Origin of the sequence: Rhizobium sp. Nf11,1 (genome assembly GCF_050587665.1) — a bacterium.
Classification (GTDB): domain Bacteria; phylum Pseudomonadota; class Alphaproteobacteria; order Rhizobiales; family Rhizobiaceae; genus Rhizobium.
This window is the reverse complement of record NZ_JBOBHU010000016.1, coordinates 1-54,861: the sequence shown is the minus strand read 5'-3', so window position 1 is coordinate 54,861 and position 54,861 is coordinate 1. Positions and strand designations below refer to the sequence as shown.

Below are 54,861 nucleotides of genomic sequence, written 5' to 3'. Positions count from 1 at the left end.
CCTGGAAGATCAGCCGCGGGCCGATAGCGGCGACCGAGCTTGATGTTGAGAAGGCAAACGCGATCAACTCGCTGCTGATCCGGCCTGTCGGCGTGCTTCCGGCCAAGCCCGGTGATCCCGTCCTCCCCTTCGTCGTCGGTCTGTTCAACGAGCTGCGCCCGCTCCTGAAGCCCGATGCCGGCGTGACGACGCTTCGGCGCGCGACCGCTGCCTATGTCCATTGCCGGCGCTATTATTTCGCCAGCGCCCAGCCCGATTCGATGCGCCATAACATCGACGGCGAACCGGTCGAGCCGCTGTCGGAGGAAGACCGATTGGTTGCGCAGAAGCGTTTCCTGAGCCTCAAGCAGAGCGCCGCGAAGGCCGAGGAACCCGAGCCGGCACCTGTCGTGGTCCCCGCTCCTGTGCTGAGCAAGAACGAACAGATCCGCGCCGCACTTCTACGCGGCAGGAAGAACGCCGTCAGCTGAGCTTGGCGACAGGTGGACCTTTTGCGCGCAGGAGCGCCATCAGCATCGGGCCCAACGCAAACTCACCTCGCTCGGCACGCCGAGTGAGGTCCCGGAGATAGCCGCCGGCGGAATGGATGCACCCTCCCCTCTGCAGAATGCAGGCGATGACGGCAGCCGAGTTTTCCGATCCCATCACTGAGCACGCATCCTCATAGGCCGAGGGGCTGACGCCCAGCATCGAGCGCACGACGACCGCCGCAGTCATCAGATCCCGCCAGCTGCGCACGCTGCCGTCCGGGCCGTAATCTGCAATGTCGGGGCAGGCCTGGAGGACCACGCCGAGCGGGAAGCTTTTCAGTTCCCCTGCCCTCGCGCTCTTAACGAAGCGCGGTCCCTCTAGACCATTTTCTTGCGCTCCGCGTCCGTCATCGTCGAGCTTGATCCCCGGCCAGTCGTTCTGCTCGGTCAGTCTCTCCGTCGTCGCCGCCTGCCCGGTTCCCAGCCCTCGTTCAAATTCAAGTATGGATTCGGGGTTCGAATTCTGTATGTGGCGCTCAATTTGGGATTCACTGGCGCTCGGCATCTGCATTTTCTCATGTAGTTCCAGAAGCTTGACGATATTCTCGCGTGTTGTCTCCAGTTCATCGAGGATCGGTGGGAGGTTTTCCAGATTGGCAACCCTCGGAATGCGCTCCAGGATCGCCTGGAACATCGAAGACACGCGCTCCCAATCGCCGGGAACGGCTTCCTCGACGGCTGCGGAGATCAGTTTGGCGATGTCGCGCCGGCAGATCGTCAGCCGCTCCTTAAGACCGCGCAGCATCTGCCGGTCGGCGGCGATGCGCGCTGCCATCGTCTCGATGTCGCCGGCGCGGGCGAGAAGCGGGGCGAGGCTGAAGCCATAGGCCTCGTCAATCCCGCCTTCCCGGCTGCGGCGCACATAACGCTTGCCGTTCGGGCTGTCCTTGCGGGAGATGAGGCCGGCTCCGACCAGCGCGGCAAGATGCCGGCGCAAAGTTGCGGCGGCCATGCCGCGGGCTCGGAGCGAAAGCTGCGCGTTCGAAGGAAAGACCACCAGCGGCTTTTCGCTGGAGAGTTCGTCCTCAGGATAAAATGTCAGCAACGCATCGAGCACCGTCAGCGCCCGGTCGGTGACATCCAGCCCTGCCCGCGCCTCGCAGACCGATCGGAACAGTTTCCATTTGTTGCGCGTCGTTCCGGCCGCGATCGCCTCGCCTCGCCGCTGTTTCAGCAGCATGGCAAGCGACATCGGCCGCCGCCCGAAGGGCGTCGTCACATAGTCACTCTCCATTTCCTTCACCTCTCATCAGGCAAAAGAAATCCGCTCACCGAAACGATGCGAGGAGGAAAAGTGCCGCTGCGTCATTTGCGCGTCTGAAAAGACGCCGAGGCGCTGCAGGACTCTTGACTGGGATTCGTGAAAATGCGATTCTCTGTCTTGCTTAAGGATGTGAGAAGGGCTTCCACGACTCGTTCGTTTGGGGGCCTTTTTCTTTTGCGGTTTCAGTCTCCTTGTTTGCCCTCCTCGGCGAGGAATTGCTCATAGAGCGCATCCAGCCTGCCGGAGAGAAATTCTCCGAAACGGCCGGCATTTCTGGCCTTCATCGAGAGCGAGAACGCCTTGCCGTCATTCTTCATTTCCGCCTGCACCGCCTTATCCCACGGCTGCCATTTCACCTTCCTCGCGGCGACGGTTTTCTTGACTGGTCGCGCGCTTTTGTTCAGCGCCGCATAGAGCGCTTCGAAACGTTTGTCGGAAGGTAACTGATGAAAGTTGTCGTCTTGCAGGACCTTGGCGACACCTGCCGCATTGGCCGATTTTCCGGCGAGCAGCGACAGTTCCACCCAGCGCTCGCGGCCGACGCCGGGCGCCGGCCCGATTGCCTGGACGACCTCCGGCGAGATGCGGTCCATTACCGACAGCATCTTCGAGACCAAAGCCGCATTGGCGGCAAGTGCGGTCGAGACGACCTCCCTGTCGTAACCGAGCTCCTCCAGCCGTCTGGCAAAGAGTGCGCGCTCGATGAAGGTGAGGTCGGCGCGGGCCGAATTCTCTTGCCCCTGGGCGATCACGTGGGTCTGGTCGTCGATCACCTTGATGACGGCACGGACATTGCGGCCGAGTTCGCGGGCGGCGCGCAGCCGCCGGTGACCAAAGACCACCTGATAACGTCCGTCGATCCTGGCGTGGGGACGCACCAGGATGGGCGTGTCCTGTCCGCGCGCGCGGATCGCTTCGACGAGCGCTTGGAAGTCCTCGTCATTCTCGGACAGGCGGTCCTTGATGAAGGAGGCTTCGACGAGATCGGGGTCGAGATCGACCACCGCCTCGCCCTCTAGGAATTTTTCCGCCTGCTTGGCAAGCTCATCCAGCGAGCGGACGAGCGACCGGCCTGCCCCGCGCATCGGGTAGTTCGGCGCGCCTGCGTTTTCATCAGGCATATCGGCCAGCCCTTCCAGCAGATTCTTTCGTGCCATCAGCGTCCTCCGATTGCGGTCATTGCATTGATTTGCTTCACGGAAACGGTGAATTTGTCAGCCGACAAATTCACCGCCCCCATGCCTGGTGAATAAGGCCGGTGATCTCCGTGTTGACGGCGCCCATCGCCTCCAGCGCGCGATCATAGGTTCCCCGGTTCATCGAGGCGCGCTCGACCTCGTAAAGCGTTTGCTTGGTGATCCCGGCATCCGAGATCGCGGTGGATTTGACCATCTGGTTCTTCAGCATGAATTCGTGGAACATCGTCGACATGAAGCCGACCATCTGCGCCTGCGGCACATCGGTCGGCTCAAAGCGGGTGATGAGATAGCGATACCAGGAGAGGTTCACTTCGGCGCCGGCGGCGCGGATTGGCTTCAGGATGCCGCCGAGCATCAGAAGGAACTGGCCCATCGACATGACGTCGAGCATTTGTGGATGGATGGTGATCAAAACGCTGGTCGCGGCTGTCAGCGCCGTCAGCGTGAGGTAGCCGAGCTGCGGCGGGCAATCGATGACGACGACGTCGTAACGATCGTCGACCTCGGCAAGCGCGCGAGAGATGCGGGTGAAGAAGGTCTTGCCGTCATTGGTCGATTTGTCGGCCATGGCAAGCGGCGTATCGTATTCATATTCCTGCAGGTCGAGATTGGCTGGCACGATGTCGAGACCCGGGAAATTCGTCTTGTGGATGATCTCGGAGAGTGGCTTCTTCTCGCCGTCATAGCGGATCGCTTCATAGAGCGAGGCGGCCTGGTCGAACTCCGGCTGGAAGCCGTGCAGGGATGAGAGCGATGCCTGCGGATCGAGATCGACGGCGAGCACGCGGTGGCCGGTCAACGCCAGATGCTGGGCAAGATGGGCAGCCGTCGTCGTCTTGCCCGAGCCGCCCTTGAAATTGACGACGGCGACGACCTGTAGCTTCTCATGAGCGCGGCGATGGGGCACATACATGCGGCTTTCGGAGCGGCCATGCGCATCGAGATAGCACCTCAGCTCGAGCATCTGCTCAGCGCTGTAGGAGCGCCGCCCAGAAGGCGACGTTTGCGGGCAGGGGCCTTTGCCCTCGAGATGCAGTTTCTTCAGCGTGCTCTGCGAAGCGCCGACATAACTGGCGACTTCGGCAAGAGAAAAGCTGCGCAGCGTCTTCTTCGCGTTCGGCGGAAAGCGCTGCACGCTCAGGAGATGCAGCTTCTTCGAAATCACGTCGCCGTGCTCGAGAATCTGATCCTCGAAATAGAGCGGCGCGGCCTTCACGGCGTTCGAATTAGCGTTCATCGGCAGCAATCTTTCGGATAACGGTTTTCGGGATCAAAAGCCCCTGTAACCGTTATTATCCGCGATTCTCCGATGCCGGCCAAGAAATTTAAGGTTAACGCATATTAACCTTTTCGATGCTCGTCCAAGCACTTGCCGGATCTCTGCGTGATGTCCGGTCGACCGGGGATTTTGGGCCGGGGGCGCTGACAAAGCGCCCCCGGCGGCGCCCGGCCGAAGGGGAGGGGGCATTCGGCGGGCTTAACTCAATGGCGCTTCGCCTGTGGTAATGCGCTGCTCGTCGGCGCCGAAGAGGTGAACGGTGTCGTGGCCGGGGGCGATCCTCAACACGTCGCCGGGGGCGGCCCGGATCCGCTCGCGGAAGACGCAGGTCAGCGTCTGCCCTCCGAGCCGCACGAGCACGAGTGTTTCCGAGCCTGTGGGCTCGACGACGACGGTCGTCACTTCGATGCCGTTGGGGTCGAGCATGATATGTTCGGGGCGAATGCCGTAGGTCACGGCATCCTTCGGCCGGCGTTCGCTCGGCAGCAGCAGCCCGTCCACGGTCCTGAACCCGTCTTCGCTCATGCTGCCCTTGATGAAATTCATCGCCGGCGAGCCGATGAAACCGGCGACGAACAGATTGTTCGGGCGGTCGTAGAGTTCGAGCGGCGAGCCCGATTGCTCGATCAGCCCATCCTTCATGACGACGATCTTGTCGGCCATGGTCATGGCTTCGATCTGGTCGTGGGTCACGTAGATAGTCGTCGTCTGCAGCCGCTGATGCAGTTCCTTGATCTCCGAGCGCATCTGCACCCGAAGCTTGGCATCGAGGTTCGACAAAGGCTCGTCGAACAGGAAGACGGCCGGATCGCGCACGATCGCCCGGCCCATGGCGACGCGCTGACGCTGGCCGCCCGAAAGCTGCTTCGGATAACGCTCCAGCAGGTTTTCCAGCCCGAGGATTTTTGCCGCATTGCCGACGCGCTGATCGATCTCCGATCTCGGCATGCGCTTCATACGCAGCGAGAAGCCCATGTTCTTCGCCACCGTCATATGCGGATAGAGCGCGTAGTTCTGGAACACCATGGCGATGTCGCGGTCTTTGGGCGCAAGCTCGTTGACGATGTGCTTGCCGATCTGGATCTTGCCCGAGGTGATGCCCTCCAGGCCGGCGATCATTCTGAGCAGCGTCGATTTTCCGCAGCCGGAGGGGCCGACCAGGACGACGAATTCGCCGTCGCCGATATCGACGGACACGCCTTTGATGGCTTTGAACGCGCCGTAGTCCTTGCGCGCATTGCTGACCGAAACATGGGCCATGAAACTCCTCCCGAATTCGCCGTCAAAGTCCGTTCAAGACACTTTTGAGAAAATCGAGGCCGAGGCGCTCACCCTCCTTGCGCGCGGCCAAGTCCTTGCCCGGCCAGCCGTAAGCGGCATCCTCGTGCTCGATCGACAGCGTGCCGTCAAAACCGTAGCCGCGGGCCTGCCTGAGGAAACGCGGCCAGTCGAGCAGACCGAGCCCCGGCAACTTGTATTGCCACCAGCCCTTGCCGTGAAAGCCGAGTGCCTGCAGGGCCTCGGCGTCGATCGCCGTATCCTTGGCGTGCAGAATGGCGATGCGGTCCTTGACCGCCTCCAGCGCCCGATAGGGATCCACGCCGATGCGGATGAGGTGCGAGGGGTCGAATTCGAGGCCGAAGCGGCAGTCCTCGATGCGGCGGAAAAGTTCCTGCCATCCCCGAGGCGTCGTTCCGATGAAATCGTCTCTAGGACCGGGCCAGTTCTCGATCGCGAAGGTGAGGCCGCTTGCCCGCGTTTGCGCGATCAGCCCAATCGCGAAGTCGGCGAAGTCGTCATAATTGGCCTCGTCACTTGCCGTATCGTTACGACCGGGAAAGATCACGAATATCGGAACGCCGGCGCCGCCGATCGCTTCGGCAAATTCTGAGGTCCTTGCCCGGAGTTCGCGGCGCTTGTCGTGGTCGGCATCGAGCTGATTGCCGAAAAAAGTCATCGAGGAGACGAAGAGGCCGCGGCTTCGTGCTAGCGAGACGGCGTCCTCCACCCGGTCGGGCGTCTTGATGTGGCCGCCGACATCGATCTCGATCGCTTCGAACCCCGCCGACGCGGCGAAATCCACCACTTCCTCCAGCGGGCGGTCATTGAATGTCGAGGTATAGAAGCCGATTTTCACCATATCCTCCGATCCTCATCAAAATCCGGGGGCCTTGCGGTCGTTTCAACTGTTCAGCCGATCCATGAATTTCAGCGGCGAGCGCGTGCGCTGCGCCACATCGGCCGATGCGAGCATCAGGGCCGCCGCCATAGGCATGGCCGCCGCACCCATGGCCGAGGCGTCCTCGCCGATCGAGGCGCGATGCAGCGAGGGCAGGTTCGTGTCCTCGGCGTCGAGATGCTCGTGCACGTAACGCAGCAATTCATCGACGATGCGGATCGGCAGCCGGCCGCCGACGAGCACGGCATCGGGATCGACGATCATGGCGATATGTTTGACCGCGACGGCGAGATGCGCGCTCATTTCCTTCAGCCATTGCGAAACGAGGCGCTTGCCGCGCGCGTCGAGGGTCAGCAGATCCTGCGGCACGCTCACCTTGATCCCATGCCGGGCGAGAAAATCATAGAGGAAGAACAGCGAGAAGATCTCCCCGAGAAGCTGGACCTTCTGCGCCTCGCCGTCGCGGCCGTCGGCAATCGGAAGCCAGCCGATCTCGCCGCTGAGGCCCATGGCGCCGCGATGGCCGTTGCCGTCGAGAACGAGGCCGCCGCCCGGGCAGGCATTGACGGCGATATAGAAGAAGCTGCTGCTTTCCGCGCCGAGGCCGTAGTTGAGCTCGGCAAGGGCAGCGGCATTAGCCTCATTTTCGGTGAAGACGGGATGCGGCGTCAGGCTCTCCAGTGCGGCGCGCACGTCGAAATCAGTCCATTCCTGATAGGCGTCGGGCTTGCCGAGCAGCGAGATTTCGCCGAGCCAATCCGGCATGGCAAGGCCGATGCCGGCAAGGCGCGCATCGTCGATCAGTCGGCTGCGCTGGAAATGCGAGATCGCATCTGATGTCAGTTGCATGAATTCCGCCGGCAGGATGAAGCGTTTCTCGTGGTGTACGCGGGCGCGCACATTGCCGACGGCGTCGACCGCCAGGATCGTCAGATGGTCGCGGTCGATGTTGATGCCGATGGCGTAATAGGCGTCGGGATTGATTTCGAGTTCGATTGCCGGCTGGCCTCTGAGCCCATGCCGGCGGCGGGCCTCCATGATCAGGCCCTCGTCCAGCAGGCGGTCGACGATGCGTGCGATCGCCGGTTTGGTGAAGCCCGTCTGCCTGGCGATTTCGGCGCGCGAAATCGGCGCCTGGCGGTGGATGCAGCGGAGCACGACGGCCCTGTTGTGCTCGCCGGCGTCTTCGACATTGGCGCCCGTCAGATCGGGGGAGAGCCTAGCGTCGAGTGTCTGGTTCATGCGTTCAATCCTTCCGCGCGCGTGGAGAGTGAAGCAGACCCTCTCATCCCTTCACCGCGCCGCTGGTCATCGCGCCGAGGATCAGCCTCTGGAGCGACAGGAAGGCCACGATCGCCGGAACGACCGCAATCAGGCAGGCGGCAGCAAGCAGCTGGATGGACGAGTCGGTCTGCATGCCGCGGAAGTTAAAGATTCCGACGCCGATCGGCATCAGGTCATTTTTGGTGAGCAGCAGGAAAGGCACCAGGAATTGCGACCAGCCGGCAATCACAGTGATGATGAAAACCGAGGCGATGCCCGGCGCCGACAGTGGCACGATGATGCGCCAGAAAACCGAGAAGCGGTTGCAGCCGTCGATCATCGCCGCCTCGTCGAGGCTGCGCGGAATGCCGTCGACGGTACTTTTCAACAGCCAGGTCGCCAGGGGAACGCCGAGCGCGATATAGACCATGACGACGGCGAAATGCGTGTCCAGCAGGCCGAGGCGGTTCATGTAGCGATAGAGCGGCACCATGATGACGAGCGGCGAGATCATCTGGAAGAGCAGCAGCCCCATCATCGAGAGGCCCTTGCCACGGAACTGGAAGCGGGAGAAAGCGTAAGCGGCGGGCAAGGCAACGATCAGCACGCCGAGCCCGCTCAGAGCCGCAAGCTTCAGGCCGTTCCAGAGATAGATCGGGAAATAGCTGTTGTTGAGAACGGTGATGAAGTTCTGAATGGTAGGGTTGTCGGGAATGTAGCGCGCCGCGCCGCGATAGACCTCGCGCTTGTCGCGTAGCGCCATCGACAGCAAATAGGTGAGGGGGCCGGCGAAGAAGACGAACATCACCAGCATGAAGAGATAGCTCATGGCATCGCCTAACCGGCTTCCGGTGCGTCCGCTCATTGCTCTTCCTCCTTCGGCAGGAACGACGCATAGACGAAGGCGAGCCCGAGGCTGATGATCAGCATCAGCACGGAGAGCACGCTGCCGCCGGAGAGGTCATAGTTTCGGAAGACGATATTGAAGACGTAGAGCGAGATCACTTCGGTCGCGCGCCCGGGTCCGCCGCCTGTCAGTGTGATGATCGCATCGAAGGTGTTCACCGTCTGGATGGTGATCAGGATCATGTTGACGAGGATGGCAGCGCGCAGCTGCGGCAGCGTGACGAAGAAGAACTGCTGCGAGGCGCTGGCGCCGTCGACCTCCGCCGCCTCGTAGAGCGAGGGATCGATCGATTTCAGCGCCGCATACATGACGACCATCGAAAAGGCGGTGCCGCGCCAGATGTTCGAGATCAGCGTCGACCACGGCGCCATTGCCGGGTCCGAGAGCCAGGCGACGGTCGGCATGTGCATCAGCCTCAAAATGCTGTTCAGCGCACCGTAGGGCGCTTCGGAAAACAGCATCTGCCAGATGATGCCGCCGGCAATGCCCGGCACGACCCAGGCGACAAGCGCCGTGGTTCTCAGGATCGTGGTGCCGAACAGGCCGCGCTTTTCGCCGCGAATGACGGTGACGGCGACCGCAAGGCCGAGGATCTGCTGGCCGATGACGCTGCCGCCGACGAAGATCAGCGTCGCCCAGAGAATGTCGGGCAGTTGCGGCGAGCTCAGCGCATTGGTGATCGACCCCAGCGTATAGTCCTGGGTGTCGCCGATCAGCGTCGCATTGGTGAAGGAAAGCCGGAAAACGTCGATGACGGGATAAAGGTAGAATATGCCGATGACGATGATCACCGGCATGATCCAGGGCAGGGGCGCACCGGCGAACCGGCGCATGAACGTTCTGCTCTGAGGCGGGCTGTCAGCCTCGATGGCAATAGGGCTCATTGGCTTCTCTGTCCGGGTTTGGCACTGTCGACGGCGCCTCAAGTCGAGGCGCCGTCGCGGTCGCAAGCGTTGGAAACGCCCGGGATCAGAGACGCTTGTAAGCCTCCATCGCCGCGCTGAATGCGGCATCCAGGGCTTCTTCCGGTTTCTTCGTCCCCGACAGCACGTCTCCCATCATGATCTGGATCTGGTTGGAGATCTCGGGATAGATCGGCACGCCGGGCCGGGCTTGGCCATCGACCAGCGCATTGGCGAAGGTCTTGTTGGCTTCCGTCGAAAAGACCTCATACTTGTCGAAGAGCGACTTGCGCGTCGGCAGCTGCTGCTGCAGCGCGTTTGCAGGACCCATATAGACGTCGCGTGCCAGGTTGGCGCACATTTCGATCTTCTCCTTGTCCTTGCTGAAGGAGGCGACCGTCCAGCCGCCGGTGCCCGTCGACTTCTGGTCGGCCGTGGGGCCCGGGATCGGCGAGAAGGTCCAGTTCTTGAATTCCTCTTCGTCGAGCGTCGTCTTCAGCTGTGCATATTGCCAGTTGCCGCCGATGAAGAGCGCCGTCGTCGCGGCAGCCGCCGCAGCGTTCATATCGTCGTAATTGGCGATCGTCGTAACGCGCTTCGGCGCCGCACCGGAATCGACGAGATCCTTGAAGTAGTTCAGCGCCTTCAGGAATTTCTCCTTGTTCTCGCCTTCGCCGAAGATTGGCTTGCCCGAGTCGTCGACGAGTTTGCCGCCGAGCGCCCAGTAATTGGCGAGCCAGTCGAAGGTCGTGCCTTCCCAGCGCCCGCCGTTGAAGAGCACGCCTTCCATGCCCTCCTTGGTGGAGGCAAGGGCGGCCTTCTTCAGTTCGTCCCAGGTCTTCGGCGCATCTGCGACCACAGACTTGTTGCGGTAGAGAACGCGCAGGTCCGTATCCCACCACCAGGCACGGATGGTCTTGTCCTTGTCGGTGATGCCGTCGCGGATGAAGGGGAAGAGATCGTCGATTTCTTCCTTGGAGAAATAGGGTGTGAAATCGGCCAGCACGTGATTGACCATGAACTGCGAGAGCACGAAGGAGTCGACGGCCGCACAATCCGGCGCGTTGCCGGCCTTGGCCTGCTCCAGCATCTTGGCCTGTTCAGTGCCGATGTCCGAGGACATGAATTGCATCTGCAATTTCCAGTCCGGATGCTTCTTGATGAAATCGACGAAGAGCTTCTGATAGCCCTCGGCAATCGCGGGATCGGAATTGTTCGGGCTGTCGTTCGTCAGGCGGACGACGAGCGTTTTCGGCGCATCGGCAAGGCCGATCCGGTCTTTGGTGGCAAGTTCCTGGGCAAAAATGGCGGATGCTGAAAATAAGACAGTGCTCAGCGCCAATGCGCTGACGGTTGCGCTCTTCATGATGGGTCTCCTCCCCATTTTGAACGAATACAGCCTGGCGGTCGGTTGACCTCTCCTCATTTCCGTGCTGCATTAATTAGATTAAGTTACTTTGATTTGATGTCAAGCCAGAGCTTGGGAGGATGAGATGCTGGCGACATTCAACAGCAGCTAGCGCACGCTGCGGTTTTCGGAAGGGATGCGCGCCAAAATAAGTTGTCGACAGCGCCTTAGGGACATCAGGCGCATCCAACCCGCAATTTTCCTGAGGAAAAGGCCGATCGATCGCGGATGGCCGCGATGGTGTCAGTTCGTTTTGCTCCGGCCGCAGCGGCAGCCGGAAACTGAAGTCCATGGAGGAGAAGATGCGTTTACTCATTCTCGGAACCGGCGGCATGGCCAACCAGCACGCCGCGCGTTTCAAGGCGATCGAAGGCGTCAGCGTCGTTGGCGGCGTCGACGTCGTCCCGGAGCGGCTCGCGGCCTTTTGCACCGAACATGGCATCGCCAATCATTTCATCTCGCTGGAGGATGCGCTCGCGTGGGGCGAGTTCGATGCGGTGGCGAACGTCACGCCCGATCGTATCCACCACCCGACGACACTTCAGGCGATCGCCGCCGGCAAACACGTCTTCTGCGAAAAGCCGCTCGCCACCGATGCCGTCAAGGCGATGGAAATGACCGAGGCGATCGAGCGGGCCGGCAAGGTCGGCATGGTCAATCTCACCTATCGCAATTCGCCGGCGCTGCAGAAGGGCCGGCAGATGGTGCTTGCCGGCGAGATCGGCGCCGTGCGCCATGTCGAGGCGTCGCATCTGCAAAGCTGGCTGGTCGGCCGCCACTGGGGCGATTGGAAGAGCGAAAGCAAATGGCTCTGGCGGCTGAGCAAGAAACACGGCTCGAACGGCGCGCTTGGCGATATCGGCATTCACATCGTCGATTTCGCCTCTTATGGCTCCGGCCTCGACGTCGCCCACGTCTTTGCGCGGCTGAAGACCTTCGACAAGGCGCCGGATCACAGGATCGGGGAATATGATCTCGACGCCAATGACAGCTTCACGATGAATGTCGACTTCACCAATGGCGCGATCGGCACGATCCAGGCGACACGCACGGCAGCCGGCCAGATGGATCAGCTCCGTCTCCGAGTCTATGGCGAAACCGGCTCGGTCGAGATGATCTACGACACCGGCAAATCGAGCTTGCGCGCCTGCCTCGGCGAAGACGTGCACACAGCGACCTGGCGCGAAGTGCCCTTTGATCCCGTCGAGACGAACTATCAGCGTTTCGTCCAGGCCGTGCGGGCGGGCAAGACCCAGGAACCCTCCTTCCGGCGCGCCGCCAGCATCCAGAAGGTGCTCGACAAGGCGCTCGCCTCCGATCTCAGCCATACCGATGAGGCGCTCGGCTGAGCCCGCCGAATTATGCTGCACGGTCGGCTTAGGCCGAAGCTGGCGGCAGCAGAAGCGTGTTGAGGAAGGGCAGGAGGGCTGCACCGAGCGCCACCCCGCCGCCGCTGAAGCTTGCCGGCCGCATCGGCGAAATCCAGGGCGTCAGCAGCGGCCTGGTCGAGGTGTCGCGCCGCTCGACGGAAAGCTGATGGATCAGCGCCTCGATCACGCCCTGCGGCAGGTCGCCGCCGATCATCACGACGCTCGGGGCGATGAAGCCGGCCATGGCGATGATCGGGTCGAGCAGATGGCCGGCGGCCTCGCGTATCCATTGCGACAGCGACGACGAGGAGAACTCCTCGCCCCTGAGCAGGCGCGCGAAGTCCTCGTCTCCGATGCGTGAGCGCAGGGAATCGAAACCGACGACGGTATTGAGCTGGACATTGTCGGGCCCGGTCAGCATTTCGCCGATGCTGCCCGCCCGCCCATGCACGCCGGAATAGGGTATGCCTCGGATGAGGAAACCCGCCTGAACGTCATCGTCGATGATGATCATCGCGAGCCCGCCCTCCGGCATGGCGCTGCCGATCGTGCGTTCGGCAAGCAGGCCCGCCGTGCATTCGTTCTCGACATAGGTGCGTGCGATCGTCGACATCGCGGCAAGCTGCTCGCTGCGGGCATCGTTCCAATCGTTGGCGGCGATCCCGAGCCCGACGATCGGCAATGTCGCATGCCGATCGGCCATGTCCCGGACCGCCGCATGTACCGCGCCAACCCCGTCTTCCGGCTCCACGTCGAAATAGACCCGGTCATGCACTTGGCCGCTCAAATCGATCAGCACGATCTCGCCGCGCGTCCGTCGAAGCTTGACGCCGATCGAAAACGCGCCCTCCGGCCGCAGCGCGAATTCCGTGGCGGTTGCCCCGCCGCCAAGCCCTTTGCGCCGGTTCGATGTCACGAGCTTCTCGTCGGCCAGCCGCCGCAAGATATTGGTGATGCCAGGCCCGGTCAGCCCGCTATGCCGCCCAAGCTCGGTGCGCGTCAGCGGCCCGTGCCGGCGGATTGCTTCTAGGATGACGCGGATATTCCGGTCGGCGATCTCACCCGATCTCAAGCCCACCGTTTTGGCACGGGGAGCGCCCAACTCTTGAGTGTGAAGCCGACGCGGCCCCGACCGAAGATACCGCATGACCGTCTTTCTTGAGAGCACTTCGACGGTGTGTATCACGCTTATCGGTGTTCGTAACGATTTTCCAACAGTCGTTGTAACTAAGAGCTCCGGCTTTCGAGAACCGCAACGGCGTGCCGATCATCCTCGCTGCGTCTTCTATACGTTAATAGCTGCAAGGACGATCGTTGCCGAAACCGTCGCGACAAGCCGGCCTGAGTGCGAAGTCAGCGCTGGAGTATCCAACCGATCCGGTCTGCGCCGGGTCGGTAGAGGTCGTCGTGCAGGACGACGCCGACATGGCAACGGCGATGAGCGCTGCCATCGCTGCCGGCAATTTCCACATCCGGAGCATCCCTCAACCCTCCCTTCGCCGCCAACAGGCAGCGTCTTCAGTGTGGTTGCCAAAGCAGATAGGTCGATGCTGCGATCGGGAAACTGTCGCAGTCGATCAAGATTGCGTTATCCTTGCGGCTGATGGTCGCCTCCTTAGAAGGGAGGGAAGGGGTTTTTTCGAAGGGCTCGGTGGCTCGAGAGAGCTCCGGCCGGCTCGTCAAGGAGAAACGACATGGCACGGGCCGTTGAGAAGATCACGCTCAGTGTTGGATGTGATATCGCTTTCGATAAACTTGTCTTGGGCGATCAGAACGTGCGTCGGATGAAGGCAGGCGGCCCGATCCAAAATCTCTCGGAGGACATAGCGCTGCGGATTGCTGACCAGCCTGAATGTTCGCCCGCGGGTGTCATTTCCATGCTATGATGGGCCTGCAAAGCTCAAGTTCGACGTCTGGAATATGGCAGAGGCCGAACGCTACTTTGCCCCGGCGAAGGGAGTTTGCGCCCAGCAGGGGCTCGACCCCCGAAGCGCTGGGTGTGCTGGTTTTTTGATTGATCGGGAGGAGGTTGTTCATGTCCAGGGATAGTGTCGACCGCCCGCTGCAGCCGGGAGACCGGGCACCGAATGTTGTACTCGATGCGATCTCGCGCGAAGGCAAGATCGCGCTCGATGACTTTCGAGGCCGTAGCCCGCTGCTGATCGGTCTATTTCGAGGCCTACACTGTCCGTTCTGTCGGCGTCATGTCTCGGCGATGGCGCAGCTCAACCCTGCCCTGAAGGAGAAAGGCATCGAATGTCTGGCCGTCGTCAAGACGCCCGTCGAACGGGCGCGGCTCTACTTCCGTTACCATCCGCTACCCAACCTTATCAGCGCATCTGACCCGGAGGGGGCTTCGCATCGCGCCTTCGGTTTACCCATCCTCGAGCTCACGGAGAATGAAACCGAATGGCCGCGCAAGCTCGGAATGGACGCGGTCATGACAATGCGGATCGATTTACCGCGGGAGTTGCCCGTGCCGATGAACCCGGCTGCGGCGGGCGACTTTCTGGAGAAAAAGGACCCGTATGAAATGACGGCGGCCGACCAGCAGATTATCATCGCCGGTCACATGCCGCTTATCGGCGAGTTCCTGCTCGATCGGGACGGCACTGTGCGCTGGAGTTTCACAGAAGCCGAAGAGGGGGGCCAAAATCTATGCCGGGCGCCGAGTCCCGAAGAATTGATGTCAGCAGCGTCCCAAGTCGCACTTCAGTAAGCTGCTGAACAACTCGTCCCACGAGATGGTTGGCAGCCTTATACCAATCGGCGAACGCGCAGAGCTTCCCGTTGTATACGATGATCAGCAGGTCTGGGGCCACCAGCGGACCGTGGGCACTGCGAAGTCCGTGGCGAGCAACGGTCATCAGAACCAGTAGAATCTGGACCAAAGTCAGCATCGCGCCTGGAAGGTTCTCAACCAACCATCAAGGTCAGGGCAGCCTCGGATGGTAACTTCTCTGCAACATCCGCAATGAGGAGGAAGTCGCTCCCTCCCCATTTATCACCGCATCGCCGTGACCTCATTGATGGACCGGATCCGTCACCGCTTTGATGACCTCGGACGCCATCTTGAACTCCTTCTCGCGGCTGGTGATGCCATGGCGTCGCGCGATCCAGTTAAAATCCGTGTAGGCGACACGGACCGTTCCATCCTTCGCTTCGTAAACGAGAACTCTGACGGGCCAATCGAGCCCGGCCACTGGATTGGCGGTGATGAACGTCGTTCCGAGCGCCGGATTGCCGAACAGGATCAGCCGCGATGGACGGACCTTGTTGCCAGCCGCGTTGCCGAGCCTTGCTTGATCGATATCATCGAACAGCATTATGCCCTTCTCTGCGACGCTGCCTTTGATCTTTGTGACAGTCTCGTCGACCGAATAGCGACTCTTCAGAACAACGACACCGTCCCGGGCACCTGCCTGGACGATAGTGGCTGATGCCGACAGAATTCCTGCCAATGAAAGCGCGGCCATGAACAATAGTCTGATCATTCTTTGCATGTCATTTACTCCTTTCGGTTGTGTCTGCGTTCAAACTCGTCGCCGGCTTCCGCATGGAAGGGGCGCTATTCCGGCTACCACGGAAAGTTGGGATCTATCGGTGCGGGGCGCTTAGCGAACCCGCGAGCAGCATTGCTACCGCCAGAGCTGCGATAAGCACGTAGATGGATGCGTTCCAGCCGACGTGATCGTAGACCTGACCGAGAACCACACTGCCGGCCATGCCTCCGGTATAGTAGGATGCGAGGTAGATGCCGCTCGCTCCAGCCTTGTCGCTCCTGGCATGTTGACCGACGACGCCGGTTGCCATTGCCTGTGCGAGGAAGGTGCCGACCGCCACCAGTGTCAAACCGATCAGGATGACCGGCAAATACGCACTGAGAAGCGCGACGAGTCCGACGATGGCAATCGCAAGCGTCAGCACGATTCCGGTTGCCGGCCCCACAGCGCTTGCGAGCCTGCCGGCGAAAGGCGTGGTGAAGATCGACGGAAGGAAGACGAGATAGACAAGGCCGAGCGCCATCGGGCGTACCCCGAGCGTGACAATCCGAAAGTTGACATACGTGTAGGTGCCGATGAACACGAAGAGGATGAGGAAGCCGATAGCGAAGACGCGTCGCAGCTCCGGATCGGCAAGATGTCCGCCCCAGATGCGCATGGTGAGGTTCCCGCGATCATCGCTCCGCATCATGCTGGTCGTCCTTTTGAGCGTGAACCAAACCAGGGCGGCGCCGAGGAGGTTGAGGGCGGCAAACACCAGAAAATTTATCGAGAGGCCGCCAATGCCTGCGACGGCAGCGGACAGCATGCGGCCGAAGAGGTTGCTGGCAACATTGCCGGTGACATAGGCGGCTAGGGCCGTGGAGGCCTTTCCGGCGGAGAAATGCTCCGACAGATAGGCGGCCGTCAGCGTGAAGGCCGTCGACATGCAAAGCCCCTGAAGTACTCGCAGCGCGGCAAAGACGATGATGTTGTCGGTAAATGCCAGAAGCGTCGTTGGCACGGACAGGATCGCCAGGCTGATCCAGATGCCGTTGCGCCGGTCCAGGCCGCTGCCGACGAAGGCGACGAGCAGACCGGCGAGCGCCATACCGAGGGTGCTGGCATTGACGGCGAAACCCATCGTGGCGCGGCTGACCTGAAACCTCTCGACCAGAGAAGGCAATACGGCTTGCGCCGCAAAGAGGTCGACCAAGGTCAAAAAGGCGATGAGTGCGATCAGTCCAAAGCGCCAACTGTCGGCGTGAATGGTCCGGCGCTCTTGAACGGATGCCGTGAGCGGCTGTTCGATGTCGGTCATGCTTGTTCCTCCGGGATGCGGCGTTTCCCTGCCAGTGCGAGGGAAACGCCGGCGAGCGATGGGGCTGCTTCAGATCAAAGGGCAACCGTTACATCGCCGCGTCATCGGTGTGCATTTCCGGGCTCAGTATGTCGGAGGAATAGAGCACGGCCGAAGCCTTGCCATTGTTCTTCCACCAATGGGAGAGATGTCCAAACTCGGCCGTCACCTCGCCCTTCTTGTGCAGGATCGGCACCTTGCAGGTGCTGCTGTATTCCGTGATCGAGCCGGAGATGATCAGGATATTGGCCGGGCGCATCTCGTGCGAATGCCAGGGAACGATGCCTCCCGGCTGCACGACGAGCTTGCGCATGCGCAGCATGCTTCCCTTCCATGCCTCGCCCTTGGACGAGAGATCGATTGATTTGACGACACTGTCGGTGACGCCCTTCGGCATCATCGGGCCAGGCTTCATGCCATCTTCAGTGACCTGATCAGCCGGGCATTCGCCCGCCATGGCGGACGCGGCGGGCAGGCCGGCGCCCAGGACCACTGCAGCAAATGCGAGAGCGGCGAGGGACATGCGGTCGGTTTTCAATACGGGCTTCATCAGCGGTTTCTCCTTGTTGGAGCCCGGCGAGGACGGTGCCGAGCATGTTCGAAGACTGGCGCAGCGCCGATCGAAAGAGAAATGCCAGATGCTTTTGATTTCGATAGCCGCAAGCTATTGTCAGCCGCAGGGGAAACACCGAATGCCCGGCAGCTTGCCAGGCTGTGCTCCCGTGGTTGTTACGATACTGCCTTTAATGCGAACGGCCCGACGCTTTCGCCCAGCCATAGGATTTCACGGCGCCGACAAAGACTGAAACCGCCGGGGAGAAGCGTCGGCCCGCCACCGTCACAAGGCAGACCTCGCGCGAGACTTCCGGGTCCGCGACAGGTCGCACCTGCAATCCTGGGATAACGGCGCTGTATTCGGGAATGAAACAGATACCAAGGCCACCGGCGACCAGGTTCTGGATCCAGTCCTCGCGCTCGCTGGAATAGGAAACGAGTGTCTTCACGCCTTGTGCATCGCAGAGATCCGTGAGGTAATCCCAGTATTCGCAGTTGACACGCCGCAGGTAGATCTCACCGTCGATCGCCGCGATCGGAATGGCGTCATATTGGCCGAGGCGGTGGCCGGCGGGGAAAGCGAGCATGAACCTCTCGCGAAAGAGCGAGGTCACGTCGAAGCGTTCCGGAAAGTTCGTTGCCGTCGACATGAGCGCCACATCGATTTCGCCAGTCTCGAGCAGATCGGACAATCGGGCGGGCACGCCCTCGATCAGCTGCAGCTGGATTCCCTTGTGGCGCATATTGAATTCTGTGAGCAGACCGGTGAACCGGCGCGGTCCGATCGTGCACATGATGCCGACCTTGAGATGCGCTTCGCTGAGACAAAGAAATCGCGATGCCTCAGTACGCACACCCATCAACTCGTCCTGGATCTGCTGGAATCGTGGGCGAAGAAGATTGCCGAGATCTGTTATGTGCGTGAGATTGCGCTCCCGGCGGAAGAGCAGTCCGCCCACCTCATCCTCCAGCTGCTGGATGGCGCGACTGAGAGCTGGCTGAGTAACATTGCACTTTTCGGCCGCGCGCGTGAAGTTTCGCGTTTCACACACCGCCAGGAAATACCTTATATGGTGAATATCCATCGCCGCCCCTCGGCATGAATTCAATTTGCAATGCCCTCAATATTCTCCGCGGGCGGCATTCTCCTCCAATGCCATGGATTTATCAATTCCATACCAGACTGGCATTTCTAAAGCGAAGTCCCGTCGACCATTGTGATTGCAAGACGCCAGACGGCGTCGTCGATCGTAGTGGAGAGCGGATATGCTGAACGCCTTTGATCCCGTAACTGATACTCTCGTCGGCCGCAGGCCCTTGGAAGGGCGTAGCGCCATAGTCACTGGCTCGACCAGCGGCATCGGCCTTGGCATTGCACATGCGCTTGCAAGGGCAGGGGCCGCCGTGATGTTGAACGGCTTCGGCGATCCTGCCGAGATTGAGATGCTGCGCGACGGCATTGCCACCGATAACGATGTCGATGTTGCCTATGACGCCGCTGACATGTCGAAGCCGGAAGCGATCCGCATGATGGTCGAGAGGGCGGTCGCCCGTTTTGGGCAGGTGGACATCGTCGTCAACAATGCCGGTATCCAGCATGTTTCGCCGCTCGGAAAGTTTCCGCCTGAAAAGTGGGACGCCATACTTGCTATCAATCTTTCCTCAGCCTTCCATCTCGTTCAGGCGACGTTCGACAGCATGTGCGCCAACCGCTATGGCCGGATCGTGAACGTCGCCTCCGCCCACGGATTGGTCGCGTCCCCCTTCAAATCCGCCTATGTGGCGGCCAAACACGGTGTTGTCGGCTTCACCAAAACGATCGCGCTCGAAGGCGCGGAATACGGGGTGACGTCCAACGCGATCTGCCCCGGTTACGTCTGGACGCCGCTTGTCGAGCACCAGATCGATGATCAGGCGAAGTCACACAACATCCCGCGGGACGCGGTGATCCGCGACGTTTTCCTGAAGGACCAGCCGACGAGGCGTTTTGCCACGGTTGAGGAAATGGGCGCGCTTGCCGTCTTTCTCTGCAGCGATCTTGCCGGATCGATCACCGGCACGGCGATCCCTGTCGACGGCGGTTGGACTGCGCACTGATCAATCATTTGAGGCACGGAGGTTGCGATCGTGAACAAACATGTGGGTGCAAAGCTCAAAATGCAGCCCGACTCTTCGCCTGCCGAGCGCGAGCCGCGGACGATCAATCTTGCGCTGCAGGGCGGCGGGGCGCATGGCGCCTTTACGTGGGGAGTACTCGATCGGTTGCTGGACGAGCCGAGCCTGTCATTCGAAGGCATTGTGGCAACCAGCGCCGGCGCCATGAATGCTGCGGTCGCAGCCTATGGCCTGGCTGAGGGCGGGCGGAGCGGAGCACAGACGGCGCTGGCCAATTTCTGGCGCCGTGTCAGCCACGCAGCTGCATCCGGACCTTTGCAGCCAACCTTGCTCGACCGCATTACAGGCTCGAAATCGCTGGAATTCTCGCCGGCGTTCATCATGTTCGACCTGGTGACACGGCTGATGTCGCCGTACCAGTTCAACCCCTTCAATTTCAATCCGCTGCGCCAGGTGCTGGAACAGTCGATCGACTTGGAGGCAATCCGCATGGCACGCTGCCCTGTCAAGCTCAACATCTGTGCCACCAACGTGCGGACTGGCAAGGTGAAGGTGTTCGGCAACGACGAGCTCTCGATCGATGCCATCATGGCGTCTGCCTGCCTGCCCTTCCTGTTCCAAGCCGTGGAAATCGGAGAGGAAGCCTATTGGGACGGCGGCTATATGGGCAATCCCGCAATCTTCCCGCTGATCTATGGCTGCGACACGCCCGATGTACTGGTCGTTCACATAAATCCGATAGAACGAACGGAACTGCCGCGTACGGCTGGAGAAATTCTCAACCGCATCAATGAGATCAGTTTCAATTCGTCGTTGCTGAGGGAAATGCGTGCGGTGGCCTTCGTCACACAGCTGATCGACACGGCAGCGACGCCGCCTTCCAACCTCAAGCGCATTTTCGTGCACGGTATCTCAGACGACGAAGCGATGAAAAACCTCAGCGTCGCGAGCAAGCTCAACGCCGACTGGGGGGCGCTCATGGACCTGAGGGATCGCGGCCGCCAATGCGCCGATCTCTGGCTGCAGGCCAATTACCAATATATCGGCAAACAATCGACCGTGGACGTCCGCGAACGTTATCTCTGATCCTCAGCCATTCCAGCAGTCCCGCCTCCCGCCCGCAGAAACTTGAGCCCCCGTCCACCACTCCGGCGGGGGCTTTTTTTGTCTTCAAGATTGCCCGTCGACGCATAGAGACAGCGTATCGAAATCATGCAGAGACAGCATTTCAGGTGACGACTGACTTCTGGGAAGGTGAAGACAGGCAAGCCGATGGCGGTTTGACCTCACGTAACCCAGGAGATTTCTCATGAATAGCACTCGTCTTCTCATCAGTTCGGCCCTTGCCGCCGCAGCCTCCGTGGCTGCGGGCAGCGCCTTTGCCGGCCCGGCTGCCAAGCCTGATTTCTCGTTCGAAAAGTGCTTCGGCGTCGTCAAGGCCGGCCTGAACGACTGCCAGACTGCCAGCCACTCCTGCGCCGGCACGGCCACCGCCGACAACGCCAAGGATTCATGGATCTACGTGCCGGCCGGCACCTGCACCAAGATCACCGGCGGAAGCAACGAACCCAAAGCCTGACCTTTCCACCACTTCAACCAAAGGAGTAATCGATGTCCAAGATATATCCCAGCAATCCGGTGCCAACCGCCGCGGGCATCGGTCTTCGCTCCCAGCATATCGGCGAAATGCTGTCTCGCCGCCCCTCGGCGGGATGGCTTGAAGTTCACGCGGAAAACTACATGGGCGGCTCGGCGGCCGTCGACGCGCTGGAGCGGCTGCGGGAAAGCTATCCCCTGTCCGTCCATGGCGTCGGTCTTTCACTCGGGAGCAGTTCCGGTCTGGACGGCGACCATCTGGAGCGCATGCGCAAGCTCTGCCTGCGTTTCCAGCCAGGCCTGGTCTCCGAGCATCTCGCCTGGAGCGCCGCCGACGGCGCCTATCTGAACGATCTCCTGCCGCTGCGTTATGACGCAGAGGCCCTCGCCATCGTGACCGCCAACGTCTCGCGGCTGCAGGATACGCTCCAGCGGCGCGTCTACATCGAAAACCTCTCTGCTTATGTCGCCTTCGAGGACTCGACAATGACCGAGGCGGAATTCTTAGTCGAGCTCGTGCGCCTCACCGGCTGCGGGCTGCTTCTCGATATCAATAATGTTCACGTCTCGGCCTGCAATCTCGGCTTCGATTCAAAAGCCTTCATCGACCAGCTTCCCGCGTGCGCCATCGGCGAGATTCATCTTGCCGGGCACGCGATCAACGAGGTCGAAGGCGATATCGTACTGATCGACGACCACGGTTCGCGCGTTCCGCCGGCTGTCTGGTCGCTCTATGCTCATGCGATCCGCAAGATCGGCCCGCGTCCGACGCTCATCGAATGGGATACGGATGTGCCCGCTCTCGACGTGCTCCTCGGTGAAGCCATGTGGGCCGACATGCTGGCACAGTCGATCGCCTTCGAAGACCGCATGCTGGCTGAAAGGCCGACACCACAGTCGACCCGGTTCGAGGGGATGATCCTGCCATTGCGGCCCGACAAACGGACGGGCCCGATGCCGGCGCTCGCCGCGCTTGCGACGATTAAGCCGTCGGTCTTCGCCAATCATTCGGGCGCAAGGAGGGTTGGCCATGCTCTCTAATTGCGCGCTGCAATCGCGGGTCGCCCAAGCCATCCTCGGTGAAGATGGCCGCGATCTTGCGCCGGTGCTGGCGAAAGGTGCTTTCGACCCGCTGCGTCGGTTCAACATTTACCGCAACAACACCTTCGCCTCGCTGACAGCGACCTTGATCGCGGTTTTTCCGATCACGGTCCAGCTTCTGGGCGAGAACTACTTTCGTCATGTCGCCGGCGCCTTCATCCGGAATAATCCGCCGCAGGAAGCGCAGCTTGTTCGCTATGGCACGAGTTTCCCTCGCTTCCTGGCCGACTTCGATGGCATCCGCGCCATGCCCTTCATTGCCGAAACGGCGCGGTTGGAATGGATGATTGCCGAGGCGCTGGATGCGCCGGCGCTGCAGGGCTGTCGCTTGGAGCAGCTGGCGGACGGTGAAGCCGACACCGCTCCCCAGATATTTCTTCAGCCCTCGCTACGCCTGCTGGTTTGCCGTTGGCCCGCGCTGGACATATGGGAGGCGCATCAAGCCGGCGGAAACATCGAAGCATTGGCGAGTCTGAGCCGCCGACCGGAGCGGATCGCGCTCTGGCGCGGCCAAGATAGCCTGCGATTTCTGCGCCTCGATACCAGCCATTTCGCCTTCCTTCATGCCCTGAAAGGACGCGCCAGCCTGGAGGCTGCGGTCAGCCGCGTGCTTGCCCAAACTCCCGGCTTCGATCTTGAGGGTGCCTTTGGCAGTCTTTTCGCCTTTGGCCTCGTCGCTCGCATTCGCCACATCAAGCCCGCAACTAAGTAAACAGGATGGAAATCATGACTATGATGTCCCCTTCTTCGACGCGACACAGAGGCGGTATTATTGGACTTTATGTCGCCGCTCTCGAGAGCTTCAACAGCCTGCCCCTGTCGCTCGCCCAACTTGTTTCCCGTCTGGCGGTCGCCCACGTCTTCTGGCAGTCGTCGCAGAGCAAGCTTGCCTCCTGGCCGGTGACAATTCAGCTGTTCACCCTTGAATACCAGCTGCCCGTCATCGATCCCGGCGTGGCAGCCGTGCTTGCGACGACGGCCGAAGTGACTGGCTCGATCTTGATTTTTCTAGGCCTGTTCTCTCGCCCCGCCGCCATTATGCTGCTTTGCGTTATCTCGACGATCCAGCTCCTCGTCTACCCGCAGAACTGGCCGGACCATTTGCTCTGGACGGCGCCGTTGCTGTTGATCCTGACGCGCGGGGCAGGCGCCGTTTCGCTCGATTATCTGGCAGCGCGCCTGTTTCCGAGGGGGCGCTGAGCCATGCGCGCAGTTGTCGAAGAGACAGGTGGCGGCTCGCCGCTCGTGAGCCCAGGGGCACATCAGGCGGCGGGTCACCGCCCGAGGGTCGTCATCCTCGGAGCCGGTTTCGGCGGCCTTGCCGCCGCCAAGGGGCTTCGGCACGCGGACGTGGATGTGACGGTCGTCGATCGGCGCAACTATCATCTTTTTCAGCCGCTGCTTTATCAGGTCGCGACGGCCGCGCTTTCGCCAGCCCAGATCGCCATGCCGATCCGCCGCATTCTCTCTCGGCAATCCAACGTCACTGTGCTGATGGAGCGTGTCGAGGAGATCGATAAGGAAAATCGGTTCGTTCAGACCACAAATAGTCGCATCGCCTACGACTATCTGGTCGTCGCCACCGGTGCAAGGCACGCATATTTCGGAAAGGATGAATGGGCGGAGACCGCGCCCGGGTTGAAAACAATCGCCGATGCGACTGAAATCCGTGCCCGGATCCTGTCGGCCTTCGAACGTGCCGAGGCAGCCGAGGACGAAGCCGAGCGGCGGCGGTTTCTCACCTTCGTCGTTGTTGGCGGCGGCCCGACAGGCGTTGAACTGGCTGGAGCAATCGCCGAGCTGGCAAGAAAGGTCATCGTCCGTGACTTCAGGCGCATTGATCCGTCCTCAGCTCGCGTGGTGCTGGTCGAAGCCGGCAATATCGTTCTGCCGACCATGCCGGCGAAATTGTCGGGAGAAGCCCGGCGACACCTGGAGATGCTCGGCGTCGAGGTGTCCCTCGGGGAAGCGGTAACGCGCTGCGACTCTGAAGGAGTAGCGCTTGCCGGCGGCCGGCAAATCCGATCATCCTGCGTGCTGTGGGCGGCCGGTGTCATGGCCTCCAGGGCGGCCAAATGGCTTGGCGTGCCCGCTGATCGCGCCGGCCGCGTTCATGTCGACCGGAACCTCAACCCGCCGGGCAATGACGAGATCTTCGTGATCGGCGACACCGCGGCGGTCACGGACAAGAACGGTAGAACGGTTCCCGGAGTGGCACCGGCCGCCAAGCAGATGGGCGAATACGCGGCTCGCGCCATTCTCGCCGGTCTCGATGGTCGGACCGCTGGTCTCTTCGGCTATCGCGATTTCGGAAATCTGGCAACCATCGGACGCAATGCGGCGGTCGCCGACTTTCGCCGCATCTGTCTTTCAGGATTTTCCGCCTGGCTGGTTTGGAACATCGCCCATCTCTGGTTTCTCGTGGGCTTCCGCAATCGCATCGTGGTGTTTGCGGACTGGGCGCTGGCTTATGTCCGCTATGACCGCGCCGCCCGTCTGATTACCGACCGCCATGAACGCTAGAACATTCCCACGCATAAAGATGGGGCGTGCGGTCACTGCACTGCTGCTGCTTGCAGTGTTGTCGACGGCGGCGCTCGTGCACCTGGTCTGGTATCGTACCGCAAGCCGGAACATTGAAACGGTTGTTGCGAGCCTCGATGCTCAGAGCACCGCTGCGGTCCGCAACGAGCTTTCTTCTAATCTGGCGCTGGTTTCGAGCAGCGCGGAGATCGTCAGATCGGTCTTTTTCCAGGGAGCGATCAGGCCGGACGACGAGGTGAAGCGTGAATTCCTTTTCCTGTCGTTGCTGCGTGAACAGCCGGCGATTGCCTGGATCGGTTTCGGCTTCCCGGACGGGCGCTTCTTTGGGGCGCACGCGCTGCCGGATGGCGAGATCGAAATGGTGGAGATCGGTTGGGCACCCCTGAGCAAGCCGCGTCCGCTACGCCGCGATCTCTACAAGCCAATCCCTGGCGATATTTTTTTCGAAAATCGGCTGAAGGCCGAGAGTGTCTACGTTCCGGAGGGCTCGCCATGGTACAGACTTGGCCGGACCAGTGCAGAACCGGCCTGGAGTCTCGTCAATATCCTTCCGAACGGCTTCGAACCGGCGATCGTCGTCTCGAAGAAAGTCGAGGTGTTCGGCCATTTCGAAGGTGTGGTGATGGTGGCGGTCAGCCTGCATCGGTTGTCGGCCATCCTTGGAGGGCTCAAGATGCCGGAAGGCAGCAAGGCTTTTGTGCTAGCGCGGGATAACGCGGTACTGGCGACATCCGAGCCGTCAGACGGTATGGTCGCTGCTCATCTCAAGGATTTTGCCGCCTCCGACGCTCTGGCCGCGGCAGTCGCCATGGCTGCCAGCTCCGAAAAGCCAGACGGTTCCCGGACGCTGGTGGCAAGCAAGGCGCTCGGCCCAATCTTCGTGTCATCTGGCAAGTTGCCGTTCGAAGACTGGCGCCTGGTCACCGCCATACCGCGGGCCACTTTTGCCCGTGACATCGACGCCAATACCGAGCGACTGATCTTCATCATCGGGGGCATTGCTGTGCTGGCCGCTGTGACGGCGATCCTGTTTGCCAGAATTCTCTTCGCTCGGCCACTGTCGCGCCTTGCCGAGCAGCTGCATATGATCGAGAGGTTCGAACTCGACGCCGTGGAACATCGCCCGGCGCTGTTGACTGAACTCGATCATTTCTCCTCCGCCCTGAAGCGCATGTCGAGCGGCCTTGCCGCGTTCGCGCGCTTCATGCCCGTCGAGGTCGTTCGTCCCCTTGTCGATGGCGGTCTTAAGCCTCGTCCCGGCGGCGAACTCAGGGACATAACGGTGTTGTTTGCGGATTTGCCAGGCTTTACGGAACTCACGGAAGAGTTCGGCGCTGGCGTTGAACCGAGCCTGACGCGGTTTCTGACCCTGTCGATCGCCGCTATTCATGCCGAAGGCGGCACAGTCGACAAATTCATCGGCGATGCGGTGATGGCGATCTGGAATGCCCCCGGCAATGTGCCGGATCACGCATTGCGCGCGTGCCGCGCCGCAGCGGCAATTCGCGATGCGATGCATGCCATGGCGCCGATTGCGCCCAAGCATGATGAGATTCGGGTGCGTATCGGCATCAACACCGGCGTGGCCCTTGTCGGCAATATCGGCTCGACTGAACGCCTCAGCTATACGGCGATCGGCGACGTCGTCAATCTCGCGAGCCGGCTCGTTGGCGTGGCCAAGGACAAAGGCGTGGAAATTGCGCTAAGCGACGAAACGCTTCGAAAGACCCGAGACCTTATTCAGACAAGGCCGCTTGGCTGCGTCGGCATACGGGGAAGGATCGCGCCGGTCCGAGTGCACACGATCGATCCGGCGGTTATGGCGGACTGAAGGAGCATGACGATGCTGCTGCTCACAACGCTGATTTGGTTGCAAACCAAGCACTTCATGGCTGACTATGTCCTGCAGCCCGAATGGATGATTGCCGGCAAAGGGAACTTCAAGAAGCCGGGCGCTTATGTCCACGCTGGCATCCACGCCGTCGCCACCGCGCCAATCCTCTTGGTTGCAATCACGGATCCGATGTGGATTTTCGCCATTGCCTCCGGCGAGTTTCTGATCCATTTCCTCATCGACCACTTGAAGGCCATCCACGGTCAACGTCAGCCGCACCCGGTCAATACTCGTTCATTCTGGATACTTCACGGTGCCGACCAGCTCGCTCATCACCTGACCTATTCGGCAATCTTGGCGATCGTGGCCTGGGATACTGTGTTCATTTCTTGAAGCAGACATTCGAATCGTCGTCTCGGCTGTTGAGATCAGGTTATGCGGGTAGCGTTCCGCCATAAGTCAATCTACAGTGTGGAGGTGAAGTCGGGACATGACACATTGAATAACCGGCAAGATCGTAAGATCGTTCGGCATACCGTTGGAGGCTCATTCACCCCAGCCAATACCTCGCTCCCGGCCCTTTGCGCCCTGCCACGTCGGCAGGGTTCGCCAAGCGACATCGGTCGATCGACAGGCAGCCGCAACCGATGCATTCGCCAAGACCGGACCGTAGGCGCTGTAACTCGGCTATGCGCTGGTCGATACGCTTTGCCCACGCGCTCGACAGCCGCGACCAATCCCTACGTGACGGTACGCGATCGGCCGGCAGCTTAGCGAGCTCGGCGCCGATCTCCTCAAGCGTCAGCCCGATCCGCTGTGCAAAGACGATGAAAGCGATCCGCCGCAATGCGGACCGGTGGTAGCGTCGGTGTCCCGAGCCAGCGCGCTCCGATGCGATCAACCCACGCTCCTCATAGAAGCGCAGAGCTGACGAGGCAACGCCGCTGCGTCGCGACACCTCGGTGATGGTCAGCATCGGAACCGGCAAATCGACGCTGCGCGCCTGCCTTGGCGAAGACGTGCATACTGCGACCTGGCGTGACCTGCCCTTCGATCCGGTGGAAACGAACTACCAGCGTTTTGTCCAGGCCGTGCGTGCGGGCAAGACCCAGGAGCCGTCCTTCCGGCGTGCCACCAACATCCAGAAGGTGCTCGACAAGGCAATCGCCTCCGATCTCAGCCACGCCGACGAGGCGATCGATTGAGGCAGCCGAATCGCGCTGTACTTCGGCTTAGGCCGAAGCCAGCGGCAGCAGGAGCGTGTTGAGGAAAGGCAGGAGGGCGGCACCGAGCGCCACGCCGCCGCCGCTGAAGCTTGCCGGCCGCATCGGCGAAATCCATTGCAAAGCCGGAAGTCAGAACTGGCGCAACATCGTCGATCAATTCAGACTGGATGTACCGAAACTTGCCAACACTTCGGCCGCGCCAGACGTAGGTCTCGCCAACAAATCCACCAGAAGAACTTGCGACTTCAAAAAACGCCGAGCAATCGGGGTCTCCTGCGATCATTCCAGGCGAGTATACGCAAGAGGGAGAGGAGGGAGGGGGATTCTGAGACGGGTTTGGAAGGCAGGAGAGAGCTCCGCCCGGCTCGTCACGGAGAAGCGAAATGGCACAGGCCATTGAGAAAATCACATTGAACGTTGGACGCGACATCCCTTTCAATAAACTGATCCTGAGCGAGCAGAACGTCCGTCGGATCAAGGCAGGAGTCTCGATCGAAGATCTCGCGGAGGACATAGCACGTCGCGGACTGCTGACCAGCCTGAATGTGCGTGCTGAAGTCGACGGCGACGGCAAGGAGACCGGCTTTTATCGCATCCCCGCCGGTGGCCGGCGTTATCGTGCGCTTGAGCTGCTGGTCTCCCGCAAACGGCTGGCAAAGACAGCCGGTATTCCCTGCATCGTCAGCAGCGGCGATAGCCTCGAAACCGAGGATTCTCTCGCGGAAAATGTCCAGCGCGTCGAACTTCATCCCCTCGACCAATACCGCGCGTTCCAGGCCTTGTGCGGGCAGGGGGTTGGCGAAGAGGAAATCGCAGCGCGCTTCTTTGTCTCGGCCGCCTTCGTCCGGCAGCGCCTGCGCCTGGCTTCGGTCTCGCCGCGACTGCTCGAACTCTACGCCAATGAGGAGATGAAACTTGAACAGATCATGGCTTTTTCCATCAGCAACGACCACGTCCGCCAGGAGCAGGTCTGGGACACGGTCTCGCGCCAGCAGGTTCGTGAACCCTATTACATCCGCAGGCTCCTGACCGAAACGACGATCCGCGCGAGCGATCGCAGGACCGTCTATGTTGGCATCGATGCTTATGAAGCCGCCGGCGGTGTCGTGATGCGTGACCTGTTCGAGCAGGACAACGGCGGGTGGCTTCAGGATCCGTCGCTGCTCGAGCAATTGGCGCTCGAGAAACTGGCGGCAGACGCAGAAGCAATAAAGGCTACGGAAGGCTGGAAGTGGGTCGAAGCGGCCTTCGACTTTCCCTACGGGCATACAGCCGGGCTGCGTCGCTTCTATGGGCACCAGGCCGAAATGACCGACGAAGAGGCTGCTCGATACGGCACGCTAAAGGCCGAATACGACAATCTGGATGCAGCCTATGCGGAGGCCGAGGAAACGTGCGAGCAGACCGAACATCGCTTGGAGGAACTCGGGAACGAGCTCGACAGGATCAACGACCGGCCGTATGTCTTCGATCCTCAGGATGTCGCCCGTGGGGGCGTGTTCATCTCTCTTGGCGCCGGCGGCGAACTGAAGATCGAGCGCGGCTTTGTCCGGCCGGAAGACGAACCGCAGCCGGAGACGGTGGAGACCGAGGCAGTGATGTCCGGGAGCGATGACGGCTACGAGGTGAGTGGATCATCGTCCACCGGTGGGGCAACGCTCGACGGTCGGGCCGCTGCCGGTGATGAGGCAGACGAGGAGGACGGTGCCATCCGCCCGATATCCGATCGTCTGCTTGTTGATCTGACGGCGACGCGCACGGTGGCGCTGCGCAATGCGCTCGCCAACAATCCGGCTGTCGCATTCATCGCCGTGCTGCACGCCTTCGTCCTGAAGAGCTTCTACCATTATGGGTCGGGCACGTGCCTGGAACTGACGCTGCAAAGCGCCACCTTCGGCCAGACGGAAGGGCTCTCCGGCACCGTCTGGGCGAGGGAGATCGACCAGCGGCAGGAAGCATGGGGCCAGGACCTTCCGAAGCTACCCGAGGATCTCTGGGACTTTCTGATCGGGCTCGATGAGGTCAGCCGGCTGGCATTGTTTGCCCATTGCGCATCCCTCTCGCTGAATGCCGTAATCGAACCATGGAACAAACGCACCCGCGCGATCGCTCATGCCGACCAGCTTGCCCGTGCAATCGGCTTCGACATGGCCGGTGCCGGCTGGATGCCGACAGTCGACGCCTATCTTGGAAGGGTCACCAAGGCGCAGATCCTGCAGGCCGTGCGGGAGGCGAAGGGCGAACAAGCCGCTCACCTGATCGATCATCTGAAGAAAGCCGATATGGCGCGCGAAGCCGAGCGCCTGCTCGACGGCAGCGGCTGGCTACCCGAGCCGCTGAAAATGGCGATTGAAGACGCATCGGCAGACAGCTCCGGAACAGCAGTCGGTGAGATCGCCCACCGCGCTGCCGATGATGTTCTGATCGAAGCCGCGGCTTCAGATCTTCCGGCCTTTCTCAGTGACGAGGTGAACGCCGAGCAAGCGACGGCAGAGCCGGATGACGCCTTTCGGCAGGAGCAGAAGCATCTAGATGCTGCCGAGTAGGCTTTAACCATCCGACCGATATGGTCCGGCGGGTATGCCGGGCCTTCGATTCCGATCCACGCGCATGGTCCGGCTCCAACAGGAGGCTGGACCACTTTCGTTTCAAGGAGCAAATGTCATGGACTCCATCACCTCCGCCTCGCAACCGGCATCTGGCTTCAGGGTCGACATCTCGCGCGGTGAGCGCAATGGCCGCGTCTCGTCCGAATGGTTCTCCCGACCTGATGATGAGCGCTATCTTTCTCTTGGCGAACTCTACGGGGCCGTCAGGTCCCGTGCGGAGCGCGCCCACGCCCGCACGGTTGAAAGTTCGTCGATCCGCCTCACGGCCAGTCGCGACAATCCCGAGCGGCTCGAACTGATCGTGCCCGGCAATCAGCGGCCGGTTGCGCCAACGCATTGGAGTTACGGTCAGCTTTGCACACTGGTCGGGGCGCCGGCCACCTATATGCGCCAGCTTCCCGCGCCGCTTGCCGCGATCAATCTGCAGCATGGCCTGCTCGGCCATCGTGCCGAGCTCGTCAAGACGCTGGAGATGGACGACGGCCGCGCCGAGCTGCGGGCGGTGACCGGCCCCGACTACGGCAGGATCTGGGACCACGAGCTCGTGTCTGCCGTAATGAAAATCGCCGGCAACGGGACCGGCGACACGATCTGGAAAGTGCCGGGCCTGCTTGATTGGGCGAGCATGACACACAACCCCTTCGTCGATATCTCCAAGGATACGACCACGCTCTACGCATCCGACCGCGATGTCTTCCTGTTCCTGGTCGATGATACTCATCCGATCGAGGCAGGGCGCCTGCCCAATGGTGAACCGGATCTCTTCTTTCGCGGCTTCTATGCCTGGAACTCCGAGGTGGGGTCGAAAACGCTCGGCATCGCCTCCTTCTACCTGCGCGCCGTCTGCGCCAACCGCAACATCTGGGGCACGGAAAACTTCCAGGAGATCAGCATCCGGCACAGCAAATTCGCTGCTGAGCGTTTCGTCCATGAAGCGGGACCGGCGCTGGCAAGCTTTGCCAATTCCTCACCTGCAGCTTTCGTCGCAGGCATCCAGGCCGCGCGCGAGCGGATCGTCGCCCGCGACGATGATGACAGACAATCATTCCTGCGCCGGCGAGGTTTCTCGAAAAGTGAAACGGGCAAGATCATCGAGACTGTTCTGTCCGAAGAAGGCCGCCCGCCGGAATCGGTCTTCGACTTCGTTCAGGGAATCACCGCCCTGGCACGTGACAAGAACCATCAGGACGTCCGTCTGGAGCTGGAGGGCAAGGCGAGGAGGCTACTCGAAAGCGCGGTCTGAGCGCGCCCTCATAAGGTAATGACGTCGATCGGTCCGAGCCCGCTCGACGGCATTGTTTTTTCCGCCAACCGCATCGCCCCTTCCAGGCTCCCGTGCGATAATGATGACAAGGTGCGGCGAATATTCTCGGGAAAAAGGAACGCACGGGCGGGGGCAGTCGGTTCCGCCTCCCTGCCGGCCGCTATGCTGAGGCTCCTGCGGCTGCCCTTGTTCCGCCCTTAGCGTGGCGAGAATTCCCGAAATCCCGCCTTCGGCGGCGCTATGCTGATTTCTCCGATACTCTTCAATTGTCTGTCTGGAACCCGCCCGGGGGCGGGTTGCCCGACCACCCTTTCTCTCCGGGTCAGCAGCACGATCAGGCGACGAATGATTCGCCGTTGCATCCCTTTACCTGCGAAAGAAAGTCAGTTTAATCCGATTTCTGGCCGACGCGGAACGAGCTCAGTTTGTTCAAAAGATCCTGCGAGATCTCGAATTGCCGGGCCGTTCCCCTGCCCATGGAATTCTTCACCATCGTCTCGCTCAGCATTCCACGCTTGACCAGAAGGTCGACGGTTTCCTTGACGCCAGTTCGCGTCAGCTCGGTAATTTCGATGATGTTCGAAAGGGTTAGCTTCTGATGCGCCTGGCTCATCGTGTAGAGGATCGTCATCATGCCGACCTGTTTCAGTCGCGCCTGCGGCGTCTCGTCTTCCAGCGGATGATCGAGGATCTCATGGAGAATAAGTCCGGAGAAGGCAAGGTTCTGCCATTGCTTTTTAAGTGCGCTTGTCATGTCATTTAACTGTGTTATATAAGTTAGTAAGAACTCGGGAAGGCAGCTGTGCAAGCTCTCCCGAATGCGATGGAACATCGTCGTGTCGAAGGGGTCTGCCCATGAAAAGCCTTCTGCTGAAATCATTGCTTGCGATCTGCTGCATGACGCCATCCTATCTTATTTCCGGCAGTAAAGCGCAAGCTGAAGATTGGGGATGCCAGGTTATCCTGTGCCTTTCGAATCCAGGAGGGCCGACGCAATTTGGTGAATGCCGACCGCCGATCCAAAAATTGTGGCGGGAGCTTGCCAGAGGTCATGCGTTCCCGACCTGCAGCGGCGTCGGTTTTCACAGCTCGCGGCCTGGTTATGAACCCTATTATTGCGATGCCGGATACAGGCTGAGGGGAGGAGACGGTTCCGGCGGGGGGCAAGTGACCTGCGTGGCGACGTCACCGCAACCGGTGAGCAATGCCCTCTGCTCGCAAGATGCTGACAACTTTGGCACCCACGACAATTCGGTACTGTCACCACATTGGCAGCGTCAGGATGGGCGCTACCGGTGCACGGGTTACCCGATCATGCGCCCGAATGTGAGGTCGCAGCCTCACTATGTCGACGTCACCATCGACGGCGCGACGACGCAGCGGGTGTGGTACTGACATGGCCGCTGCCTTCATCGATATCGCGCAAGCCTGCGCGCCGATGGTCGAGGTCGAAACGCTGGCAGCCGTCGTTAGCGTTGAGAGCGGTTTTCAGCCTCTCGCCATTCGCATCAACAGCGGCCCGCCACTTGCCGACCAACCCACATCGAAGGAAGAGGCGATCGAGGACGCCACATCTCTGATGGCCGATCGCCAGGATATCCAGGTCGGTCTTGGCGGCCTCGGGATCGAGGCGCTTCAGAAACTCGATCTGTCCCTTGCGGAAGCCTTCGATCCTTGCCTGAGCCTCAAGGCCACGGCGACGCTTCTCGACGGATACTACCGTGAGGCTCTCCGCGTGGGCGACGATCCGGCGCGAGCCGAGACAGTCATGCTCCGCTCCTATTACGGTCGCGGCGATCCATCCGTTGGCGCGATAGTCCGGTATGACGAGCAGGTGCGTCAGGAAATCGGGCGGCTATCGCCTCTGCTGGCCTCGCTCTCCGTTGCGGGAACGGACGACCAGCTCCCGTCAGCCCCATCGCCGCAGGATCAGCCGAGACAAGCGCCTCTCAAACAAGCCTCACACCCCACCCAGGCCGCTGAAGCCGAGCCATGGGATGTTTATAACTCCCGGCGGCGGTCGTCGGCTCTCGTTTTCCAGAACGATAGATTGGAGCAAAGCGAATGATCTCGAAACCCCGTCTTCGCCCCCTTGCCACATCCACCCTCATGGCGGCGGCGATCGTCGCCTTCATGGTCGAGCCGGCCTTCGCCCAGGCCGCCGGTATCGAAACCGTGCTGCAGAACATCGTCGACATGCTGACAGGCAATATCGCCCGTCTGCTGGCGGTCATCGCCGTCATCATCATCTGCATTGCGTGGATGTTCGGATACATGGATCTGAGGCGCGCAGGCTTCTGGATCATAGGCATAGGCGGAATTTTCGGGGCGACCGAACTGGTCAACACCATCGTCGGGAGCTGAACGCCGTGGCGAACGCCCTGCACCTCGAAGACGATACGTTGTTTCTGGCATGCACCCGCCCGGCAATGATCGCCGGCGTGACCATGGAGGCTATGGGCGTCAACATCATGCTGACGACCATTCTTTACATCACCGCAGGATCGATCGCCTATGCGCTGGTCGGCGTCGCCTTTCATGTCCTGTTTCGCGCACTGGTCAAGCACGATCATCATATGTTCCGGATCCTGATCGCGTGGATCGAGACCCGGGGCCGCTCGCGCAATAGCGCCTATTGGGGCGGCGCGAGCCTCTCCCCCTTGCCGCTCACCCGCCGTTACGACGAAAGGGATTTCAGCTTTGCCTAGTATTGCGACGCTCCGGTCTCGAGAACTCGGCGCGGAGACCTTCATCCCCTATGTCAGGCATGTCGACGAGGCGACGATCGCGCTTGATTCCAGAGCGCTGATGACCATGATCGCGCTGGAAGGAGTTTCCTTCGAGACCGCCGATATCCGCGATCTTAACGGCCTGCACCGCAGCCTGAATACGCTTTACCGCAATATCGCCGACGAACGGCTGGCGCTCTGGACGCATGTCATTCGCCGTCGCGACAACACCTATCCCGAGGGACGTTTCGCCAACCCCTTCTGCGAAGGCCTCAATGCCAAATATCGCGATCGGATGATCGGTGAAGACCTTTTCCGAAACGACCTTTATCTTGCCCTCGTCTGGCATCCGGGCCGGGACGCTGCCGAAAGGGCAGCCAATCTTCTCTCCCGGCTGCGCAAGGCGCGCCGCTCCCGTATCGAACTTGATGAAGATGCCCTGAAGCATCTGCGCGACCGGGTGGCGGATGTGCTGGCCGGATTGCAGCGCTTCGAGCCACGTCTCCTCACCCTGCAAGAGCAGGGCGGCATCCTGTTCTCTGAACCGAGCGAAGTTCTCCATCAGATCGTCGGAGGGCGGCGTGAACCAGTTCCGCTGACGGAAGGAAGGATTTCTTCGGCGATTTATTCCGATCGGGTCATCTTCGGGCGCGAGACAGTCGAGATCCGTCACGAGGGTGAAAGCCGCTATGCCGGTATCTTCGGCTTCAAGGAATATCCGGCGACCACCCGTAGCGGCATGCTCGACGGCATCCTGACCGCCCCCTTCGAACTCATTCTGACGCAGTCCTTCGCGTTCACCTCGAAAGCTGACGCCCGCACGATCATGGGCCGCAAGCAGAACCAGATGGTCAGTGCCGGCGACAAGGCAGCAACCCAGATCGAAGAGCTAGGGGAGGCGCTGGACGAGCTCGAATCCAACCGCTTCGTTCTGGGAGAACATCACCTTGCGTTGGCGGTCTTCGCCCCTTCGGTCAAGGAGCTGAGCGACCACATGGCGAAAGCTCGCGCCTGTCTTACCGGCGGCGGCGCCGTCGTCGCTCGCGAGGACCTGGGGCTCGAGGCTGCCTGGTGGGCGCAGCTGCCCGGGAACTTCCGCTATCGGGCGCGCTCGGGGGCGATCACCTCTCGCAACTTTGCCGCTCTTGCTCCCTATCATTCCTACCCTGCCGGTCGGAAGGACGGCAACGAATGGGGACCGGCGGTCGCCATGCTCAAGACCGCATCGGGCTCACCCTTCTATTTCAACTTCCACCACAGCGATCTCGGCAACACCTTTGTCTGCGGCCCATCTGGCGCTGGCAAGACCGTGCTCCTGAACTTCATGTTGTCGCAGCTCGAAAAGCATGATCCCCATATGGTTCTCTTCGACAAGGACCGAGGCGCCGACCTCTTCGTGCGCGCAGCAGGCGGCAATTATATGCCGCTGAGAAATGGTATCACCACCGGTTGCGCTCCGTTGAAGGAGCTGGACCTCACTCCAGAATACAAGCTATTCCTCAACGGCTGGATCGCCAAGTTGGTCGGATCAGCATCTGGCGACCTATCAATAACCGACTTGCGCGACATCGCTTCGGCGGTCGACGGGGTGGCGGACCTGCCGATCGAGCGTCGCTCCATCGGTGCCCTGCGCACGTTTCTCAACAACACCGATCCCGAAGGAATTGCCTCTCGACTGAGGAGATGGGAGAGGGGAGGACCGCTCGGCTGGGTCTTCGACAACGAGGCCGACGATATCGGCATCGGCGCCAAGTTCATCGGCTACGACATGACCGATTTCCTGGACAACGAGGAAATCCGCACGCCGTTGATGGCCTACCTGTTCTATCGCATCGAGCAGCTGATCGATGGGCGCCGCATCATCATCGTCATCGACGAATTCTGGAAGGCGCTTCAGGACGAGGGCTTTCGGGATCTCGCGCAAAACAAGCTCAAGACCATCCGCAAACAGAACGGGCTGATGCTGTTTGCGACCCAGAGCCCGCGCGACGCCATCGCCTCGCCGATTGCCCATACGATCATCGAACAGTGCCCGACGCAGATTTTCCTGGCCAACCCGCGCGGCGACCGCATCGACTATGTCGATGGTTTCAAGCTGACCGAACGCGAGTTCGAGCTCGTCTCACGCGAGCTCTCCGTCGAGAGCCGCCGGTTCATCGTCAAGCAGGGGCACAACAGCGTCGTCGCCGAGTTGAACCTCAATGGCTTCGACGACGAGCTCGCCATTCTCTCGGGCAGGACGGCCAACGTGGAACTTGCCGATGCCATCCGATCGCAACTTGGCGACGGGCGGGAGGATTGGCTTTCCGTGTTTCACCACAGGAGGAGGACAGCATGATCCGTAACGGAACTATAGGGCCCTTGTTTGCATCTGCCGTCTTTTTCGCGTCGGCAATGCTGGCGTCTGCACAGGGCATTCCCGTCATCGACCAGACTTCGATCGCCAAGCAGATCGAGAGCATCTCGCAGCTCAAGTCCCAGCTCGATACCTTGAACCAGCAGCTCCAGCAGGCCCAGCAGCTGTACGGATCGCTGAACAAGATTACCAACATGGCTGACATCGCAAGCCTTCTGAACGAACCATCGATCCGCAAGGCGCTCCCACAGGATTTTAATGCGATCGAGGGCCTCTTCAAAGGAACCGGCAGCGGCGTCTTCGGCAGCTCCGCCTCAAAATTCCTCCAGGACAATTCCACCTATCGCACTGATGCCAATGATTTCTATGCGCAGGAGTTGTCGCGCATGCAAAACCAGAATGCGGGGCAGATGAGCCTCGGTCAGCAGATCTATGATGCCGCCACCAAACGCATCGAAGGCATCGACGAGCTGCGCCAGAAGATCTCCGGTGCAGCTGACGCCAAGGATGTCGCCGACCTGCAGGCCCGCCTCCAGGCCGAAACAGCCTTCCTGCAGAGCGACGTCCTTCGCATGCAGGCACTGCAGATGATCCAGCAGGCGCAGGTACAGGTCGATGAACAGCGAAAAGCCGAAGACTGGCGCAAACGCATGGACACTATGGGAGCGGCGCTCAAATGAAATGGTTTCTTCCCACCATGGCCGTCCTTTTCCTGTCGGCCTGCTCTGCACAGACGGAAGCGGTTTATACCGTTGATGAACTGGTTGCCGATGATGCTCTGCTCGCAAGGATCATCGTTCAATGCCGCAACAATCCGGGCGAGCTCAGCGATACCCCCAATTGCCGCAACGCCGAGGCGGCCGATGGCAAGCTGCGGCTCGAGCGGATGCGCCAGTCGCTCGGAGGCTAAGCGGTGTATCAGGTCTTCAGCTTCGTCGACGGACAGTTCAAGACACCGCTGGAAAACTTCATTTCCTCGGGCACCTCGAATATTGCGAGTTGGGTGAGCGGACCACTGACCGCGGCGCTGACACTCTATGTGGTGCTCTACGGCTACCTTGTTCTCCGCGGATCCATCCAGGAACCCATCCTCGAATTTGCCTTCCGGGCAATGAAGCTTGCCATCATCGTCATGCTGGTCAGAAATGCGAGCGACTATCAGACCTACGTCACCAATATCTTCTTCGACACACTGCCGCGCGAGATCTCGCAAGCGCTGAACTCTGGCACCGCACCGAGCGCGTCGACTTTCGACAGCCTGCTAGATAAGGGCCAAAAATGTGCCCACGAGATATGGTCCCGGGCCTCCTGGCCGGTCGACTTCGTCACCGGGATCGGCGGCATGATGGTCATCGGCGCGAGCTTCGTCGTGGCGGCTATCGGGTACATCGTTTCGCTCTACGCCCGGCTGGCGCTTGCGATCGTGCTGGCGATCGGCCCCATCTTCATCGCGCTCGCCATGTTCCAGTCGACCCGCCGGTTTACCGAGTCCTGGATCGGCCAGCTTGCAAACCTGGTCATCCTGCAGGTCCTGGTTGTCGTGATCGGATCGCTGCTGATTACCTGCATCGACACGACATTTACGGCGATCGAAGGCTATAGCGATGTCGTGATGCGTCCGATTGCGCTCTGCGCCATCTGCCTTGCCGCTCTCTATGTTTTCTACCAGTTGCCGGGCATCGCTTCGGCACTTGCTGCCGGAGGAGCGTCGCTGACCTACGGATATGGCGCTGCGCGCGATGCGCATGAAAGCACGCTCGCCTGGGCCACTTCCCGTTCAGCGACGGCGATCGGCCGCGGGGCTCGTTCGGTCGGCCGCCGCCTGGCGCCAAGCCGGATCGAGTGAAGGCTTCACCCTCAAGACAATTGGACAGGCTACTTTCCCATGATCCGTGTCGCTTTATTGCTCTTCCTGATCCCGAGCCTGGCGGCTTGCGGCTCGATGTCCCACCCTCTTCCCAAATGTGATGGCTATGCCCGCCGGCCGATGAACCGCTCGATGTGGCAATGGCAGGATAATAGAAGTGCAGAACAGCCCGCGACCGGGGCTGTTGCCGCACAGCCGGCGAGCCAGGCTGTTGCCTATGGGGAGGGGGCGCTCCCCTCAGCCGCACCGGCTGCCTTCGCGTCTTTCGATGTCGCCGGTTCCTATCGTCCATGCGGGGTCACCATATGGTAACCACGGATAGTTTGAAGAGTTATTTCGACAAGGCCCGACGGTTCGACCAGGACCGGATGATGCAGGTCGAGCGATCCGCTCGGATTGCGTGGTTCGTGGCAGTCTGCGCCGGCATCCTTGCAGGCGCTTCCGTGCTTGCCATCGCCGGACTCACCCCATTGAAAACCGTCGAGCCTTTCGTGGTGCGGGTCGACAACTCGACGGGAATCGTCGACGTGGTCTCGGCATTGACGTCGACGGCCGGCACCTACGACGAGGCCGTCACCAAATACTTCGCGGCCAAATATGTCCGTGCTCGCGAAGCTTATGTCTGGAGTGAAGCTGAGGAGAATTTTCGCACCGTCGCCTTGTTGTCGACGCAGCCGGAACAGACGCGATTTGCCGCTCTTTATCGCGGCAGCAATCCCCAATCCCCTCAGAACATCTATGGCCGCAGCGCCACCTCGCGCATCAACATCGTTTCCATCTCGCTGATCAATGCCAATGTGGCATCGGTGCGTTACATGAGAACCGTTACCCGCGGGGAGGAGGTGGCCACCACGCACTGGGTCGCAACCCTCACCTTCTCCTATGCCAACGCTCCGATGTCCTCGACCGATCGGCTGATCAATCCCCTCGGCTTCGTCGTCAGCGAATATCGCGCAGATCCGGAGGCGATCAATTGAGAGCCTGTTTCCTCCTTCCGCTGATCCTGGCCGGCAGCCTTCCTTCTGTGGCGGTCGCCCTCGAAACCCCACGTGGGGCGGCGCAGGACAGCCGCATCCGCTTCGTCGATTATCAACCCTATAACATCACCAAGGTTGTCGGCACGCTGCGGTCATCGGTGCAGATCGAATTCGCGGCCGACGAGGAAATCGCCCATGTGGCGCTTGGCAACAGTGTCGCGTGGGAGGTGGCGCCGGCCGGCAACATACTGTTCCTGAAACCCCGCGAAAGCCAGCCGGTGACAAATATCTCGGTCGTGACGACACGGCGGGACGGATCGACCCGCAGCTACCAGATGGAACTGACTGTCCGTGACGGCAGCGTCGAGGCCGGGCAGAACACCTATTTCTATCTGAAATATCGCTATCCAGCCGATGAAGCGGAGCGGCGCCGACAGGCGGCTGCTGTCCGCGCGCAGGCGGCACAGGCGGGTGAGGCCGATCACGTGCTTGCCCTTCACGAAGCCTACGGACCGCGCAATTGGCGCTACTCGGCGCAAGGGTCCCAGGCGCTCGAGCCACAGGCGGTCTACGACAACGGCAAGGTCACCACCTTCGCCTTTGCCGGCAACCAGGAAATGCCGGCGATATACTTGGAGAATTCCGATGGCACGGAAAGCCTCGTCCCCAAATCCGTCGACGGAAATCTCGTCCTCGTTCACGCGATCAGCCGCAAGTTCATCTTGCGCAGGGGCGGCGATGTCCTCTGCGTCTTCAACGAAGCCTACGATCGTATCGGCATCAATCCCGAGACCAACACGACGTCGCCGTCCGTCGAGCGCGTCGTCAGGGTGCCGCCTGCGGCAATGCAATAGGAGGTGTCATGGCAGCCGAGGAAGAGACCACCCAGATTGCGGGTGAGCGGGCCGAGACATCGACCGCGCGTCGGGTCGACAGCAATCCGATCGTCAAGCGAGGCGCCGTCGCTCTGGCAATCGTCGTCTTTGTCGCATTCGCCCTCTGGTCGATGCGAGAGCAGGACAAGCAATCCGGCAGCGGGCAGCCGGAACGGGTCGTCATCCGTCAGACATCGGACTTCGAGCCGGCGAAGGAGCCCGAAGAGCCGCTGACGCCGCCACCGGCGGCCCTGCTCCCCACGCCCGGGATAATCGAGAACGCGTCGACCGATAACGACAAGCTGCTCGATGCTGCGCGCCGCGCCCCTGTTATAGCCTATGGCGGCGAGAAATCGCCGCCAGCGCAGCGGCGCGATCAGGCTGGAGGTTCCGAAGAGACCTCCCCCTACATGCAGCTCGGCAACAATCAAGGCAGCTTCCCGCCGGAAGGCCAAAGCGATGACCAGCGCTTCAACCGTCTGCTGACGCCGACGCAATTGCAGGGTTCCCGTGCCGGTACACTGGGCAACCGCGATTTTATCGTCGCGATGGGAACATCCGTCCCCTGCGTCCTGGAAACGGCGCTCTCCTCCGATCAGCCGGGATTTACCAGTTGCGTCATCAACCGAGATGTCCTGTCGGACAACGGTCGTGTCGTCCTGATGGAAAAGGGCACTCAGGTGGTCGGCGAATACCGCGGCGGCGTTCGTCGAGGTCAAAAACGCCTCTTCGTCCTCTGGAACCGCGCCAAGACCCCGAAAGGTGTGATCATCACCTTGGCATCGCCGGCAACCGATGCTCTCGGCCGGGCCGGCGTCGACGGTTCCGTCGAGACGCATTGGTGGGAGCGTTTCGGGAGCGCGATCCTGCTGTCGATTGTTGGCGATGCGAGTTCCTATGCCAGCAGCCGGCTTCAGGACAGCGATGTCGAGGCGCAAAACACCACCAGCGCCGGGCAGCAGGCCGCCTCGATCGCCGTCGAGCAATCGATCAATATTCCGCCGACCCTCCTGAAACATCAGGGCGAACTGGTTTCGATCTTCGTCGCGCGTGATCTCGATTTCTCGAGCGTCTATCGGCTTCGCGTGACCGAACCTCGCAATCGCATCTACGACCGTGTCGTGCTTGGAGATTTCAAGCCGGATTCGAAGCTTGTGACAAAATAGGTTCGAGGATGACTGAAGCTGCCGATTCAGGTGTTGTCCGTGAATTGCTTTCGCCGCTCTCACGCTTTCTGCGCGACGACACGCTCTATGAGGTCATCGTCAATCAGCCTGGACAGGTCGTCACGGAAGGAAGAGATGGATGGCAGACACATGCTATGGCGGAGCTGTCTTATGATCGCCTGATGCGTCTTTCCCGGGCAGTCGCAAGCTTCTCCAACCAGTCTATCGACGAAACTCGGCCGATCCTGTCGGCGAGCTTACCGAATGATGAGCGGATCCAGATCGTCATCCCGCCTGCAACGACGAAGGGCACCGTCAGCATCACCATCCGCAAGCCGTCCTCGGTGTCGTTAACGCTTGAGGATCTCGATCATGGAGGATTGTTTGCAGATGTCGCGCCCGTTGACGGCTCCGGAACGCGACCCGATCAGAGGTTGGGTGAATACTTTCGGATCGGCGCCTACAAGGCGTTTTTACGGGAGGCCGTGCTCGCAAGAAAGAACATCATCATATCCGGCGCTACGGGGTCAGGGAAAACGACGCTATCGAAAGCTCTGATCCGCCATATTCCCCATAACGAGCGGATCATTTCGATCGAGGATACCGCCGAACTGGTCGTTCCGCAGCCGAACCACGTTCGGCTCTTCTACTCGAAGGGCGGCCAAGGGCTTGCCAAAGTCGGCGCCAAGGATCTGCTCGAATCCTGCCTGCGCATGCGGCCGGATCGCATCCTGCTGCAGGAGTTACGGGACGGAACGGCATTCTACTATATTCGCAATGTCAACTCGGGCCATCCCGGTTCAATCACGACCGTGCACGCCGATTCCGCACGCCTTGCCTTCGAGCAGTTGACGTTGCTGGTCAAGGAATCGGAAGGTGGCGGGAATCTCGAACGCAGCGACATTCGCGAAATGCTGACAGTTGCGATAGACATCATCGTCCAGTGCAAGCGCATCGGCGGACGGTTTCGGGTGAGCGAGGTCTATTATCGAGATGCAGTTGGGGGAGGCAATCGTACTGGCGTGGGGGCATTTTGAAACAGCGCTATGCGCAGTAGCAGGCGTCGCAGCGACGCGGGTGTTTAAGTGGCCAACCAACCGAGGTCGCCAGCTTTCCGATCCCAGAGGTGCCGTCGCCGACCGAATGGTCTTCATCTCATCTTTTGCTCTTCGTCCGCTGGTCGCCATATTCCACCAGAAGCGGTGGGTCTCGGAATGGGTCGAGACAGGGTACGCGGAAGTCAGCAAAGTCTTCCAGGTTGCGGGCGACAATGATAAGCCCGTGCGTTTTCGCGACGGCGGCGATGCCGGCATCCATGACATGCTTTTCCCTAGCGCCGACAAAAGAAGCCCATTCTTTCGTTGCCGCTGCGTCGAGACTGAGAACGCGATCGGGCCCGAAGCTGATTTCGAACGCGGCTATCGCATCCAACTTTGCCTGAGCCTTCTTCGGATCCTTTTTCATTTGGGCCTCGGCGCCTTTGCGTTTCTCGAAGAGCGTGAAAACGCAAATTGCGAGTTCGTTGTCGTCGATGGATCTCTTCCACGCAACGACGTTGTTGTGCGTGTCCATTGAACGGATGACAGACTCGTCGAGCAAATATTTAAGCACTCCGAGGCCTTGTCTCAGTCATCATCAAAAACACCGCTTTTAATAAGACTGGAAATTCCGCGTTTCAGGGACGTCGACGGATAAGGGCGTCCCTTTTTAGGATATGCCCGCGCGAAGTCGATCGCATGTTCAACTTGGTCACGCTTGAGCGAGGGAAAATCCTCGAGGATCTCCTCGATAGAAGCCGCAGGATACAAGGCAGCCACCTGATAAGCAGGAATATCGGTTCCCTTGATAAAAGGCTCTCCCCCTTTCATTTTAATTGACGCCTTGATCGTTTCGAGCAGCCTCAATCTCCTCTTGAGTTTGGCGTCGCTTTTTCGAAGATCCACGACGAGCGCGCCAAATCGCGCTGTTATGGCCTTTTCCGGAAGCCTCGACAGTTCGTCGTATAGACGGCGTTTGCCTACGCGGGACAGGGCTTCGCCGATTTCGCGATCCATCGATAGAAACCGCAGCTCAGCTCGCCCGAGAAGACGTTGAGCTTTTGGTCCGACTTTAGCCACGGTGGATTTGACGACCTTCTTGTCGATCGCGTTTTGAACATCCGTGGGAGAGCGATCTGCCAAGAAGCTTGCTTCCGTAACCGTAAATTCCATATTGCTCATGTCGATGGTCCTAATTCAACTCCATCTGGAGATGAATTAATATAGGTGTCGACAATCGATCAGGTCAAGCGACTGCCCCTAAACGTCGAGGAACTAACGTCCGATCGCACCAGCCAGGCTACGGACGCGCTCAAAGCAGCAGGATTGAACCAATTGCCATCTCGCAACAATTGAGCACCGGGTGCGCCAAGCTGCTCTTGGCAAGAAATCGGCTGCTGCGTATTAGAGCTCAATAGTTTAAGGCAAGCGCGGCATTTCACCCTCGGCCACACGCCAGATCCATGACGCCATCTCTGGTCTGGCGGCAATCATTTCGCTCAGGGCAACCTCATAATCTTCGTCCGCATTCGTCGGAACGATGAAAAGGGCCACGGGCGCCGGCCTTGGATCTGGTAATGTCACGGAGGCGATCGGCTGACCACGTGAAAGATCGAAGCGCAATCCTTTTTTGCTTATGCGCTTTAACCCGGAGAGCCGTTCGAGGAGCCGCTGTTCGTAGATGTTTTCGAACGGGATCCAGTTCTCGTTCACCACCATACACGCCATTTCCTCCACAGATGCGATCCCCGCACTCGAAATACCGAAAGTTGCGATCACGATAAGGTGGAAATCTGTGTTTGATCGCCACAGTTCCAGCTCGGTGTCATATCGTCCGTTCAACCGTTTCCATGCCCCCTCATCGATCAGGAGAGGGAAGGGGAGGTGGCGAACAAGGATTTTCTGGCCGTCGCGAACTGGCGAAAACTCTTTCACTTCTGCGACCATCACCATCAGCTTGCGCGGTCCGGAAGTATCTGCTTGGGCGCCAGCCAGCGTAGCAGCGCGCCGGGCGGAAATACCCTCCTTGTCTTCCTGGTGAAATACTTCCGGAATAAACAGGATATCGCTTAACGGGCCGCCGCGAACGATCATCTGTCTTGCCGCATTCATCAGACTGCTGCGAACGCGGGCCCAGCCTCGCCTGCCAGCCCATAACGACGTCCATTCTGTAAGCTCTGCCGTATCCCACAGATAATGGAGCATCGCTCGGAGCGAGAGTTTTTTTGGCTGCCTTCGCACAGTTTCCGTCGGCTCCGATGACGCGCTCGAGTTGGATCGGTTGCCGCGTTTCGACAGGGAGAAGTCGAGCTTCAGCATGGCCGCACCGGTTGCCGCATCGATCTGGATCGCGTTGCCGATCAAGGGCCCGAGGCCGGATAGTTCATAGGGCGGGTCACAGGAGGGACAAACCGGATCATGCTGCCGGCCTGAGAGCGGCATGCGCTTGACCAGGAACTGGCCGTCCATCCGGGCGATGTACATCGGCACCGGCGGTTCCCGACACCGGCAAAGTGGCCTGAGCTTCTGCTCGTAGGCGCGTGCGAGCTCTGACTGAAACTCTGGTGAGCTTTCTTCGAGCGCCTGATTGCCTATTACAAACTGTTTCACTTGCTCCTCGGGGTCCCTGCAGGGCTCAACAAGCCTCATAAGGAATTAGCACAATGATGGCGCTTTATACTAGCGCAAAATAGTTAGTATAGTGAATTCGAACTTTGCCGCTGGGGTTTTGATTCTCGCCATCGCCCGGCAGGTGCGCAAGGCGGCCGTTGGCAGGGTGAGAGAGGCAGGGAGGGGCCGGAAGAGGGGGCCGGGCAGGGCAAAAGAGTTTCAGCGCGGCGTCACTCCTCGCTATTAGAGGACCTGCCATGAATACAAACTCATTCCTGGCGGCAAACACGCAAACACGGCTGTGTCCTCGCAATCTTCCTCGCGCCGCGTACCTTCTACAGTCCAGATAACGCGACCGACAATCATGTGCCGACACTGCGCGAGGCTGCCATTCGATCTTTATCAGTCGTCCATGAGTGAGGCAGCATCATGTTATCAATCTCGGAACTGGCAGATCGTCTAGCGCTAAATGCAGTCGCGTTCTGCCGTCATTATCTGTCTGCAGGAAGGCGTGCCGGCAATTACTGGATCGTCGGAGATGCCAGAAACAAAGAGGGCCGATCACTCTATGTCCATCTGACGGGCCCGCGCGCCGGCCGGTGGACGGACGCGGCGACCGGCGAGTATGGAGACCTTCTCGATCTCATACGGGAGACGTGCGGGCTCCTCGATTTCCGGGATGTCGCGGAGGAAGCAAGGCGCTTCCTGAGCTTGTCCCAACCGAAAATGGCCTCGTCCGAGAACATCGATGTTAGCGAGCGCCGATTGGCCAACCGCCCGGCTGCGGAACGGGCTCGGCGCCTGTTTGCCATGACACAGCCGCTCGCCGGCACACTTGCCGAGGGCTATTTGCGCGATCGTGGCCTCTTGCAGGCGACAGCTCATTCGGCGCTCGGATTTCATCCATCCTGCTACTATCGTGACCTTGCCACGGGCAGCACGGAGGCCTATCCCGCACTCATTGCCGCTGTGACCGATCCTTCCGGCACAGTCACCGGCATTCATCGCACATGGCTCGATCCGAGCGGCGGCAAGGCCAAGGTGGCCGATCCGCGCCGGGCGCTCGGTGGCCTTCTCGGTAACGCCGTCCGCTTCCGGTTTCCGCCCGGTGAGCCTGTGCCGGTCCTGGCCGCGGCTGAAGGCCTCGAAACGGTGCTATCGCTATTGGAGGTGATGCCAGGCATGCCGGCGGTCGCTGCACTCACAGCCAATCACCTCGCAGCCTTTTGCCCTCCTGCCGGATGTCTACGCCTCTACATTGCTGGCGATGCCGATGCGGCGGGGCGGCAAGCAATCAAGCGACTGAGCCGTCGCGCTCAGGCACTTGGTATCCTGCCGCTTGTCCTCGCCCCTGAACTCGGCGACTTCAACGAGGATCTGCGCTGGCTCGGGGCGGACCGGTTGAAGGCCAACCTGCGGGCACAGCTTGTTCCAGGAGATGCAGTGAACTTCCTGACCCCGTGAGGCAGACCGAAGGGCAGGCGGCGGTGGCGGTGCTGGCAGCTGGTGAAGGCCGCTCAAAAGCACTTCCTCCAGCCGGGTTCGCCTGCGGGCCTGTCGGGAGGCGACCTTTACCACGCGGCAGCGGGCCTTCAGCGGATCAGTCAGGTTTCTTCCCCGCGCCGGCTTTGCCGGCGCTCCTCGCGGGTCAAGAAACCTTCCTTCTACCGCCCGGCGCTACGCTGGGCCGCAGCGCTTTGCGCCGCGGTTCCGACCCGTCTCCGCGTGAGCAGGATCGCCGTCAGGCCGCGCGAGGCGCGGTCGCAACCGGATGGAGATCCTCATGAACTTGCCCCTTCCCATCGACGATGCCATCGAGCCTCACCACGCGTCCTCCCCGACGGACCACGTCATCTACGAGATGCAGCTTCACGGCTATCGTCCTTTTCAGGACGAGCCGGACCCGCGGCCGCTGCCCGAAGAACCGCTCGTCCAGTCCGGCTTGACCGCAATCTTCGACGCCTTGTTCGAGATGCTCGGCGGCACACGGCTTGAGCCTGATCTCGAAGATTTGTTCTGGTCGATCCCCAATCTGTTTCATCGCGCAGGCGAACGCATTCAGCGCGAGCTCGACCGCAATGAGGTGGCGCAGCGTACTGGCCAGCGCGAGCAGGACGGCTCGGAGGTGAAGAGCGTCGAGCTCGAACGCCTCATTGCCGAGGGCATCACGTTGCTGGAGCGCCGTAATGCCTTCGAGTTCATGCGGGACTATGCGGCCGATCTTTTCGAGGCGCAGACCGGTTCGGCCTGGCGGCCGCGCACCGGCTCCAAGGTCAACCACGCCCACGTCACCGCGGCGATGATCGACTCCCGGGACTTCCTCTCTGCACGCCGGCGCGCCGAAACCGAAGTGTTGATCCCCGCCGGCACCAAGATCGTCTTCTCAGGCGGCATGGACTACAACGATCATGAACTGATCTGGGCCAGGCTCGATCAGGCCCACACCAAACATCCCGACATGGTCCTGCTGCACGGCGGCTCGCCGAAGGGCGCCGAGCGCATAGCCGCCTGCTGGGCCGAGGCCCGCAAGGTGACGCAGATCTCCTTCAAGCCGAACTGGACGAAGCACGCCAAGGCTGCTCCCTTTCGCCGCAACGACGAGATGCTCTCCGTCATGCCGGCCGGCGTCATCATAGTCCCGGGTTCCGGAATCACCGGCAACCTCGCTGACAAGGCACGCCGTCTCGGCATTCCGGTCTGGGAGATAGCGGAGGATGGCGCGTGAGCGCCATTTCCTCCGGCGGCGGCCCCGATTGCAATTGAGATCGCGTTACAGATTGCACGGGTGCGACCAAGGGCCCATTCAGGTCGTTGGCGGGTGGAGCCGCGTATCGAGGCCAAAGGCCTCTTGAAACTTCAGCGTATAGGCGTCCGCCGCTTTGTCGGCCAGAAAAATCAGGTTCCAGCTGTATGGAGAGACGGCGCTCGGGATCGCCACGAAACGGTGGCGTCGAAGCAGATCGTCGCCGAAGGCTTGCTGGCCGGCACCGGGAATACCAGGACGAAGCCAGTTGGGATTGGGTACGCTTGCCGGATCGACGACATGGACATCGCCAGCATCGGCAATGACGGCGGCGGTTATGATATGCGCCACGGTGTCGAGCGCCCGGAAACCCTTGTGGACAGCGACCTCGAGGATCGCTGTCGCGGGATCGAGCGAGCAGTAGACCGCGCGAACCCCCTTGCTGTTCCAGCGACCGCCGACCCTGTAGGCGCCTTCCCCGCTATCCCACGTCGGCGCATGGACGGCCTGATCGAGCCGCCACGCGACCAGCCCGGTCCCGCCGAGCGCGACTGGCAGCAGGGTCATGCATAGACGCCATATTCGAGACGATCGAGATGGTCCTCGACAAGTTCGACGCCGGCAGGTGTCCCCAGAAGATCGATCGGCCGGCGCTGGTCAAGACCGACCGCTGGACGTTCCAGCCATTGTTCGGCTTCTGCTTGGGATCCGAAGATATCCGTTGCTTTTGCCAGGATCTCGGCAAATTTCCATGTACGGCCACTCTGTTCCTGGCTGAGGGGTTTGGAAGGCGTGTCCTTCCGCCGCTGCCATGTGCGAAGGCTCATGCCCACCGCCTTTTCCAGAGACTCGTTCTTGCCAATGACAACGAGCGTGCCGACAAGATGATCGAGCGCTGATGCGGGCAGGCCATGCAGAAGTAGTTCATGAGCGTCGAGTGCGTTGGTCAGGCGACGCGACAGAATGCGCGAGCCGCCGAGCAAGGCTTCGATTTTTTGCAGTTCACCACCGACTGCTGCTGAAGACGATGCTTTTGCTGCGACGGTCATGATCTTTCTCCTGCGTCACCTGTCGCGAATTATATGTCATGTGTCGCGGTCGATTTCAAGGGTGGAGGATGCGGCGTGTCCGCCGTACCCGGGTTCTATTTCGCCGGCGAGCCGGCTCCACCAACCGCGCCGGAACGGGTGACGATCCCTGCGCGATGATTGCCGCGATCCTTTGGCGTCAGCTCAGGTCATGACAGGCGCCGTCGCAGTCGGTATGTAGCCTTTCCGGTATTTCCGACGTGCGAGGCCTAGAAAATGTGCCACGGCTTCCTGTTCGGTCGCGAACACGTCGGTCCTCTCGCTGCCACGCCTGCCGATCCGCCCCCAGCTTCGAACGACCGCAGTTTCGCCGAACAAGGTCGGTCGGATGGCGAGCACGTAATAGCGCGCCATGTTGCGGCTGGCATCGATGCGGCGACAATGGAGGTGGAAAGATACCTGGCTCATGTCGAGAATCTTCCCCACTGGGACCGGCCCCGTCCAACGAGAGTTTTGAATCCTTCCCAGCCGATCGATTCCAGTTTGTGATGTATTGACGCGTCAGGACCTGCAAGCAACATCGGCAAAGCCGGCCCCGGGAGATTGGACGGCTCCCCGGGGCACGATGGTTTGGTGTTCGGCGGAGAACGCCGGATCCGCAGCCGGCACTGCTGGGCGTGCCCGTCAAGATCCGGCATTCGGCCTCAGAGCGGCAGCTCCAAACGGCATTGCGCATGGCCCGAGCGTCGATGCGACGGCTGCGTCGATTACATCCGGCCGATCGATGATTGCGCAGCTGGCACGCGCTTCACGCCTTGTCGTGGCCAGGACCGACGGGAACTTGAGTGGCGGTGGGCATTTCAAAACCCCTGGCTCTCTCGCAACGCGCGATAGGGGGGTGCCATGATGGTCTGTCCCGCCCTTCGGTCGCATCCGGGCCATTCCCGTTCTTTTCTGTCGCCTTTCTAAGGGACCGGCCGCCACCAGCGTCAACCCGCAAGGGGTTCCCCTGCGCTGGCGCTCCGGTGACGCCTGCAGCTCGGCCCCTTCTTCGGGCGCCATCGGGAATGGTCCCGAGCAACCGAAGGAGACATACAATGGCAACCACCATCGCAACCCTGACGCAGAAGACCGACGGAACCTTTGAAGGCATCTTTGCCACCATCCGGGTCAACGCCCCGATCGCAATTGTCCCTAACGCCGGCAAGGCAAGCGAGGAAGCGCCTGACTACCGCATCATCCATCGCAAGACCGGCTTCGAGATCGGCGCCGCCTGGAACCGCATCGCCCGCCAGACGGGTGAGGAATATCTCTCCGTCAAGCTGGAGGCACCTGAGATCGGCGTGATCTTCGGCAACGTCGCCCAGGCTCCTGGCGGTGATCCCGGCAAGAAGGTTATCCTCTGGAACAGCCCGGCGTGAGCCGGGCGGCCGGCCCCGTCACCGGGGCTGGCCGCTCCTGCGGACCAGAGATCGGATGCGGGCACCCAAGCCCGCGTCTGATAAAATTGTGCGATACGGAGAGGAAAGGTCTGCTCAGTCGGTCCGAGGATGCCATGGCGGCATGAAGGCCTCAAGGACGAGCGGTGCCCCCAATTTTGTCTCCGCTCCGGTCCCCTGCGCTCCGATAAAATCGGCACCCCCACTCGCCGGCTGCGCCGGTCGCGTTCCGCGATCCTTGACCCCTCCATCCCGCCATGACCGCGGGCGTCGTCTTTCACAACGTCAAGGAGACGACAATGACCACTTGCATCGACGAAGTCATCGAGCTGCTGCGCGCCGAACTGCTAAACGCCGAACCGGGCGAGTATCGGCAGATCGAGAGCGAGCTGGAACTGGCGCTGGCCGAGCGCGAGGTGATCTGGGCCGAGCAGGACGGCCGCATCAGCGCCGAGCCTCCGTTCTGACGGAGGCTTATCGCCATGTCCGGAAGCCCGCCGGCCGGATCGACCCGCCGCCGGGCTGTCGGGGACTTTATCCCTCGACACTCCCGCCGGCTCGCGCCGGAAGTGGTCGCGTCCCTTTCGGGGCCGCGGGTCTCTTCTCTCTCTGACGTCCCATTTTACTCCAGCAAATCCGGCGTGAAGGACGGCGCGGTCTCCCCCAATTTTTCCGCCGCTACGCTGCGACTTCGCTCTGGAAAAATCGGTTCCCCCGCTTGCAAGCCGCGTCCCGCGGTCCTTGACCCCTCTTTGCAACAGAGTGGCCGATCTCCGTCATCAACGAAGGAGATCACATCATGACAACCGTGCAGAACCTTACGCTTTACACCAGGCTTGCCGGCTTCCGGCTCGTCGTCCTGGCAAACCGCCTCGGCTGCGACAGTGATTTCTCCCGAGAACTTCATGATCGGCTTGTCGATGGTCTCGATGCGGCAATTGCCCGGATCCAGGCCATCGCGGCATTGGAGCGCATGCTTGTTGCCGGGGACGATGATTTTGCCGCCTATCGGCTGGAGGGCGAGATCGCGATATTCGCACGCTTCACCATCAATCTGGTGGACGATCTCGAAATCGATCGCGACACGCAGGAATTCCGCGTCAACGGCGGCGACTGGACAAATGCGCTGGCCGCCGATGCCGGTGGCGTCGAGGTCAACTATCCGGAGCTCGCGGTCCTGACCCCAGACGAGCTCGGCTCGCTTGCACCAATTATCGAGGACGTCATGAGGGAAACCGGTATTCGGATTAACGCCGTGCGGGCCACGCGATGAGCTGTAGCTAGGCCCCACATGTCGAGGCGTCGCACTCCTCTCCGGAAGCGTCTCGATGTTAGTTTCCAAGTTACAGCAATCTTGTAAATGCCGTACATCTAAGCAGTGCTGCAATAAGGAAGCCCACATGGCTAAATCAAGCGGGTCCTATTCGACCAGCGATCTCTCGCGTAAGTCCGGCGACATTATCGCCGAGGCGCTGCGCCGCCCGGTGACCATCACAAAGCGGAATAAGCCCCGCCTCGTTCTCCTCAATATCGAAGATTATCAGCGCCTGATAGGGCTGTCCGCCCGGCGCACCGTGGGCACCATTGAAACAATGTCCGATGAACTGCTCGCCGAGTTCGAAAGCGCCGTCGAAGCCTTTGCCGATGAGGACGAGGCAGGCCGTTTGTGAGCTACGAACCGGTCCAGACCGCCAGCGTCATTTGCTATCCGCATCTACGGCGCGGGAGGCTGGGCATGGTGAAATGGAAGGGCGCAAGGAGCGGCCGGTCGCCGTCGGTGTGAGAATGCCGCGGCCGGGCGGTGATCTGGTTTTCTTCTTTCCCATCACCACAAAGCAGCCAGAGGCATCGCAGTTCGCCGCGGAAGTGCCGGCGATCGAAAAGCGCCGTGCCGGCCTCGATGTCGACCGCAGGCTTTGGATCATCTTTGATGAGTTCAATACCGACGGTCGTCGGAAACTCATTCTATCTTGAACCCGAGCTGCCAACCGGCCGCTTCAGCAAGGCATTCTTCCGGCCGCTGCTGCGTGGAGTCATCAGTCGTCGCAGGTCTGCAAAGGAGTCGTCCTGACCTTCGATGGCGATAGTTGTACGGAAATCAGGTAGCAACTGACACCAGCTCCGAATTCTCGGCTTCGAAGCGCATGTTAGGCAATTAGCCGCTCGAAATACTGAGCAGCCGATCGAAGCCGTTCCATCGATCCTGATTTCTCGGTGCGTTATTTGGGGCATGCTCTACAAGGCCTTGCCGAGGCGACGTCAAGGAACCTATGCGGATATTGGCAGGGCAACTGTTCGCCGGATCTTGTCTGAGAAGAGGGCTAAGCCCGGCTGAGTAGCCTTCAGAGTGGCGTAGAAGCTCTTGTTCGATTGGCCGGCGAATTGAAATGTGTTTCCTCCTGTCTTATCTTGATTGCCCGATGGTATGAGCGCTGTCTAATGGACTAGGTGCTTCATCTGGACCATTGAAATGGCTGTTCAACTAATGTAAAGGAAATCTGGCTAGGATAAGCGGTATGAGCTACAGGGTTGCCCATCTTGATTCGCGCAAACGCGCTCTCGAAAAGCAAGAGAGCCGCGATCGTGACCAAGTGCGCCTCGATAATGGTTCGGTAAGCCCCGCTCAGTTGCGCCGCGAGAACTCAGCGTTCGCTGAACTTCCCCTTCATCGTTACAAGATGGTTGCTATCGGCGGCAAAGCATTGGCTCGCTCCTAAGAGAGAGCCGGAGATGATTGTCGACGGTGACGAAGATGCAGAGCCGCATCTTACAGCAGAAGAAGTTCAAACACTTCTCGGATTTGTTCAGCGATTTAATCCGGTCATAGTTGGCGGGCAAGCTGTTAATATTTGGGCCGAACTTTATCATGGCATGGACGAAGAGCTCGATGGCCTCGGCGAGTTGACGAGCAAGGATCTTGATTTCTATCATAACCGGGAAGCCGAGCGCGCGCTTGCAAACAGCCTAGAAGACGGCCTTCTGGAAATACCCTCCGGTGACAACCACACCCCGAATGCGGCAGTCGTAAAGGGCAAGCTTGGAAATCGTGACATAGTGGTGGACTTTCTTGCCCAAATCAAAGGGGTCGAGGGCAAGTCCCTCCTCGAAAATTCAATCACGTTTGCTGATGCTGAAAATCCAGAAGGCATTTCCGTCACATTGATGCACCCCCTGGACTGCGTTAGGAGCCGGCTGAGCAACATCAATATGTTAGGTCGGCGAAGCGATCACTCGTTGCGGCAGGCTGTTGCGAGCTTGTTGATCCTAGAATGCTACATCGAAGATCAACTGTCAGATTTGGAAAATAAGCCGGCGGTCAAACGAGCTCTCACTGCCCTTCGGGAGCTTGAGTTCATTGTCCGTGACTTGCATATCGGCAAGACAACAGAACGCGAGTTCGGCGATCAACTTAGGCCCGTCTCGATCCTCCAGAAATACCGTGAAGACGAACGTCTTGATGTGCGAGTGCGCGAGCATCAGCTCCAGGGCATTCTGGAAAGGTTGGAAGCCAAGCAAAACGTTGCCGGTCGGCGTCGAAAGCGCATAATGAACGTGTCTGACGATTCTGATACTGAACCAGAGCAACCGGCACCGAGGTGGAGCTAAATCAATTGATGGTTCAGCCGGCCTTCAAAGTGTCGGCGCCCGGAGCCATGTGGACCGTCTTAAACAGCTACCTCCCAGAGATGCCGATGACGATCGGCCATCCAGGCGCGCCGAATTCTATTTGCCAACGCTGAGCCGCACTCTGCCGTGGTGATCGGCCGCTCAGCCTGATGGAGCGTGCGAACGGCGCAGCGTCGACGGTCAAAGTCTTTGAAAAGCCAGAGCTGCCCGTCGGCACCATCGCCGTTCCGGCGCCGCCGCACCACGCCGAGACATGCGGTAACCGCATGACGACATTGAGCGCCGACTGCTGCTGTTCGAGCGCCGAGATCCGCCTCCGTATATCATCGATGTCAGCGCCGATCTCGGCGCTCTTCCGTTTCAATTCATCCGTAACAAGAACCATACGCAACATCTCTTAAATTAGGATCGTACTGATCC

The 54,861-nt window shown here is 60.5% G+C and carries 61 protein-coding genes and 2 pseudogenes (1 of these 63 only partly in view); 38 read left to right on the top strand and 25 right to left on the bottom strand.

Features of this window, described 5'->3' with window-relative positions:
* Positions 1–470, top strand: the 3' portion of a protein-coding gene (locus tag ACQ7C1_RS22130) for a ProQ/FINO family protein (RefSeq protein ID WP_430959789.1). Its footprint begins 10 nt before the window's first position; 470 of the gene's 480 nt are visible here — the last part of the coding sequence; the start codon falls outside the window, past its left edge; the stop codon is at positions 468–470.
* Here the strand turns inward: ACQ7C1_RS22130 and repC are convergent.
* From repC to ACQ7C1_RS22080, 10 genes are all read right to left on the bottom strand, one after another.
* Positions 463–1,764 (bottom strand): plasmid replication protein RepC, encoded by a 1,302-nt coding sequence (gene repC / locus ACQ7C1_RS22125; protein ID WP_430959788.1) that lies wholly within the window; start codon positions 1,762–1,764, stop codon positions 463–465. The two genes, ACQ7C1_RS22130 and repC, sit on opposite strands and share 8 nt — an antisense overlap.
* 212 nt (positions 1,765–1,976) lie before the next feature.
* Positions 1,977–2,951: a plasmid partitioning protein RepB gene (gene repB, locus ACQ7C1_RS22120; RefSeq protein WP_430959787.1), complete on the bottom strand. Its 975-nt coding sequence runs from the start codon at positions 2,949–2,951 to the stop codon at positions 1,977–1,979.
* A gap of 70 nt (positions 2,952–3,021) precedes the next feature.
* Complete coding sequence (gene repA / locus ACQ7C1_RS22115) at positions 3,022–4,230, bottom strand: plasmid partitioning protein RepA (RefSeq protein ID WP_430959786.1); 1,209 nt, start codon at positions 4,228–4,230, stop codon at positions 3,022–3,024.
* Between the two features lie 240 nt (positions 4,231–4,470).
* Positions 4,471–5,532 carry an ABC transporter ATP-binding protein gene (locus ACQ7C1_RS22110; protein WP_085782018.1) on the bottom strand — a complete coding sequence of 354 codons (1,062 nt, stop codon included), beginning with the start codon at positions 5,530–5,532 and terminating at the stop codon, positions 4,471–4,473.
* A gap of 22 nt (positions 5,533–5,554) precedes the next feature.
* Complete coding sequence (locus tag ACQ7C1_RS22105) at positions 5,555–6,409, bottom strand: sugar phosphate isomerase/epimerase family protein (protein ID WP_430959837.1); 855 nt, start codon at positions 6,407–6,409, stop codon at positions 5,555–5,557.
* A gap of 45 nt (positions 6,410–6,454) precedes the next feature.
* Positions 6,455–7,693 carry an ROK family transcriptional regulator gene (locus ACQ7C1_RS22100; protein WP_430959785.1) on the bottom strand — a complete coding sequence of 413 codons (1,239 nt, stop codon included), beginning with the start codon at positions 7,691–7,693 and terminating at the stop codon, positions 6,455–6,457.
* Between the two features lie 43 nt (positions 7,694–7,736).
* The gene (locus tag ACQ7C1_RS22095; RefSeq protein ID WP_085782016.1) at positions 7,737–8,579 is read right to left on the bottom strand and encodes a carbohydrate ABC transporter permease; all 843 of its coding nucleotides are present in this window, start codon (positions 8,577–8,579) and stop codon (positions 7,737–7,739) included.
* The gene (locus ACQ7C1_RS22090) at positions 8,576–9,505 is read right to left on the bottom strand and encodes a carbohydrate ABC transporter permease (protein WP_221113633.1); all 930 of its coding nucleotides are present in this window, start codon (positions 9,503–9,505) and stop codon (positions 8,576–8,578) included. The genes ACQ7C1_RS22095 and ACQ7C1_RS22090 overlap by 4 nt, the downstream gene beginning before the upstream one ends.
* Before the next feature lie 85 nt (positions 9,506–9,590).
* The gene (locus ACQ7C1_RS22085; RefSeq protein WP_430959784.1) at positions 9,591–10,889 is read right to left on the bottom strand and encodes an extracellular solute-binding protein; all 1,299 of its coding nucleotides are present in this window, start codon (positions 10,887–10,889) and stop codon (positions 9,591–9,593) included.
* Positions 10,890–10,965: 76 nt separating this feature from the next.
* A complete protein-coding gene (locus tag ACQ7C1_RS22080; RefSeq protein WP_430959783.1) occupies positions 10,966–11,247 on the bottom strand; it encodes a hypothetical protein in 282 nt (93 codons plus the stop codon).
* On the opposite strand from ACQ7C1_RS22080, the gene ACQ7C1_RS22075 reads away from it, so the two are divergent.
* Complete coding sequence (locus ACQ7C1_RS22075) at positions 11,234–12,280, top strand: Gfo/Idh/MocA family protein (RefSeq protein WP_430959782.1); 1,047 nt, start codon at positions 11,234–11,236, stop codon at positions 12,278–12,280. The two genes, ACQ7C1_RS22080 and ACQ7C1_RS22075, sit on opposite strands and share 14 nt — an antisense overlap.
* A 28-nt stretch (positions 12,281–12,308) precedes the next feature.
* Here ACQ7C1_RS22075 and ACQ7C1_RS22070 read toward each other — a convergent pair whose 3' ends face one another.
* Both ACQ7C1_RS22070 and ACQ7C1_RS22065 read right to left on the bottom strand, forming a co-directional pair.
* Positions 12,309–13,448 (bottom strand): ROK family transcriptional regulator, encoded by a 1,140-nt coding sequence (locus ACQ7C1_RS22070; RefSeq protein WP_430959781.1) that lies wholly within the window; start codon positions 13,446–13,448, stop codon positions 12,309–12,311.
* Positions 13,449–13,593: 145 nt separating this feature from the next.
* Positions 13,594–13,782 (bottom strand): hypothetical protein, encoded by a 189-nt coding sequence (locus ACQ7C1_RS22065; RefSeq protein WP_097601245.1) that lies wholly within the window; start codon positions 13,780–13,782, stop codon positions 13,594–13,596.
* A gap of 213 nt (positions 13,783–13,995) precedes the next feature.
* On the opposite strand from ACQ7C1_RS22065, the gene ACQ7C1_RS22060 reads away from it, so the two are divergent.
* Both ACQ7C1_RS22060 and ACQ7C1_RS22055 read left to right on the top strand, forming a co-directional pair.
* Complete coding sequence (locus ACQ7C1_RS22060; RefSeq protein WP_430959839.1) at positions 13,996–14,187, top strand: hypothetical protein; 192 nt, start codon at positions 13,996–13,998, stop codon at positions 14,185–14,187.
* Positions 14,188–14,336: 149 nt separating this feature from the next.
* Entirely contained in the window at positions 14,337–15,020 is a 684-nt protein-coding gene (locus ACQ7C1_RS22055; protein WP_430959780.1) for a peroxiredoxin-like family protein, read from the top strand.
* Positions 15,021–15,324: 304 nt separating this feature from the next.
* On the opposite strand, the gene ACQ7C1_RS22050 is transcribed toward ACQ7C1_RS22055, so the two are convergent.
* From ACQ7C1_RS22050 to ACQ7C1_RS22035, 4 genes are all read right to left on the bottom strand, one after another.
* Entirely contained in the window at positions 15,325–15,804 is a 480-nt protein-coding gene (locus tag ACQ7C1_RS22050) for a DUF302 domain-containing protein (protein WP_183705088.1), read from the bottom strand.
* A gap of 94 nt (positions 15,805–15,898) precedes the next feature.
* Complete coding sequence (locus ACQ7C1_RS22045) at positions 15,899–17,104, bottom strand: MFS transporter (RefSeq protein WP_430959779.1); 1,206 nt, start codon at positions 17,102–17,104, stop codon at positions 15,899–15,901.
* An 88-nt stretch (positions 17,105–17,192) separates the two neighbouring features.
* Positions 17,193–17,693: a cupin domain-containing protein gene (locus tag ACQ7C1_RS22040; RefSeq protein ID WP_430959778.1), complete on the bottom strand. Its 501-nt coding sequence runs from the start codon at positions 17,691–17,693 to the stop codon at positions 17,193–17,195.
* 193 nt (positions 17,694–17,886) lie between these two features.
* Positions 17,887–18,783 carry a LysR family transcriptional regulator gene (locus ACQ7C1_RS22035; RefSeq protein ID WP_430959777.1) on the bottom strand — a complete coding sequence of 299 codons (897 nt, stop codon included), beginning with the start codon at positions 18,781–18,783 and terminating at the stop codon, positions 17,887–17,889.
* Between the two features lie 181 nt (positions 18,784–18,964).
* Between ACQ7C1_RS22035 and ACQ7C1_RS22030 the strand changes: the two genes are divergently transcribed.
* The 9 genes from ACQ7C1_RS22030 to ACQ7C1_RS21990 all read left to right on the top strand — a co-directional run bounded on the left by ACQ7C1_RS22030 (position 18,965) and on the right by ACQ7C1_RS21990 (position 27,281).
* Complete coding sequence (locus ACQ7C1_RS22030; protein ID WP_221128370.1) at positions 18,965–19,795, top strand: 3-hydroxybutyrate dehydrogenase; 831 nt, start codon at positions 18,965–18,967, stop codon at positions 19,793–19,795.
* 30 nt (positions 19,796–19,825) lie between these two features.
* Entirely contained in the window at positions 19,826–20,899 is a 1,074-nt protein-coding gene (locus tag ACQ7C1_RS22025) for a patatin-like phospholipase family protein (RefSeq protein ID WP_430959776.1), read from the top strand.
* Between the two features lie 223 nt (positions 20,900–21,122).
* Positions 21,123–21,392 (top strand): BufA1 family periplasmic bufferin-type metallophore, encoded by a 270-nt coding sequence (locus ACQ7C1_RS22020; RefSeq protein ID WP_430959775.1) that lies wholly within the window; start codon positions 21,123–21,125, stop codon positions 21,390–21,392.
* Between the two features lie 32 nt (positions 21,393–21,424).
* Positions 21,425–22,450, top strand: coding sequence for an MNIO family bufferin maturase (gene bufB, locus ACQ7C1_RS22015; RefSeq protein ID WP_430959774.1), 1,026 nt, complete (start codon positions 21,425–21,427; stop codon positions 22,448–22,450).
* Complete coding sequence (locus ACQ7C1_RS22010; protein ID WP_430959773.1) at positions 22,440–23,222, top strand: HvfC/BufC family peptide modification chaperone; 783 nt, start codon at positions 22,440–22,442, stop codon at positions 23,220–23,222. Before bufB ends, ACQ7C1_RS22010 begins: the two co-directional genes overlap by 11 nt.
* A 14-nt stretch (positions 23,223–23,236) precedes the next feature.
* Positions 23,237–23,710, top strand: coding sequence for a DoxX family protein (locus ACQ7C1_RS22005; protein ID WP_097601291.1), 474 nt, complete (start codon positions 23,237–23,239; stop codon positions 23,708–23,710).
* 3 nt (positions 23,711–23,713) lie between these two features.
* Positions 23,714–25,033, top strand: a complete 1,320-nt coding sequence (locus tag ACQ7C1_RS22000) for an NAD(P)/FAD-dependent oxidoreductase (RefSeq protein WP_430959772.1) — start codon at positions 23,714–23,716, stop codon at positions 25,031–25,033.
* Positions 25,023–26,885 carry an adenylate/guanylate cyclase domain-containing protein gene (locus ACQ7C1_RS21995; protein ID WP_097601253.1) on the top strand — a complete coding sequence of 621 codons (1,863 nt, stop codon included), beginning with the start codon at positions 25,023–25,025 and terminating at the stop codon, positions 26,883–26,885. The genes ACQ7C1_RS22000 and ACQ7C1_RS21995 overlap by 11 nt, the downstream gene beginning before the upstream one ends.
* 12 nt (positions 26,886–26,897) lie before the next feature.
* Positions 26,898–27,281: a DUF3307 domain-containing protein gene (locus ACQ7C1_RS21990; RefSeq protein ID WP_246590423.1), complete on the top strand. Its 384-nt coding sequence runs from the start codon at positions 26,898–26,900 to the stop codon at positions 27,279–27,281.
* Between the two features lie 157 nt (positions 27,282–27,438).
* Here the strand turns inward: ACQ7C1_RS21990 and soxR are convergent, their stop codons facing one another.
* Complete coding sequence (soxR, locus tag ACQ7C1_RS21985) at positions 27,439–27,864, bottom strand: redox-sensitive transcriptional activator SoxR (RefSeq protein ID WP_221155278.1); 426 nt, start codon at positions 27,862–27,864, stop codon at positions 27,439–27,441.
* A gap of 1 nt (position 27,865) precedes the next feature.
* Here soxR and ACQ7C1_RS21980 point away from each other — a divergent pair.
* From ACQ7C1_RS21980 to ACQ7C1_RS21970, 3 genes and pseudogenes are all read left to right on the top strand, one after another.
* A pseudogene (locus ACQ7C1_RS21980) lies at positions 27,866–28,093 on the top strand (Gfo/Idh/MocA family protein); the annotation flags it as partial.
* A gap of 404 nt (positions 28,094–28,497) precedes the next feature.
* A complete protein-coding gene (locus ACQ7C1_RS21975) occupies positions 28,498–30,660 on the top strand; it encodes a ParB/RepB/Spo0J family partition protein (RefSeq protein WP_430959771.1) in 2,163 nt (720 codons plus the stop codon).
* Positions 30,661–30,778: 118 nt separating this feature from the next.
* Complete coding sequence (locus ACQ7C1_RS21970) at positions 30,779–31,966, top strand: DUF932 domain-containing protein (protein ID WP_430959770.1); 1,188 nt, start codon at positions 30,779–30,781, stop codon at positions 31,964–31,966.
* 409 nt (positions 31,967–32,375) lie between these two features.
* Here the strand turns inward: ACQ7C1_RS21970 and ACQ7C1_RS21965 are convergent, their stop codons facing one another.
* Positions 32,376–32,741, bottom strand: coding sequence for a MarR family transcriptional regulator (locus ACQ7C1_RS21965; RefSeq protein WP_221157553.1), 366 nt, complete (start codon positions 32,739–32,741; stop codon positions 32,376–32,378).
* Positions 32,742–32,842: 101 nt separating this feature from the next.
* On the opposite strand from ACQ7C1_RS21965, the gene ACQ7C1_RS21960 reads away from it, so the two are divergent.
* The 13 genes from ACQ7C1_RS21960 to virB11 are packed head-to-tail and all read left to right on the top strand — an operon-like array spanning position 32,843 to position 42,994.
* On the top strand, positions 32,843–33,382 hold the full coding sequence (locus ACQ7C1_RS21960) for a hypothetical protein (RefSeq protein WP_430959769.1): 540 nt from the start codon (positions 32,843–32,845) through the stop codon (positions 33,380–33,382).
* A 1-nt stretch (position 33,383) separates the two neighbouring features.
* Positions 33,384–34,055, top strand: a complete 672-nt coding sequence (locus tag ACQ7C1_RS21955; RefSeq protein WP_430959768.1) for a lytic transglycosylase domain-containing protein — start codon at positions 33,384–33,386, stop codon at positions 34,053–34,055.
* Complete coding sequence (locus tag ACQ7C1_RS21950; protein ID WP_183705055.1) at positions 34,052–34,351, top strand: TrbC/VirB2 family protein; 300 nt, start codon at positions 34,052–34,054, stop codon at positions 34,349–34,351. Before ACQ7C1_RS21955 ends, ACQ7C1_RS21950 begins: the two co-directional genes overlap by 4 nt.
* A 5-nt stretch (positions 34,352–34,356) precedes the next feature.
* Positions 34,357–34,695, top strand: a complete 339-nt coding sequence (locus ACQ7C1_RS21945) for a type IV secretion system protein VirB3 (protein ID WP_430959767.1) — start codon at positions 34,357–34,359, stop codon at positions 34,693–34,695.
* Positions 34,688–37,054 carry a VirB4 family type IV secretion/conjugal transfer ATPase gene (locus ACQ7C1_RS21940; protein WP_430959766.1) on the top strand — a complete coding sequence of 789 codons (2,367 nt, stop codon included), beginning with the start codon at positions 34,688–34,690 and terminating at the stop codon, positions 37,052–37,054. Before ACQ7C1_RS21945 ends, ACQ7C1_RS21940 begins: the two co-directional genes overlap by 8 nt.
* Positions 37,051–37,752, top strand: a complete 702-nt coding sequence (gene virB5, locus ACQ7C1_RS21935) for a P-type DNA transfer protein VirB5 (protein ID WP_430959765.1) — start codon at positions 37,051–37,053, stop codon at positions 37,750–37,752. Before ACQ7C1_RS21940 ends, virB5 begins: the two co-directional genes overlap by 4 nt.
* Entirely contained in the window at positions 37,749–37,982 is a 234-nt protein-coding gene (locus ACQ7C1_RS21930) for an EexN family lipoprotein (protein WP_183705062.1), read from the top strand. The genes virB5 and ACQ7C1_RS21930 overlap by 4 nt, the downstream gene beginning before the upstream one ends.
* 3 nt (positions 37,983–37,985) lie before the next feature.
* On the top strand, positions 37,986–38,918 hold the full coding sequence (locus ACQ7C1_RS21925) for a type IV secretion system protein (protein WP_430959764.1): 933 nt from the start codon (positions 37,986–37,988) through the stop codon (positions 38,916–38,918).
* A 39-nt stretch (positions 38,919–38,957) separates the two neighbouring features.
* Positions 38,958–39,251, top strand: coding sequence for a hypothetical protein (locus ACQ7C1_RS21920; RefSeq protein ID WP_259666920.1), 294 nt, complete (start codon positions 38,958–38,960; stop codon positions 39,249–39,251).
* Positions 39,245–39,916 carry a virB8 family protein gene (locus ACQ7C1_RS21915; protein ID WP_430959763.1) on the top strand — a complete coding sequence of 224 codons (672 nt, stop codon included), beginning with the start codon at positions 39,245–39,247 and terminating at the stop codon, positions 39,914–39,916. Before ACQ7C1_RS21920 ends, ACQ7C1_RS21915 begins: the two co-directional genes overlap by 7 nt.
* Positions 39,913–40,770, top strand: coding sequence for a P-type conjugative transfer protein VirB9 (gene virB9, locus ACQ7C1_RS21910; RefSeq protein ID WP_430959762.1), 858 nt, complete (start codon positions 39,913–39,915; stop codon positions 40,768–40,770). The genes ACQ7C1_RS21915 and virB9 overlap by 4 nt, the downstream gene beginning before the upstream one ends.
* A gap of 8 nt (positions 40,771–40,778) precedes the next feature.
* The gene (gene virB10, locus ACQ7C1_RS21905; RefSeq protein ID WP_430959761.1) at positions 40,779–41,957 is read left to right on the top strand and encodes a type IV secretion system protein VirB10; all 1,179 of its coding nucleotides are present in this window, start codon (positions 40,779–40,781) and stop codon (positions 41,955–41,957) included.
* An 8-nt stretch (positions 41,958–41,965) separates the two neighbouring features.
* Complete coding sequence (gene virB11, locus ACQ7C1_RS21900; RefSeq protein WP_430959760.1) at positions 41,966–42,994, top strand: P-type DNA transfer ATPase VirB11; 1,029 nt, start codon at positions 41,966–41,968, stop codon at positions 42,992–42,994.
* Between the two features lie 118 nt (positions 42,995–43,112).
* On the opposite strand, the gene ACQ7C1_RS21895 is transcribed toward virB11, so the two are convergent.
* The 3 genes from ACQ7C1_RS21895 to ACQ7C1_RS21885 all read right to left on the bottom strand — a co-directional run bounded on the left by ACQ7C1_RS21895 (position 43,113) and on the right by ACQ7C1_RS21885 (position 45,604).
* Positions 43,113–43,568, bottom strand: coding sequence for a PIN domain-containing protein (locus ACQ7C1_RS21895; RefSeq protein WP_430959759.1), 456 nt, complete (start codon positions 43,566–43,568; stop codon positions 43,113–43,115).
* 14 nt (positions 43,569–43,582) lie between these two features.
* Entirely contained in the window at positions 43,583–44,176 is a 594-nt protein-coding gene (locus ACQ7C1_RS21890) for a DUF433 domain-containing protein (RefSeq protein ID WP_430959758.1), read from the bottom strand.
* Positions 44,177–44,413: 237 nt separating this feature from the next.
* Complete coding sequence (locus ACQ7C1_RS21885; protein ID WP_430959757.1) at positions 44,414–45,604, bottom strand: DUF1173 domain-containing protein; 1,191 nt, start codon at positions 45,602–45,604, stop codon at positions 44,414–44,416.
* Positions 45,605–46,033: 429 nt separating this feature from the next.
* On the opposite strand from ACQ7C1_RS21885, the gene ACQ7C1_RS21880 reads away from it, so the two are divergent.
* Entirely contained in the window at positions 46,034–47,068 is a 1,035-nt protein-coding gene (locus ACQ7C1_RS21880; RefSeq protein ID WP_430959756.1) for a DUF7146 domain-containing protein, read from the top strand.
* A gap of 319 nt (positions 47,069–47,387) precedes the next feature.
* The gene (locus ACQ7C1_RS21875) at positions 47,388–48,329 is read left to right on the top strand and encodes a DUF2493 domain-containing protein (RefSeq protein WP_430959755.1); all 942 of its coding nucleotides are present in this window, start codon (positions 47,388–47,390) and stop codon (positions 48,327–48,329) included.
* A 78-nt stretch (positions 48,330–48,407) separates the two neighbouring features.
* On the opposite strand, the gene ACQ7C1_RS21870 is transcribed toward ACQ7C1_RS21875, so the two are convergent.
* From ACQ7C1_RS21870 to ACQ7C1_RS21860, 3 genes are all read right to left on the bottom strand, one after another.
* On the bottom strand, positions 48,408–48,914 hold the full coding sequence (locus tag ACQ7C1_RS21870; protein ID WP_221113616.1) for an RES family NAD+ phosphorylase: 507 nt from the start codon (positions 48,912–48,914) through the stop codon (positions 48,408–48,410).
* Positions 48,911–49,396, bottom strand: coding sequence for a type II RES/Xre toxin-antitoxin system antitoxin (gene parS / locus ACQ7C1_RS21865; protein ID WP_183705080.1), 486 nt, complete (start codon positions 49,394–49,396; stop codon positions 48,911–48,913). Before parS ends, ACQ7C1_RS21870 begins: the two co-directional genes overlap by 4 nt.
* Before the next feature lie 183 nt (positions 49,397–49,579).
* The gene (locus tag ACQ7C1_RS21860) at positions 49,580–49,843 is read right to left on the bottom strand and encodes a WGR domain-containing protein (RefSeq protein WP_430959754.1); all 264 of its coding nucleotides are present in this window, start codon (positions 49,841–49,843) and stop codon (positions 49,580–49,582) included.
* 629 nt (positions 49,844–50,472) lie between these two features.
* On the opposite strand from ACQ7C1_RS21860, the gene ACQ7C1_RS21855 reads away from it, so the two are divergent.
* From ACQ7C1_RS21855 to ACQ7C1_RS21825, 7 genes and pseudogenes are all read left to right on the top strand, one after another.
* Entirely contained in the window at positions 50,473–50,796 is a 324-nt protein-coding gene (locus ACQ7C1_RS21855) for a DUF736 domain-containing protein (protein ID WP_221113613.1), read from the top strand.
* Between the two features lie 317 nt (positions 50,797–51,113).
* A complete protein-coding gene (locus ACQ7C1_RS21850) occupies positions 51,114–51,281 on the top strand; it encodes a hypothetical protein (RefSeq protein ID WP_176536392.1) in 168 nt (55 codons plus the stop codon).
* Between the two features lie 332 nt (positions 51,282–51,613).
* Positions 51,614–52,087 (top strand): hypothetical protein, encoded by a 474-nt coding sequence (locus ACQ7C1_RS21845; protein WP_430959753.1) that lies wholly within the window; start codon positions 51,614–51,616, stop codon positions 52,085–52,087.
* Between the two features lie 127 nt (positions 52,088–52,214).
* Positions 52,215–52,484, top strand: a complete 270-nt coding sequence (locus tag ACQ7C1_RS21840) for a type II toxin-antitoxin system prevent-host-death family antitoxin (protein ID WP_430959752.1) — start codon at positions 52,215–52,217, stop codon at positions 52,482–52,484.
* Positions 52,481–52,885: pseudogene (locus ACQ7C1_RS21835) on the top strand (hypothetical protein). The gene ACQ7C1_RS21840 and the pseudogene ACQ7C1_RS21835 overlap by 4 nt, the downstream one beginning before the upstream one ends.
* A gap of 445 nt (positions 52,886–53,330) precedes the next feature.
* Positions 53,331–53,531, top strand: coding sequence for a hypothetical protein (locus ACQ7C1_RS21830; RefSeq protein ID WP_097601279.1), 201 nt, complete (start codon positions 53,331–53,333; stop codon positions 53,529–53,531).
* 13 nt (positions 53,532–53,544) lie between these two features.
* Complete coding sequence (locus tag ACQ7C1_RS21825; RefSeq protein ID WP_430959751.1) at positions 53,545–54,420, top strand: hypothetical protein; 876 nt, start codon at positions 53,545–53,547, stop codon at positions 54,418–54,420.
* Between the two features lie 67 nt (positions 54,421–54,487).
* On the opposite strand, the gene ACQ7C1_RS21820 is transcribed toward ACQ7C1_RS21825, so the two are convergent.
* Entirely contained in the window at positions 54,488–54,826 is a 339-nt protein-coding gene (locus ACQ7C1_RS21820; protein ID WP_221128644.1) for a hypothetical protein, read from the bottom strand.
* Positions 54,827–54,861 lie beyond the last annotated feature (35 nt).

Coding starts and splice junctions, on each gene's coding strand:
- repC (WP_430959788.1), bottom strand. CDS start 1,764: ATGGAGAGTGACTATGTGACGACGCCCTTCGGGCGGCGGCCGATGTCG.
- repB (WP_430959787.1), bottom strand. CDS start 2,951: ATGGCACGAAAGAATCTGCTGGAAGGGCTGGCCGATATGCCTGATGAA.
- repA (WP_430959786.1), bottom strand. CDS start 4,230: ATGAACGCTAATTCGAACGCCGTGAAGGCCGCGCCGCTCTATTTCGAG.
- ACQ7C1_RS22110 (WP_085782018.1), bottom strand. CDS start 5,532: ATGGCCCATGTTTCGGTCAGCAATGCGCGCAAGGACTACGGCGCGTTC.
- ACQ7C1_RS22100 (WP_430959785.1), bottom strand. CDS start 7,693: ATGAACCAGACACTCGACGCTAGGCTCTCCCCCGATCTGACGGGCGCC.
- ACQ7C1_RS22095 (WP_085782016.1), bottom strand. CDS start 8,579: ATGAGCGGACGCACCGGAAGCCGGTTAGGCGATGCCATGAGCTATCTC.
- ACQ7C1_RS22090 (WP_221113633.1), bottom strand. CDS start 9,505: ATGAGCCCTATTGCCATCGAGGCTGACAGCCCGCCTCAGAGCAGAACG.
- ACQ7C1_RS22085 (WP_430959784.1), bottom strand. CDS start 10,889: ATGAAGAGCGCAACCGTCAGCGCATTGGCGCTGAGCACTGTCTTATTT.
- ACQ7C1_RS22075 (WP_430959782.1), top strand. CDS start 11,234: ATGCGTTTACTCATTCTCGGAACCGGCGGCATGGCCAACCAGCACGCC.
- ACQ7C1_RS22080 (WP_430959783.1), bottom strand. CDS start 11,247: ATGAGTAAACGCATCTTCTCCTCCATGGACTTCAGTTTCCGGCTGCCG.
- ACQ7C1_RS22070 (WP_430959781.1), bottom strand. CDS start 13,448: ATGCGGTATCTTCGGTCGGGGCCGCGTCGGCTTCACACTCAAGAGTTG.
- ACQ7C1_RS22065 (WP_097601245.1), bottom strand. CDS start 13,782: ATGCTCCGGATGTGGAAATTGCCGGCAGCGATGGCAGCGCTCATCGCC.
- ACQ7C1_RS22060 (WP_430959839.1), top strand. CDS start 13,996: ATGGCACGGGCCGTTGAGAAGATCACGCTCAGTGTTGGATGTGATATC.
- ACQ7C1_RS22055 (WP_430959780.1), top strand. CDS start 14,337: ATGTCCAGGGATAGTGTCGACCGCCCGCTGCAGCCGGGAGACCGGGCA.
- ACQ7C1_RS22050 (WP_183705088.1), bottom strand. CDS start 15,804: ATGCAAAGAATGATCAGACTATTGTTCATGGCCGCGCTTTCATTGGCA.
- ACQ7C1_RS22045 (WP_430959779.1), bottom strand. CDS start 17,104: ATGACCGACATCGAACAGCCGCTCACGGCATCCGTTCAAGAGCGCCGG.
- ACQ7C1_RS22040 (WP_430959778.1), bottom strand. CDS start 17,693: ATGAAGCCCGTATTGAAAACCGACCGCATGTCCCTCGCCGCTCTCGCA.
- ACQ7C1_RS22035 (WP_430959777.1), bottom strand. CDS start 18,783: ATGGATATTCACCATATAAGGTATTTCCTGGCGGTGTGTGAAACGCGA.
- ACQ7C1_RS22030 (WP_221128370.1), top strand. CDS start 18,965: ATGCTGAACGCCTTTGATCCCGTAACTGATACTCTCGTCGGCCGCAGG.
- ACQ7C1_RS22020 (WP_430959775.1), top strand. CDS start 21,123: ATGAATAGCACTCGTCTTCTCATCAGTTCGGCCCTTGCCGCCGCAGCC.
- bufB (WP_430959774.1), top strand. CDS start 21,425: ATGTCCAAGATATATCCCAGCAATCCGGTGCCAACCGCCGCGGGCATC.
- ACQ7C1_RS22010 (WP_430959773.1), top strand. CDS start 22,440: ATGCTCTCTAATTGCGCGCTGCAATCGCGGGTCGCCCAAGCCATCCTC.
- ACQ7C1_RS22005 (WP_097601291.1), top strand. CDS start 23,237: ATGACTATGATGTCCCCTTCTTCGACGCGACACAGAGGCGGTATTATT.
- ACQ7C1_RS22000 (WP_430959772.1), top strand. CDS start 23,714: ATGCGCGCAGTTGTCGAAGAGACAGGTGGCGGCTCGCCGCTCGTGAGC.
- ACQ7C1_RS21995 (WP_097601253.1), top strand. CDS start 25,023: ATGAACGCTAGAACATTCCCACGCATAAAGATGGGGCGTGCGGTCACT.
- ACQ7C1_RS21990 (WP_246590423.1), top strand. CDS start 26,898: ATGCTGCTGCTCACAACGCTGATTTGGTTGCAAACCAAGCACTTCATG.
- soxR (WP_221155278.1), bottom strand. CDS start 27,864: ATGCTGACCATCACCGAGGTGTCGCGACGCAGCGGCGTTGCCTCGTCA.
- ACQ7C1_RS21975 (WP_430959771.1), top strand. CDS start 28,498: ATGGCACAGGCCATTGAGAAAATCACATTGAACGTTGGACGCGACATC.
- ACQ7C1_RS21970 (WP_430959770.1), top strand. CDS start 30,779: ATGGACTCCATCACCTCCGCCTCGCAACCGGCATCTGGCTTCAGGGTC.
- ACQ7C1_RS21965 (WP_221157553.1), bottom strand. CDS start 32,741: ATGACAAGCGCACTTAAAAAGCAATGGCAGAACCTTGCCTTCTCCGGA.
- ACQ7C1_RS21960 (WP_430959769.1), top strand. CDS start 32,843: ATGAAAAGCCTTCTGCTGAAATCATTGCTTGCGATCTGCTGCATGACG.
- ACQ7C1_RS21955 (WP_430959768.1), top strand. CDS start 33,384: ATGGCCGCTGCCTTCATCGATATCGCGCAAGCCTGCGCGCCGATGGTC.
- ACQ7C1_RS21950 (WP_183705055.1), top strand. CDS start 34,052: ATGATCTCGAAACCCCGTCTTCGCCCCCTTGCCACATCCACCCTCATG.
- virB5 (WP_430959765.1), top strand. CDS start 37,051: ATGATCCGTAACGGAACTATAGGGCCCTTGTTTGCATCTGCCGTCTTT.
- ACQ7C1_RS21930 (WP_183705062.1), top strand. CDS start 37,749: ATGAAATGGTTTCTTCCCACCATGGCCGTCCTTTTCCTGTCGGCCTGC.
- ACQ7C1_RS21920 (WP_259666920.1), top strand. CDS start 38,958: ATGATCCGTGTCGCTTTATTGCTCTTCCTGATCCCGAGCCTGGCGGCT.
- ACQ7C1_RS21915 (WP_430959763.1), top strand. CDS start 39,245: ATGGTAACCACGGATAGTTTGAAGAGTTATTTCGACAAGGCCCGACGG.
- virB10 (WP_430959761.1), top strand. CDS start 40,779: ATGGCAGCCGAGGAAGAGACCACCCAGATTGCGGGTGAGCGGGCCGAG.
- virB11 (WP_430959760.1), top strand. CDS start 41,966: ATGACTGAAGCTGCCGATTCAGGTGTTGTCCGTGAATTGCTTTCGCCG.
- ACQ7C1_RS21890 (WP_430959758.1), bottom strand. CDS start 44,176: ATGAGCAATATGGAATTTACGGTTACGGAAGCAAGCTTCTTGGCAGAT.
- ACQ7C1_RS21880 (WP_430959756.1), top strand. CDS start 46,034: ATGTTATCAATCTCGGAACTGGCAGATCGTCTAGCGCTAAATGCAGTC.
- ACQ7C1_RS21875 (WP_430959755.1), top strand. CDS start 47,388: ATGAACTTGCCCCTTCCCATCGACGATGCCATCGAGCCTCACCACGCG.
- ACQ7C1_RS21870 (WP_221113616.1), bottom strand. CDS start 48,914: ATGACCCTGCTGCCAGTCGCGCTCGGCGGGACCGGGCTGGTCGCGTGG.
- parS (WP_183705080.1), bottom strand. CDS start 49,396: ATGACCGTCGCAGCAAAAGCATCGTCTTCAGCAGCAGTCGGTGGTGAA.
- ACQ7C1_RS21860 (WP_430959754.1), bottom strand. CDS start 49,843: ATGAGCCAGGTATCTTTCCACCTCCATTGTCGCCGCATCGATGCCAGC.
- ACQ7C1_RS21855 (WP_221113613.1), top strand. CDS start 50,473: ATGGCAACCACCATCGCAACCCTGACGCAGAAGACCGACGGAACCTTT.
- ACQ7C1_RS21850 (WP_176536392.1), top strand. CDS start 51,114: ATGACCACTTGCATCGACGAAGTCATCGAGCTGCTGCGCGCCGAACTG.
- ACQ7C1_RS21845 (WP_430959753.1), top strand. CDS start 51,614: ATGACAACCGTGCAGAACCTTACGCTTTACACCAGGCTTGCCGGCTTC.
- ACQ7C1_RS21840 (WP_430959752.1), top strand. CDS start 52,215: ATGGCTAAATCAAGCGGGTCCTATTCGACCAGCGATCTCTCGCGTAAG.
- ACQ7C1_RS21830 (WP_097601279.1), top strand. CDS start 53,331: ATGAGCTACAGGGTTGCCCATCTTGATTCGCGCAAACGCGCTCTCGAA.
- ACQ7C1_RS21825 (WP_430959751.1), top strand. CDS start 53,545: ATGATTGTCGACGGTGACGAAGATGCAGAGCCGCATCTTACAGCAGAA.
- ACQ7C1_RS21820 (WP_221128644.1), bottom strand. CDS start 54,826: ATGGTTCTTGTTACGGATGAATTGAAACGGAAGAGCGCCGAGATCGGC.